We start from the raw sequence: 56,346 nt of genomic DNA on the forward strand, positions 1-56,346 counted from the left end.
CTTCGGCTACGGCGTGCACCAGTGCCTCGGGCAGAACCTGGCCCGGCTGGAACTCGAGATCGTCTTCGAGACGTTGTTCCGGCGGGTGCCTACGCTGGCGTTGGCCGTGCCGGCGGCCGATCTGCCGTACAAGGACGACGCCGGCATCTACGGTATCTACCGGGTTCCGGTGCACTTCTGAGGGAAGAGGCAACACCATGCACATCACCGCGGACAGGGAGCGGTGCGTCGGCGCCGGCCAGTGCGTGCTGGCCGCGCCCGCCGTGTTCGACCAGGACGACGACGGCCTGGTCGCGCCGCTGACGCTGGATCCGGGGTCGGGGGAGCAGGAGGCCGTCCGGCAGGCGGTCAACGTGTGCCCATCTGCGGCCATCTGGATCGACAAGGAGTGACCGCTGCCATCGGCCGGCCGGGCTAAATCACCAGGACGTGTCCTGATTACACCCGGCTGGCCGATGGAGTGCCTGCTCTGCGGGGTCGATCTGTGCCTTCGTGTCCGACGACATCAGAGTCCGGGTGCTCGGCCCCGTCGAGATCGCCGGCCCGCACGGGCCCGTCGCGCTGCGGGGCAGGGGGCACCGAACCCTGCTGGCGCGGCTCGCGCTGCGCCCCGGCCAGCCCGTCGCCTCGTCCGCGCTGATCGACGCCCTGTGGGACCACGCGCCGCCGACCGCGCCCAAGACGCTGCGCAGCCACGTCGCCCACATGCGCCGCGACCTGCGCGCCGCCGACGTGCTGAACATGATCGTGACCCGGGATCCCGGGTATCTGCTGCGCATCCCGCCGTTCTCGGTGGACGTCGTGCGCTTCGAGTCGCTGGCTCGCCGCGGGCGTCAGGCGCTGTCCGGCGGTGATCACCGAGCCGCCGCCGACCAGCTGCAGGCCGCGTTGGCGCTGTGGCGTGGGGACGCGCTGGGGGACTGCCGGCAGGGCCAGTGGGTACGGCAGGAGGCGGCGCGGCTGGGGGATGCCCGGTTGGACGCCCAGGAGGACCTGATCGGGGCCGAGCTGGCGCTGGGCCGGCACGGCGAGGTGCTGGGGGAGCTGTCCGGGCTGGTCGTGACCCATCCGTTCCGGGAACGGTTGTGGGAGCTGCTGATGCTGGCGCTGTACCGGTCCGGGCGGCAGGCGGAGGCGCTGGCGGCCTTCCGCCGGGCGCGGTCGACGCTGGTCGAGCAGTTGGGCGTGGAGCCGGGGACCCGGTTGCGGCAGCTGGAGACCGCCATTCTCGCCGAGGAGCCGGTGCAGGAACCTCCGGTGTCCTTGCAGGCCGTCGTCTCCGGCCTGCCGGCGGAGTTGACGAGCTTTGTCGGCCGTGAGGAGGAACTGGCCAAGCTCGGTGGGATGTTCGCCGGCGGGCGGCTGGTGACCTTGGTCGGGACCGGTGGTGTCGGGAAGAGCCGGCTGGCACTGCGGTGTGCGGGTCAGCTGGGGGCGTCCGTGCACGGCGGGGTGCGGTTGGTGGAGCTGGCCGGGCTGCGCGACCGGGCGCTCGTGCCGCATGCCGTGGCCGAGGCGCTCGGCGTGCGGGATCAGTCCGGCCGGCCCCTCGCGGACGTTCTGGTCGACGTGCTGCGGGACCAGGATGTGTTGGTGGTGCTGGACAACTGCGAGCACCTGCTGGACGCCTGCGCCGACTTCGTCTCGGCGTTGCTGCGGGGTTGCCCGCGCCTGTTGATGCTGGTGACGAGCCGTCAGCCGCTGGGCGTCGAGGGTGAGCAGGTGCTGATCGTGCCGCCGATGCCCGTGGAGCACGCGGCGATGCGGCTGTTCGCGGAGCGGGCCCGTGCCGTGGTCGCCGACTTTGCCGTGACGGCCGACAATGTGCGGGTCGTGGAGAGCCTGTGCCGGCTGCTGGACGGCATTCCGCTGGCCATCGAGCTGGCGACCCTGGTGTTGCGGACCCTGTCGCCGGAGCAGATTCTGTCCCGTTTGGACGATCGCTTCGCGCTGCTGAGCGGGGCCCGGCGGGGCGTGATGGCCCGGCACCAGACGATGCGGGCCGCCGTGGAGTGGAGCTTCGAGCTGTGCACGCCGGCGGAACGCCAGTTGTGGAGCCAGTTGTCCGTGTTCGCCGGCAGCTTCGACCTGGAGGCCGTCGAGCAGGTGTGCGACGGTGATTTCGCCCAGGTGGCCCGGCTGGTCGACAAGTCCGTGCTGTCGTCGCGGACCGTCCGAGGTGTCGTGCGATACCGGCTGCTGGAGACGCTGCGGCAGTTCGGCGCGGAGCGACTGCTGGCCGATGGCTGCACGGAGTCGTTGCGGCGTAAGCATCTCGTCTGGTGCCAGCGGCTGGCGTCGTGGGGCGAGCGGGAGTGGTTCGGCCCCAACCAGGCGCTGGTGTTCTCCCGCATCCATGCCGACCGCGCCAATTTCCGTGCCGCGCTGGAGTTCTGCCTCGAATCCGATCCGGCCGCCGGCCTCCGGCTGGCCGGCACCCTGTGGTTCTACTGGATCGGCTGCGGGGTGTTCGCCGAGGGCCGTCGCTGGCTCGACGCCCTGCTGCGGCTTCCCTTTCGTGGCGTCGAGCGGCACAAGGCGTTATGGGTCAACGGATACGTTGCCACCTTGCAGGGCGACACCGAAGCCGCCGTTGGTCTGCTCGACGAGTGTCGGGCCCAGTCCGACGACTTCGTGGCGCTGGCCTACGCCACCTATGTCCGTGGCGCCGCTGCCGTCTTCGACGACGACCTGACCACCGGCTCCGACCTGCTCGCCGAGGCCAACCACGCCCTGACCCGCCTCGGCGAGCTCGACAGCAACGTCGTCATGACCAAGGTCGCCCTGGCGATCACCGCCGCCTTCGCCGGCGATCTTCCCTCCGCCGTCGCGCTGGCCCAGGAGGCCCACGCCGTCGCCGAGCACCACGGCGAGCAGTGGGCCCTCGCCTACGCCCACTACGTGCTCGCCTTCGCCGCCTGCCTCCAGGGAGCGTTGGCTCAGGCCATCGCCCACGCCAAGAAGTGTCTCGCCGTCAAGCAGACCTTCAACGACCTGCTCGGCATCGCCGTCTCCGTTGAGCTTCTGGCTCTGCTCGCCACCATGTCCGGCGACCCCGACCGCGCCGCCACCCTGTTGGGCGCCGCCGCCAACATCTGGCCGCGTGTCGGCGTGCCGTTGTTCGGCTCCCGCAACTTCGCCGCTCCCCACGAGCAGTGCGAACAGCTTGCCCGCCAAGCCCTCGGCGACCGCCGGTTCGAGCTGGCCTTCGTTGCCGGCACCCGCCTGTCCATCGACCAGGCCGTGGCCACGGCCCTGAACTCCGGCGAGTCACGCTCTGGAGCACACCGAATGTAGGTTTCGGGCATATGCCTCAGACTTACATTCGGTCTGCCTGAGAGCGTGACTCGCGAGGGTTGGAGCGGGCCAGTAGGGCGGCGTCGACGACCCGGTCGGCGAAGGAGTGGTCGATGGGGGCGTGCCCGGTGAGCAGCCGGTAGTGCAGCGGCGCGAACACGAGGTCCAGCACCAGATCCGCATCGCCGTCCGTGATCAGCGCCCGCAGCGGCTCGCGCCGGGGCTCGAACCAGTGCTCGCGCAGTGCCGCACCCAGCTCCGGATCCTGCTGCGCGGCCCCGATGAGCTCACGCAGCAACGTGCCGAGCCGCGTGCCGACGTAGAGGTCGACGAAGTGCCGGGCGTGGGCGCGCAACGCCTCCGCCAGGCCGACCGGGTTGCCGAGCGGCGGAGTGCTGCGCGCACGGGCCAGGAAGGCCTCCAGCGCAACGGCATTCTTGTTCGGCCACCAGCGGTAGATGGTGCGCTTGCCGACGCCCGCCTGCGCGGCGATGGCGTCGACGCTGACGGCCGGCCAGCCCCCGTCGACGAGAAGTTGCCACGTGGCGTCCAGAATCGCCTGGTGCACCTGGGGATTGCGGCGCGACTGGTCAGGCACGGCCGTTCACCTCCGCGATCCGCTCCACCAGCTCGGCGTACGGCTCGTCCCACGGATCCTTCAAACCGAAGCCCCGCTGCGGATTCTCCACGTAGCTGCACCAGTGCCAGCCGAGGATCCAGTCCTCGGCGGCGAACGTCGTCGCCAGCAGTTCGTAGCCGTCGGCCCGCGCCGCCTGGTCCGGCTCGCTGCCGGTCCGATGTGGACTCATCGTCGTCGGGCACCAGTTCCCCGTGTCCGCGATCAGCACCGGCAGCCCGGTTCGTTCGTGCCACCGGCCGATCGTCTCCATCGCCGGCTCCACCTTGCGGCCCGGGAACGTCTGCACCGACAACACATCCACATGTTCCGCCGCCGCGTCCAGCACCGCCTCCGGCGCACCGGCCTTGGTGCCGTACCGGTCCCCGAGGATCAGGTGGTTCGGGTCGTGCCGCCGTATCGCCTCCGTCGCCACCCGGTAGTACGCCTGCGCCACCTCTCTCAGCGGCCCTGCCCACCCTCTCCCGCTGTGATGCCCCTCCCACGCCGGCCCGTCCACCAGGAAGTACCCGAGCAGCAACGGATCGTCCGGGCGGCAGATCGTGCGGGCCAGGTGGTCGCAGTACTCGGCGAAGTCCCGCGACCGCGGGTCCCGGTACGCCGGATGTCCGTTCCAGCTCTCGATTTCCGCCACCCGCAACGCCAGCGTGTACGGCATTCCGGCGCCGGCGAGGTCGTCGCCGGGGATGCCGGCGGAGTGTGGCAGGTCCACCGGCGTGCCCGAGGTGCCCAGGCCGGTGCCGCTGACGTACTCCGGCGTCCAGCCGATCGTGGTGAAGCCCCACGAGCGCAGGTCCGGCACGAGCCCCTCGCGCAGCCAGCGCCGCCGCGAACCGCCGTACCGCGAGCGCCAGACCTCCAGATTGTGCGGGTAGCGCAGGTTGGTGTCGTCGGCGTGCGAGATCCCGATGGACCGGAACGGGCGGCCGTCCGGCGAGGTCAGCCGGCCGTCGACGAGTCTGAACATGGCACTGAGGATACGAACCGGTTCGTCTCCCCGCAAATCCTCTGGCGCAGATTTCTACCAACTGGTAGAGATTTGGGGTGACGGCGGTCACCGACACCGAGGAGTTGGGATGAGCGAGCTTTCCGTGCAGCTGTACACGGTCCGCGACAAGTTCGCGGAGGATCCGGCCGCCGTGCTGGCGCGGCTGGCCGAGATCGGGTTCGAGCACGTGGAGCCGTACGGCGTGCTCGAGAACGTCGAGACGCTGCGCAAGGGCCTGCCGGCCAACGGGCTGACCGCGCCGACCGCGCACGCCCGGCTGATCGGCGCGGACCAGCAGGCGGTGTTCGCCGCGGCGGCCGAGCTGGGCATCGACGTGGTGATCGACCCCTTCGTCGGCGCCGAGCACTGGCAGAACGCCGACGACATCGGCGCCACCGCCGACGCGCTGAACGCCGCCGCGAAGCTCGCCGCCGAGCACGGCGTGCGCGTCGGCTACCACAACCACTGGTGGGAGCTGCAGTCCCGGCTCGACGGCCGCAGCGCCTTCGAGGTGTTCGCCGACCAGCTCGACCCCGCGCTCGTGCTCGAGGTCGACACGTACTGGGCGACCGCAGGCGGCGAGAACGCGCCGGAGCTGCTGCGCCGGCTCGGTGACCGGGTGCGGGCCATCCACGTCAAGGACGGCGGCCTGAACACCGACGCCACCGGCCAGGTTCCCGCCGGCCAGGGCCAGGTACCGGTGGCCGAGGTGCTCGCCGCGGCGCCGCAGGCGCTGCGCGTCGTCGAGTTCGACGCGTACGACGGCGACATCTACGAGGGCATCACCGCCAGCCGCGCCTTCGTGCTCGGGCTCGAGCCGTGACCGGGCCCATGGGCGTCGGCGTGATCGGCGCCGGCGTCATCAGCGACACGTACCTGACCAACCTCACCAGCTTCCCCGACGTGCGGGTCCTCGCCGTCGCCGACCTCGACACCACCCGCGCCGCCGCCCAGGCGGCCAAGTTCGGCGTGCCGCGCTCCGGCACGGTCGTGGAGCTGCTCGCCGACCCCGCCATCGAGCTGGTCGTCAACCTGACCGTGCCCAGTGCCCACGTCGACGTCGGGCTGGCGGCGCTGGAGTCCGGCAAGCACGTGTGGGCCGAGAAGCCGCTCGCCCTGGACCGCCAGACGGGGCGGAAGCTGTTGGACCGGGCCCGGGAACGCGGCCTTCGCGTCGCCAGCGCGCCCGACACCGTCCTCGGCGCCGGGCTGCAGACCGCCCGCCGGGCCATCGACGCCGGCGCCATCGGCACCCCGCTGTCCGCGCTCGCCCTGTTCCAGGTGCCGGGTCCGGAGCTCTGGCACCCCTCGCCGGAGTTCCTCTACCAGCCCGGCGCCGGTCCGCTGCTCGACATGGGGCCGTACTACCTGACCACGCTCATCCAGCTGTTCGGTCCCATCCGGCGCGTCACCGGGGCCGGCGCCCGGGCCCGGGAGCGCCGGGTGATCGCCACCGGTCCCAAGGCCGGCACCGAATTCCCGGTGGACGTCCTCACCAACGTCACCGCGCTGATCGAGTTCGAACGCGGCGGCTCCGCCCAGGTCGTGTTCAGCTTCGACTCCGACCTGGTCCGCCGTGGGCTGCTGGAGGTCACCGGCAGTGCCGGCAGCGCCGTGCTGCCCGACCCCAACAGGTTCACCGGCAGCACCGTCCTGCATCTCGGCGCCGACCCCGAAGAGCTAGCCCCGCAAGGACATTCGGCGGAGCGTGGCACCGGCGCCCTGGAGTTGGCCCGCGCGATCCGTGCTGGCGTCCCGGAACGGGCCTCCGGCGAGCTCGCCTACCACGTCCTCGACGCCATGCTGGCCGTCGAGGAGTCGATCACGTTGCAGCATTCGGTGGAGGTGACCAGCACGGTGGAGGTGCCGCCCGCGCTGCCGGCGGAGTGGGATCCGCACGCCGCCACCCTGTGAGTCGCGTATCACGGTGGCCGTAGGCCCCGTTCGTGCGTGACCGTATGGCCGGCGACCCATCGCCATCCACGCGCGAGGCGGGGGTGAAGTGGCCGGGGCAGCCGTTCGGCCAGCCCCGGCCCGTCGGGCCAGCCGCCGCAGTGCGGCGAGACGCCGCTGGCGTGTGCGACACACTCGTACCCGTGGTGGACATGTAGTGGGCATGCGCAACCCTTCCCGTGGCCCGTGCCGCGAGGCCCGCTTCACGTCGCTGTACGAGGCGGCATACGCCGATCTGCTCCGCTTCGCGCAGCGCCGAGTGCATGCCACTCACGCCGAGGACGTGGTCGCGGAGTCCTTTCTCGTGGCCTGGAGGCGCCTGGACGACCTCCCGTCGCGGCGGGACGACGCACGGGCCTGGCTCTTCGGCATCGCCCGCGGAGTCATCCTCAACACCCACCGCGGAGCGGAACGGCAGCGCGCACTCGCGGTGAAACTGGCGGACGTCCCGACCGGTTCCGCGGCCGACGCCGACGCGGACCTCGTCGCCCGTCAGATAGACATCTCCCGCGCGTGGCAACGGCTGTCCGACGTGCACCAGGAAGCGCTGGCTTTGGCCGTACTCGATGGACTCAACGCGCCACAGGCGGCCGCGGTCCTGGGCGTCTCACCCCTCGCGTTCCGGCTGCGGCTGAGCCGGGCCCGCCACGCGCTGCGGCTCAGCCTCGACCATCCGGCCGGCTCCCCGGCCACGCCTGTCCGCACCTACGGAAGGACGCCATCGTCATGACTCGAACCACCGACATGTTCGTCACGCTGCGGACCCTCGACCCCGCCGACGCCGATGTCGACCCGCACAACCCACGCGCCCGCGCCGAACTCGAGCGCATTCTGGCCGTCGATCCCACGCTGCCCCTGGATCACACCCGGGCGAAGGCTCGGCGCCGCCGTGGCGTTCGCCTGGTGGCCGCCACCGCAACGGTCGTCACCGCCGCGGCGGCCCTGGTCATCCTTCCGTCGCTGACGAACGGCGACCGCGCGTTCGCGTCGTGGACCAGCCGGCCGACCGGTCTGTCGGCACAGGCCGCCGCGGACGCGGGGACCGAATGCCGGGATGCCCAGCTGGATGGTCCCGGGGCCGGTCACCACGACGACCTCCAGCACACCGACACAGCCATCGCCGAACGGCGGGGCGAGTGGACCCTGGTGATCCTCGCCGGCGCCAACGGCTTCTCGGCCCTGTGCATCACCGATGAGTCGACCGTCCTGTTCCGGAGCTGGTTCGGTTCCCTCGGCACTCCGGTTGACCACGCCGCATCCGGTCCGCGTGACGTGGTGGCCACCGATCTGGGCACCGGCGCCATAGATGCCGGTGAGCTCTCGGTCGCCGCGGGGTACGCCGGCTCGGACGTGACCGGCGTGACGTACCACAGTGCCGGCCGCGGCCAAGTCGCGGCGACGGTCGCCAAGGGACGTTTCGCCCTTTGGCTGCCCGGCGACGAACTGAAGGACGCCAGCCGCGTGGGCGTCCAGGTCCAGGTGACCTACCGCGACGGCAGCACCGCTACGCGTCGACTCGACCTTCGATGATCGGCCGATGATCGCACCGCAACCCCGACCGACCGGCGCCGAACCGGGTACTGCTTCGTGGCGAACCTCGCCGAGGGGTCAGGCGGACAGGCGGCGGGCGATGGCCGGGATCACGATCGTGGCGGCGACCACGTGAGTCAGCATCAGCAGGGCCTTGGTGGAGGTGGACGCGTCCGCGAGCACATCCGGCACCAGGGACAACGCGGTGAGCGCAATCGTGGCGCGGACGAACACCGGGCGCGGGCGGCGAGCCGTGCGGGCCAGCACGAGGGCGAGCACCAGGCCCACCACCGAGCAGATGGCGGTCAGCACGGCGAACCCCGGCACCGGGATCGGCTCACCGCCGACGGCGAGGCTGATCCCGGCGGCCTCGCCCGCCGCGGCGACGGCCGCGGTCGCCACGGCGGCGACGGCGGTGGCGGTCAGGCCGCCGATGACCAGCGGCTTTGCGGGAGCGGTGGTGATGACGGACATCGCGGGCCTCCGGTGAGTGGCGACCGGCCCGTTGCCGGCCTCTCACCTTGGCGACGAACGAGCCCGACGCCGATCGACACATCCGCGGAAAAATCTTGAAGACGTGGTCGGACCCTCGGAGCCGTCGACGAACGGACGGGTGGGCACGCCGCCGAAGCCGAAGCCCTCAGTCCAGCGGGACCGTCAGCAGCGACTGGAGGTAGAACCGCAGCGAGGCGACGAGGTCCACGGCGTCGGGGGTGGTGAGCCACTGCACCTGAAGGCCGTCCATCAGCGCTATGAAGGTGACGGTGGCCTGGTCGGGGTCGATGCCGGGACGGAGTTCGCCGCTCTCGGCGAGCACGCGGAACGAGTCCCGGACACCGGAGCGGGCCTCGTCGTAGTGGCGCTTGAAGTACTCGTGGGCGGGGTGGTCGGGGGCGACGGCCTCGGCGGCGAGGCGGGTGTAGAGATCGACGATGCCGGGGTGGCGGACGTTGTGGGAGGCCAGCGCCAGGTAGTGGCGGAGAACCTCCAGCCCGGGCGGGGAGGCGAGCTGTTCGCGTTCGGCGTCCTCGGCGTCGCGACGCTCCAGGACGGCGGCGAGCAGGGCCTCCTTGGTGGGGAAGTAGTACAGCAAACCGGCATGGGACATGCCCACCCGCTTGGCGATCTCCCGCAGCGACGCCCCGTGGTAGCCGACCTCGCCGTACACGCCGGCCGCCGCGGAGATGATGTCCTCCCGGCGGATCCGACCCTTCAGGTAGCCCCCGGTGTCGACGGCGCGCATGAAACCATCATGCCGCAGCGGCAAAAGCACAGACGGCGTGACAGATCGAACAACGAACTTGTGCGAATGACCGAGAGGTGGAAACATCCCAGGAGTGAGAGGGGTGGAACGGCAGCGGGTGATCGTCGAGCGGCTCAAGGGCGCGGCGCAGGTGACGGTCGCGGAGCTGGCGATGGTGACGGGCGCGTCCGAAATGACGGTGCGGCGCGACCTGGACGTGCTGGCGGCCCACGGCGTGCTGCGAAGGGTGCACGGCGGCGCGGTGTCGGCGACGCCGTCCGGGGTGGAACCGCCGTTCGCGGCGCGCGCGGTGTCGGCGACGGCGGCGAAACAAGCCATTGCCCAAGCCGCGGTCGAGCTGATCCGGGACGGCGAGACGATCGTGCTCGACAGCGGCACGACGGCGCTGGAGGTGGCCCGCCGGCTGCGCGACCGGGCGGTGACAGTGCTGCCGCTCTCGTTGCACGCGGTGACGGAACTCCTTGACGCGCCAAGGGTTCGGCTGCTGATCCCGGGCGGCGAGCCGAGGCCGGGGGAACTGGCCATGGTGGGCCCGCTGACGTTGAACTCCCTGAAAGCCCTGAGATTCGACGTCGCCGTGCTGAGCCCGTGCGCGTTCAGCCTCGACGCCGGACTCACCGCGTTCGATCTGGACGACGCGGAGGTCAAGCAGCAGGCCCTGGCGGTGTCGGCGCGGACCCTGGCGCTGGTCGACGGCGCGAAGTGGAATCGCGCCGCGCTCGCCCACGTCTGCGCGGCCGACCGGCCCGACGTCGTCGTCACGGACCCGACCGCACCCGAGGACCAGCGCCAGGCGCTGGCCGAACGCGGCGTGCTGGTGCACGTCGCCGAGGAGCATTGATGCCAGACCGAATGACCCTGCCCCCGCGTGCCGCCCGGTTCGCGACCTTCCTCATCTTCGGCCTCAACGGGTTCGGCCTCGGCATGTGGCTGGTGCACCTGCCGAACGTCGAGCACGACATCGGCGTCCCGCACAGCGTGCTGGGCCTGCTGCTGCTCGTGCTCGGCGGCTCGGCGCTGGTCGGCATGCAGGTCGTCGGGCCGCTGGTGGACCGGATCGGCCCACGCCGGCTCACCCCGGCCGCGGCGGCGACGTTCGCGCTGTCGCTGACGGTGCCGGGTTGGCTGACGTCGTGGTGGTCGCTGGGCCTGATCCTGATCGTGATGGGCTTCGCCAACGGCGCGCTGGACGTGTCGATGAACGCGCACGCCGTGGTGGTGGAGCGCGGCTACGACCGGCCGATCATGGCGGCGTTCCACGCGATGTGGTCGGTCGGCGGCGCGCTCGCCGCGGTCGTCGGCGCGGCGGCGCTGAACGCGAACGTGCCGACCGGCGTCACGCTCGGCGTCACCGGCCTGTTCTGCGCGGCGCTGTCACTGTTCGCGGCCCGCTTCACGATCGACGCCGACCACCACCGCCGGACCGAGGAAACCGTTGCCACCGAGGCGAAGCCGGCCCCGAAGGGCCTGGTCTGGATCCTCGGCTTCCTCGCCCTGGCGCTGATGCTGTCCGAGGGTGTCGCCAACGACTGGGCGGCGTTGGAGCTCAAGGGCGTCCTCAACGCCTCGGCCAGTGAGGCCGCGCTCGGCTACGGCGCGTTCGCGGTGGCGATGACCGTCGGCCGCTTCGCCACGGACCGGGTCGCGGCGAAGATCGGCGCGACCCGGATCGTCCGCTACGGGGCGGCGATCGCGGCGATCGGACTGACCATCGCGTCCATTGCCCCGTGGATTCCGTTGGCCCTGGTGGGATACGCGCTGTTCGGCATCGGGCTGTCCGGCGGCGTGCCGCAGTTGTTCACCGCCGCCGGCAACCTCGACCACCGCTCGGCCGGCGCCCTGATGGCCCGGGTCGTCGGCCTCGGCTACGTCGGCCTGCTCGCCGGGCCGGCCGTCATCGGCGGCCTGACCCGGCTGATGCCGCTGAACGCGGCCTTCGCGGTGCCGATCGTCCTGTGCGTGCTGACGGTCGTGTTCGCGTCCGCGCTCGATCCCCGTGAGGACAACGAACTCGTCGATCAGCGGCCGATGCGGAACGTGTAGTCCAGCCGGCGCCAGCCGCCCGTCACCTCGCGCCCGGCGGGCGGCTCGCCCTCGGCCTTCGGGAAGTCCACGATCAGGCCCTGCTTGACGCCGAACACCGTGTCGGAGTCCAGGTACTGGCCGCCCTTGACGAACAGCTGGGTGACCAGCTTGTGGTAGCCAGGGGCGTTGATCATGAAGTGCACGTGCGGCGCGCGGTACGGGTGCCGGTTGGTTCCGCCCAGCATCTGCCCGACCGGCCCGTCCTCGGGCACCGGGTACTCGCGGGGCAGAATCGTCCAGAACTCCAGCCTGCCCTGGTCGTCCGCGACGAACCGGGCGCGCAGCACGGGGCCGTCCAGGTCGGGCAGCTGCACGTCGTAGAAGCCGTCCTTGTCGGACTGCCACACGTCCACGATCGCGCCCGGCACCGGCTTGCCGTCCGTGTCGGTGATCTCGGTCGTGACCCACAGCGGCTCGCCGTCGAGGCCACCGGAGATGTCCGCACCCTGCTCCATCGCGGGCGGACCCTCCACGTAGAACGGTCCGAGCACCGCCGACGGTGTGGTGAGCGGGCTGCGCGAGTTGGTCAGCGCGTCGACGATGCTGGACACGCCGAGCGTGTCGGACAGCAGCACGAACTCCTTGCGCTTGTCGTCGCTGATCTGCCCGGTGCGAGTGAGGAAGTCGATGGCGAACAGCCACTCGTCCTCGGTCAGGTCGTTGTGCACGGCGAAGTGGTGCAGGTGCCGCACCAGGTCGGTGACCAGCTGCTTGAGCCGCTCGTCCGGGGTCTCGTCGAAGCTGCCGATGACCTGCGCGGTCAGCGCGCTCAGGTCGGGAGCGCCCTCCGGCCGCGTGCCGGCCCACGCCGCGCGCAGCACCGACGCCGGTTCGATGCCGTCCAAAGAGGACTCAGGAAGGCCCAGTTCTCGCAACGAGGTGGGGCCGCCGAGCGAGTGCACGAGGTCGTACACGGCGGACGCGGCATCCGGCACGTCGAGCGCCTCGGCCACGCGGGCCAGCGCCTCCGGCGCCTCCTTCTCCTTGTACGCCATGACCTGCGGCAGCATCACCGTGTGCGTCTCGGCGTGCGGCAGATCGAACTGGCCGCCGAGCTGGTGGCAGAGCTTGTGGTGCAGGCCCATGCTGACCGAGGTCATGCAGGTCCCGGCCAGCCAGGCCGATTCGAGCAGCTCGGACCGGGCGTCCACATCGGACGGATTCGCCGCGACCAGTGGCAGCGAGCGCGCGATGCCGCGGATCGCCTGCACCGCAACGGCGTCGACCACCGGGTTGGCCTCCGGCGCGTACAGCGCCTCGACGGCGTGCGCCAGGGCGTTGACCGCGCTGGTCACGGTGGTCGGGACCGGCAGGTCCAGCGTCAGGTCGACGTCGTAGATCACGGTCTCCGGCAGGATGTCCGGCGACCGGCGGGTGGTCTTCCGGCCGTTCTCGGTCTCGCCGAGCACCGGGGTCACCTCGGAGCCGGCGTAGGTCGTGGGCAGGATCACCTGCGGCACGCCGGTGCGCACCGCGAGGGCCTTGGCCAGCCCGGTGGTGGAGCCGCCGCCGACTGCGACGACGCAGTCCGCGGCGGCCGACTTCAACACGTCGAGCGCCTGCGCGGTGACCTCGACGGGGGTGTGCATGCGTGCCCCGTCGAACTGTGCGACGACCAGCTCACCGAGCGCCGCGGCGACCCGCTCGGCGTGCCGCGGCCGGGCCAGCAGCAGGACGCGGGAACCGCCCAGCCGCCGCACCTCCTCGGCGACCGAGGCGACCGTGCCGGCGCCGAATACGACCCTGGTGGGACTGGGGGAGTGCACGAAACCGCGCGTCATGGCTCAGCCTCGGATCTGGTCGTGCAGCGCGGTCAGCAGGTCGCGCAGCAGGTTGATGGTGGTCTCGTCGGTGATGTTGCCGGCGTCGTCGAACCGCTGCGCCGCGCCGAACAGCATCAGCTCGGGCTTGATGACCACGTGCGAGTGCGTCCACAGGAAGACCTGCCGCAGCGCCAACTGCGCCCGCACGGTGCCGAACTGGCTGGGCGAGGCGCCCATGATGGCGATGTGCTTGTGCCGCAGCACCGAGCTGGCGGCCGGGCGGGAGGCCCAGTCCAGCAGGTTCTTCAGGCCGCCCGGGATGGAGTAGTTGTACTCCGGGGTGGCGATCAGCAGCCCGTCGGCGTCGGCGATGGCCAGCCGCAGCCGGGCCACCGCCTCGGGCAGCTGCTCGTCGTTGTCCAGGTCCTGATTGTAGTGCGGCAGCTCGCCGAGGCCCTCGTACACCGTCACGTTCATGCCGGCCGGCGCGTGCTTCTGCGCGTTGCGCAGCAGCGCCGTGTTGAACGAGCCGGCGCGCAGGCTGCCGGAGATGCCGAGGATGTTCAGGTCGGTCACAGGGGCTCCTCACGATTCGACAAGGTCCACCTAAACGCTATCGGGAACCCGGTGCCAGCCCCCATCGCGAGGTGGACCCATTCGGAAAGTTTCGGTGTCCCAGATCACTCCTTGACCGCGCGGACCACCCAGCACGGCAGTGCCGGCCGCTCCCGCGGCGGCCGCCCCACCGCGTCGAAGTAGGCCACCATGGTCAGGCCGTTCGCGATGAGCGTGGCCTCGCCGAAGTCGGTGATGGTCCATCCGTTGTCGGACAATGGCTTTCGAACGTCCTGTTCGGACTGGGGGAACGGCGACGGCAGGCCGTCCACCACCTGGTCGGAGAACGTCAGCAGGTGCAGGACGGCGCCGGGTCGGGTGGCGCGGCGCAGCGCGTGCAGGTGACGGATCCGGTCGGTGTCGTCCAGGCAGTGAAAGAGAGCACAGCTCAACACGGTGTCGAAAGAGGCAGCGTAGCCGGCCAGGTCGGTCGCGTCGGCCACGGCGAATCGGACTCCGCTGTCCGGAAAGCGCTGGCGGGCCTCGGCGATGGCGGTCGGGCTGCTGTCGACCGCCGTCACCCGGAGGCCCTGGCCCGCGACGAACGCCGCGTTGTCACCGAGTCCGCAACCGACGTCGAGCACGTCGCCGCGGAAGTCGAGGCCGGCGATCGCCGGCTGCGGCTGCGCGATGTCCCACGGGATGCCGTTGTGCCGCAGGCCCGGCGCGAGGGGTTCGCCCTGGTAGAAGGCTTCGAAGTCGTGGCTCATGGGCACCAGTCTGCGCCGTGCCCCGCGTATCGGCCTATGGAGATGGCATATTCCGGCGCTACCCTTCCTGCCGTGGCGGAATCTGTCGTTCTGGACGGCGTCGATCGCGGACTCCTGCACGCGCTGCAACTCGACGGTCGGGTGCCGTTCGCCCGCGTGGCCGATGTCCTGGGCGTCGCGGAGACGACCGTCGCGCGCCGGTACAAGCGGCTGCGGTCGGTCGCGGGGCTGCGGGTGGTCGGCGCGGTCAACGGCGTGCTGTTCGGCCGAACCGCGTGGACGCTGCGCCTGCGCTGCACGCCGGACGTCGCGTTGCCACTGGCCCGGGCGTTGGCGAAGCGCCCGGACGTGTCGTGGGTGCACGTGATGTCCGGCGGCGCGGAGATCTCCTGCCACGCCCAGCTGCCGCCCGGCGAGGAGACGATGCTGCTGGAGAAACTGCCGCGGGCCGGGCGGGTGCTCGACGTCCGGGCGCATTCGGTGCTGCACGGCTTCTCCTTGCCGTCGGACTGGTCGGGGCTGCGCTGGCTGGACGACGAGCAGGTCGAGCGGCTGCGGCCGGCGGAACCGCGGATTGCTCAAGTCGAGGTCGACGGCGCCGACCAGGCGTTGTTGGAGTTGCTCGCCGTCGACGGGCGAACCCCGTACGCGGAGCTGGCGGCTCGGACCCGGCTGTCGGAGTCGACCGTGCGGCGGCGGCTGGATCTGCTGCGGCACAACGGGGTTGTGTCGTACCAGGTCGACATCCCGGCGGCGGCTCTCGGGTTCGGCGCGCAGGCGCGGCTGTGGATGACGGTTCCGCCGCACGCGCTGACCAAGGTCGGCGGCAGGCTCGCCGAGCACGAGGAGACGTCGTTCGTGGCGGCCACGACCGGGCCGACGAACCTGGTCGCCGTGGTGGCGTGCCGGGACAGCGGCGGGCTCTACCGGTACCTGACCGAGCGGGTGGGGGCGCTGCGCGAGATCACGTCACTGGAGACCGCCGTGCTGATGCGGACGGTCAAGCAGGGTTAGCAGCGCCTCGGCCGCGCGGCGGGCCTGGCGGGCGGGCTCGACGCTGCCGCCGATCGCGGCCATCGTGATCGCCCCCTCGGCCAGCAGCGTGATCTGGTCGCCGAGCTCGTCGTCGCCGACCAGGTCCCGGATCAGCTGCCGGAACGCCTCCTTGTGCCGACGGGCGACGTCGGCGACGGCGGCCGAGGTCCCGCCCAGCTCGCCGAACGAGTTCACGAAGGCGCAGCCGCGGAAGTCCGGTTCGGCGAACCACTCCGCCAGCCAGTCGAAGACGGCCAACACGTTGCCGGCCCTGAGCGCGTGCTCCCGCACCGAGGCCAGCCAGCGCTCGTCGCGGGCGGCCAGATAGTCCAGCACCAGCTGGTCCTTGGAGGGGAACAGCTGGTAGAGCCGCTTGAGCGAGACGCCGGCCGCGGCGCGCACCTGGTCCATGCCGACCTGCTGCACGCCCCGCTCGTAGAACAGCGTTTCCGCCGCCGCGAGCACGTCCGCCTGCTCGACCATCCCCGCCATCTCGACCTTCCCTGCCGCCTCGTCCGTCCCCACCCGCTGCTCGCCGGTCCGCGGCGCCCTCTTCCCGCACCGCCCCGTCAGGTCCCGCCCTTGCGCGGAGAACCGACGTTCTCCTAGGGTAACCCGGAGAACGCACGTTCTCTAGTGACAGGAGTCGATCATGGCCGACCAGCGCCCGCCGCTGCCGCCGTTCACCGAGGAGACCGCCCGCGCCAAGGTGCAGGCGGCCGAGGACGCGTGGAACAGCCGCGACCCCGAGCGGGTGGCGCTCGCGTACACCGAGGACTCGGAGTGGCGCAATCGGGACACCTTCCTCAAGGGCCGGGACGAGATCCGCGAATTCCTCCGGCAGAAATGGGCGCGGGAGCTCGACTACAAGCTGCGCAAGGAACTCTGGGCGTTCACCGGCAACCGCATCGCCGTGCGCTTCGAGTACGAATCCCGTGACGCCGACGGCCAGTGGTGGCGCAGTTACGGCAACGAGATGTGGGAGTTCGACGAGAACGGCCTGATGGCACGGCGTTATGCCAGCATTAACGACCTCAAGATCACCGCGGATGAGCGTCGGCTCGCTCTGTAGTGTTTCCAGGCATGACCTCGGCGCGCGACCACGTGATGACGGGCCTGGACGACCTCCGGCCCGGCCTCGAAGACCTCTACCGGGACCTGCACGCGCACCCGGAGCTGGCCTTCGAGGAGCATCGCACCGCCGCCGAGGTCGCGAAGCGGGCGGAAGCGGCCGGCTACGAGGTCACCACGGGCGTCGGCCGCACCGGCGTGGTCGCCGTGCTGCGCAACGGACCCGGCCCGACCGTGCTGCTGCGGGCCGACATGGACGCGCTGCCGGTGGAGGAGCAGACCGACCTGCCGTACTCCTCGACGGTGGACGGCGTGATGCACGCCTGTGGGCACGACATGCACACCGTGTGCCTGCTCGGGGCGCTGGACCTGTTGGCCCGCGGCCGCGACCGGTGGTCGGGGACGATCCTCGGTGTGTTCCAGCCGGCGGAGGAGCTGGCCACCGGCGCCGAGGCCATGGTCGACGACGGCCTCTACGACCGGTTCGGCCGGCCGGACATCACGCTCGGCCAGCACCTCGCGCCGATCCCGGCCGGCTGGCTCGGCTGCCACGCCGGGCCGGCCTTCGCCGCCACCGACACCCTGGACGTCCGGCTGCACGGCAAGGGCGGTCACGGCTCCCGGCCGGAGACCACCGTCGACCCGGTGGTGCTGGCGGCGTCCACCGTGCTGCGCCTGCAGACCATCGTCTCCCGCGAGGTCGCGGCCAAGGACTCCGCGGTCGTCACCGTCGGCACCATTCACGGCGGCACCAAGGACAACATCATCCCCGACCACGTCGACCTGGGTGTGAACGTCCGCACCTTCGACGACCAGGTGCGGACGAAGGTCCTGGCGGCGATCGAGCGGATCGTGCACGCCGAGGCCGTCGCCGCCGGAGCGCCCCAGGAGCCGGAGATCACCCGGGTGAACGCCTTCCCGGTGCTGGTCAACGACGAGGAGGCGATGGCCCGGACGAAGGCGGCCTTCGACGAGGCGTTCCCGATGGTCATCGACCCCGGCCCGGTCACCGGCAGCGAGGACTTCGGCCACTTCGGCGCCGCCGCCGGCGTGCCCACGTGCTACTGGCTGTTCGGCGGCGAGGACCAGGAGCGCTTCGTCACCGCCTACACCGGCGGCACCTTCGAGCGGGACATCCCGTCCAACCACTCGCCCAAGTTCGCGCCGCTGCTGCAGCCCACCCTGGACGGCGGCGTCACCGCGCTGGTGACCGCAGCCCTGGCGTGGCTGGGTTCCGCTCAGGGTGGCCCGTCACTGCATTCGTGACGGGTGCGCCGGCGTGGCTGGGTTCCGCCCGGGACGGCCCGTCACTGCATCCGTCACCGATGCGCTGCGTGGCTGGATTCCGCTCAGGGCGGCCCGTCACTGCATTCGTGACCGGTGCGCCGGCGTGGACGGCTCCGGCGTCGGCTCCTTCTTGCGAGGTTCCCCCAGCGCGACCTTGATCCGGCCGTCGGGCAGCATCACCCAGTGCAGGCCGCTGGCCGCGGCCAGCTGGTCGAAGATCGGAGTGCCTGGCGACATCAGCGTGACTCCCTCCCCGTGCTGATGCCTGCCTACCAAACTCCGGGGACGGCCGAGGCGGAAACTACCCCCACGGGGGTAACCCGATCAGGCTCTTTCCACGCGCCAGTACTGCCGGGTGGCCGGCGTGGTCAGCGGCGCGGACTCGACGAACTCCTTGAAGCGCAGCAGAATGCCGGCCGGCGTGGTGTCGGGGTCCGCTCGCAGCACCAGTCTCGTGGTGTGCGTGTCGAGGTAGTGGAACGTGACGCGGCCCCCCGGCCAGGCGATCAGCTCGTCCTGGCGCTGGGCGGTGACCGGCCGCGGTGAGGAGCTGTAACCGGCCCATTGCTCGTAGGCGGTGCGCAGGGGCACCGCGAGCTCGACCGTCTCCTCGAAGGTGTTCATGTGGGGTGCTTCCTTTTCGTTCTAGCCGGCCGAGGATTCGACCAGCCAGTCCGGCGCCCGCGCGCCGCCCTCCCGACAGGCCGCGAGCAGGTCGGTGGTCCACAGCAGCAGGTGCATCAGGGCGACGGTGTCCTCCTCCGGATCGTGCCGGTCGAACACCAGGCCCAGCTGCATGTCCGCGGACTGCTCGTCGGAGTTCACCAGGGCCATCACCGCGCGGAAGCTCGCCCGCAGCGGCGGGTCGATGTCGTCGATCGGGATCTCGTTGCCCTCGGTGTCGCCGAGCTGCATCTTGATCGGTGCACCATCCCCGACCTGCAAGCACAGGGACTTCAGCATGTCGGCCGAGGCGTCGGCGAGCACGTCGGCCGCCTCACGGGGACTGTGGTCGGCGCCCCGGTACAGCGCCGTCAACGCGTCCAGGGCGCCGTCGGGATCCGATTCCTGCATGCGGTTCACCGCGGTGCGCACCAGCAGGCGCACCATGCCGTCCTTGCGCTCGTCCATCCGTCCTCCCCTCATCAGGCTCCGGGATTACCCGTTCCGGTTGATCTCAATCCTCCGTCCGGCAGAACTAGGGATTTGTGGTGTTCAGCCGGTGGTGGACGGCCCGCAGCGCTTGGTGCGTTTCCACATACACTTCGTAAAGTTCGTTACTGGTCACCGGTTCGAAAGTGCGCTTGACCTCGACTGTTGCCTCCGCGGCCGTCTCGGCGTCGGGGTAGATGCCGGCGCCGACCGCGCCCAGCAGGGCGGCCCCGAGCGCGGCGCTGTCGTGCACGCGGAGCTGGTGGACCGGACGTTGCAGGACATCGGCATGGATCTGCGCCCACAGGTCGCTGCGGGCGCCGCCGCCGCAGAAGGCAAGCGCTTTCAACGGGGTGTCGCAGGCCTTTTCGACGGCTTCCAGCACGTGCCGGCCCGACATCGCCACGCCCTCGAGCACGGCTCGGGACAGGTCGGCCCGGGTCGTCGCCGAGCTCACGTTGAGGAAGCTGGCCCGCAGGGTCGAGTCCCAGAGCGGGGCTCGCTCGCCGGCGAGGTAGGGCGTGAAAATCACGTGTGACCTGCCGTCGGCGGCGTCGGCGAAGACCTCGGGGATGCTGAGGCCGGTCGTCCGGCTCCACCAGCGGACCGCGTCACCGGCGGCCTGGGTGGGGCCGGCATGCACGTACAGGCCGGTGCGCGGTGGGAAGGTGACGATTCCGGCCGTGGGGACGTTCTCGGTGGACGCGCCCGCGACGACCAGGGAGGTCCCGCAGGAGATCATGCCGCGGCCGGGCCTGGTGGTGGCCGCGCCGAAGACCGCCCCGAAGGCGTCCATCGTGCCCACGACCAGCTCGGCGTCGAGACCCGTGACCGGGCCGAGGACGGCTTCCGGCGGCAGGATCTCGGGGAGCCGCTCCCACAGGCCGTCGGTCACGGCGGCGGCTTCCGGGATGTAACCGCCCTCGTTGGCGATGCGGACGCCGGAGAGCAGGTCGGTGGCGATACGGCCGGTCAGCTTGGCGCCGATGAAGTCCTTCGGACTCATGATCCAGCGGGCCCGGCCCCAGGCGTCGGGGACGTTGCGGGCGAACCACTCCGCCCGTGCGCCGACGAACGAGGCGTCCAGGACGATCGGCCCGCCCCAGACGCGGGTCTTGTCCGCCGCGGTGAACCGGGCGTCGATCTCGTGCGCGATGGCCGCGCAGCGCTGGTCCTGCCAGATGATCGCCGGGGTCAGCGGGTTCAGCTCCTCGTCCACGAGGACGTGCGTGTTGACCTGGCTGACGATGCCGGCGGCCCGGACCGTGCCGGGACCGACGGCTTTCAGGCCCTCCTGGACACCGCGCCACCAGTCGTTGGCGTCCTGCTCGGCCCAGCCGGGGCGGGGCCGGTGGATCGGGTAGCCGACGGTGTGGGCGGCGAGTGGTTCGCCGCCGAGGCCGAAGGCGGCGACCTTGACCGCGGTGGTGCCGACGTCGATTCCGAGCATGACTTCCCGCACGCCCGCGACCCTATCGGCGAGTCACGCTCTCAGGCACACCGAATGTAAGCCTGAGGCATGTGCCGGAAACCTACATTCGGTGTGTCCCAGAGCGTGACTCGCCGGGGGTTCGGGCGACGGCCTTTGTTCGCATGAGGAAGTCCGACAGGTAGCTGTCGTGGGGGAGTTGTGGGTGGAAGTAGTGGGTGGGGCGGTTGCCCACGTAGAGGTTGGCGATGGTGGGCTCGTCGAGCAGGTCGGCGATCAGTTCTTCGTCACGGGTGATGGCCGTGAGCACGAGGGTGTTGCGGAGCGGGGCGATGTCCGCCCGATTCCAGGGGGCTACCCAGGCGCACGGGAAGGGGAGTTCGGCGCCTAGTTGTGGAGCGTCGGCCGACGGGAGCAGGTGCAGGGCGGGGCGGATGACCGCGGAGCCGTCTCCGAGATCGGTGACGAGTTGGTCGGCGCCGAGCAGCGGCTGAGTACCGGTCGCGCGCTTGGCCAGGTGGTCACGCAGCGCCAGGGCCCCGGCGAGGGGATAACGCGGCAGCACCGAGTCGGGGAGGGCGCTCAGACGTGCGGCCAAGGCGGTTGCCAGGGGAGCGGGGTCGCCTTCGATCAAAACCCCGGTGGCGTTGATGCAGCCGACGCCGCCGTGATGGGCAATGGACGACACGATGACGTCCAGCGCGGGCTCCCAGTCGTCGGTGACGAGCACCTTGGACCGGCCCGGCCCCTGCGGCAGCACCCGGGGATTCGACCCGTACTTGGCGATCACCTCGTCGCCGCCGTACACCATGCCGAGGTCGGCGCTGCGAAGGATCTCGTCGGCGACGTCGTGCTCACACGGCAGCAGGACCACCTGGTCGTCGCCGAAACCGGCGGTCCGCAGCGCGGAGATCAACCGGTACGGGGTGAACGGCTCCCGCCGGGACGGCCGGACGGCAACCCGGTAGCCGAGGGCAAGTGCCTGCAGCCACAGGGAGTGCACGGCGGGATGGTTGCCGGCGGCGTGCACGGCGAACACGCTGCCCCGCCTGGTCCACACACCGCCTTCGTCCACAACAGACTCACATGCCCCGACGGGACGGCCTTGGCAAGCGGCCTCGTAGGCGGAACCGCACGCCTGGGCTACCGTCTCCGCGGCGAACTGGATGTCCGCGCGAGGCAGCCCGGACACCCGCGTCACCAGCTCCACGTAGTCGGCGGAATCCTCGGCGAACAACGATCCCGCGATGGTCAGGGCCCGGCGACGGTCGGCCAGTGGCATCGCCGATGCCTTGTGCAGCGCGGACATCGTGCGCGTGACGAACAGCCGCGGCACGAGGCTCACCGACGCCACCTCGCCCCCGGTGACATCGGTGATCACCAGCTGCTTCCGGGCCCGATACGGACCGGACGGCCCCAGCGCGTCCACGGTGAACATCGTCAATACACGCCCTCGATCACGGCCTCGTCGCCGAACACCTGCACCGGGGCCAGATCGGCCAGCGAGTCGCCGGGCTGCCCGGACGGGGCCGCCACACGGATCGCGGTGTCGCGCTCGAGGTTGTTGGGCAGCAGCATGGACTTGCTGACGTGGTTGGTCACGACCTGACCACGTGTCCCGTACGGCACCGGCTCCATCGTCGCCGGATCCACCACCCGGAACGTGATGTGCGGGCCGAAGCCGTCGAAGACGGGGAACTCGGTGTCGCCGAGCCGCTGGTTGGCGCCGCCCATGATCATGGTGCTGCCGTACACGCCGTGCAGCGGGATGCCCGGGAACACCTCGTTGCGGAACAGGTCGTGGGTGTCGGCGTCCATGTGCGCGCCGCCCCACATGATCAGCCGCACGCTCCGGGTGATCGCCGCCAGCAGGTCCTCCCGCCGGGCCAGCCGCTCCAGCATCGGCGGCGTGGTCATCAGCACCCCGACCTCCTGGCTGAGCAACACATGTGAGGACTGCTCGACCAGGTGTTCCACGTACGCGTCGGCCTGCGCCTGCTGCCCGGAGGCGATGAGCTTGCGGACCCAGCGCGGATCCATGTCCACTGTGTACATCAGGCCCCGTCGCGCCCGCGCCACCAGGCCGATGAAGTGCCCGACGGCATGGGGGCCGGTCGGCAGGATGCCCAGCCAGTTCAGGCCGAGCGGAATGCCCAGCCGGTCCAGCGGCTCCAGCATGTGCGTGATCATCCGCTGCAGCCAGTCGTTCAGGAACACCACGCGCTTGGGCGCGCCGGTGGTGCCGCCGCTGTCGTACACGCCGACGATCTCGGCGGAATCCCCGTAGCCGCGCGGGATCAGCTGCTCGACGCGGATGTCGCGGAGCTGGTCGACGACGTTCGGGAACATCCGGAGGTCGTCGACCGAGCGGACGTCCGCGCGCGGGTCGAAGCCGAGCGAGGCCGCCTGGGCGAGCCAGAACGGCGATCCCGTCTCGGGGTCGAAGTGCCACCGCATGGCCTCGCGGATGTACGCGTCGGCATCGTTGCTGTCCAACACGTCTCTGAACATAACCCGGCGCATACCCGCGCGGAGTACATCTTCCGGGTATACCCCGGGCCCCGGCCCGGGGTAGCCGACGAACGGCAGCATGACCCGGTCGGGGACCAGGTCATGCTGCCGTTCGGTCCAAGGGGCGTGGCCGTCTCCGCCCGCCGGGAGATGTCGACGCGGTAACGCTTCGGCCACGATCAACGACAGTCCACGACGGACAGTGGGCCCCGTTGCTACGAAGCGGTGAGGAACACGTCGGTCCGGTTGTCGGGCTGCCCGCTGTTGGTCTTCGCGAACACCGAGACGAAGCACGTGCCGGCGGCGGCCATGCCGTGGTAGTCGCCGACGTAGTACCGGCCGTCGCTGACGACCGGGGCGGTGGTGATGTCGAACGGCCCGGCCAACTTCGTTGCGTGCCAGGTGATTCCGTCGCCGGAGGTGGTCTGCCAGTAGCTCGTGCCGGTGCTGTCGAGCTGGTAGTAGGTGACGCCGACGACGCCGTCGGAGTTGACCGCCACCGCCGGCATGAACTGCTGCGCCGGCGAGGAGCCGACCGGAACCGGCGCGGACCAGGTGGCGCCGCCGTCGGTGGAGGTGGCCAGCACGGAGCCGTCGTGATCGCCGGCGAACTGCGAACCCTGCCACACGGCACGGAGTTCGCCGTGCGGGCCGGCCGCGAGCTGCCCGACGATGTCGCGACCGTCGCGCACGCCCTTGCCGCCCGGCAGCGTGGTGCCGACCGACTTGATCGGCGCGACGACGGTCGGCGCGGACCACGTCTCGCCGCGGTCGGCCGAACGGATCGCCTGCCAGGACTGGTCGTAGGTGCCGTCCGGCTTCAGCTGGTAGTACGAGAAGAACGCGACCAGGTTGCCCTGGGCGGTGGCCAGTCGGATGCTGGAGGCGCCGTTGCCGTTGCCGTCGCCGAAGCCCACGACCTTGCGCGGGGCGCCCCAGGTCGTGCCGCCGTCGCCGCTGTGCGCCAGGTAGATCGGCGCCGTGCCGTCGGTGAGGTTGATCCGGTCCCACGCCACGTAGACGTCCTTGCCCGTGGCGTAGACGGTCGGCAGGTCGTTCCAGATGTTCGAGGTGTCGCCGGTGCCCTCGCGGGTGATCGTCGTCGGCGCGCCCCAGGTGCGGCCACCGTCGCCGGACTTGACCACCAGCAGCGCGTGATCACCCTGCGGCGTGGTGGTGTTCATGCTCAGCGAGATCAGGTAGACCATGCCGTTCGGGGCGATGCTCACCTGCGTGTCGGTGGCGCGGGCGAAACCGCCGCCGGAGCAGGTGGACACCGCCGGCGTGGCCTGCGTCCAGGTGCGGCCGCCGTCGAAGGTGGCCTTGGTGACCAGACCTTGGCCGCCGACGCCCGACCAGCGGTCCGTCTGCCAGGTGCCGACCATGTGCGCCGGGTTGCGCGGGTCGACCGCGATGTCCGGCTGCACCTCCGCGTTCGGGTAGTTGGTGCCGACCGGGTCCTTGTGGTCGCAGCCCGCCGGGAAGGGGCTGGGCCCCGAGATCAACGTGGCGGTGGACGTCGTGTCGGCGTGAGCTGTCGGGGCGAGCGCGAGTACGGCCACGACCGCCGTGACCAGGTACTTTTTCATGTAGTTTTCCCCCCTGCCGGGTCGCAGGTTTCGGACCCTACCCCGGCTGCCGCTCGTCGAGGAAGAACAGCGCCAGTCCGGTCACGATCAGCAAATTCGCACCCCATGCCGCCATGTTCCCGACCAGTTCGGTGACGAGCGCCCCGACGCCCGCGCCGATGAGGAAGGACAGCACCACCAGGCCGAAGGTGCGGGCCTGCTGCGCCGCCCCCTCGTCGCGGCGGAACACCGCGCGGTAGGTCGCGCGGGCCGCCGTCCGCAGGTTGCCGGTGGTCATCGTCGTGTTCACCGACCACTCCCGCACCGTGCCGAAGGTGGCGTTCTGCAGCGCCGCCACGAACGCCACCGCCAGCACCACCGCGCTGCTCGCGAACCACGTCGGGATCGCGCCGACCACCAGCAGCACCGCTATCTCGATGACCAGCACCACCCGCACCGGCCGCCGCACCATCGGCGCCACCCGTGGGTGGGTGAGCGTCTCCGCCGCCGCCACGCCCAGTACGAAGGCGATCAGCGGCGGCACGTGCGCCAGCGCCCCCGCCACATCCCCGTGCGCCGCGTCGACGCCGAGCAGCACCACGTTGCCCGTCTGCGCGTTCGCGAACACACCACCGTGAGCCACGAACGTGAACGCGTCCAGGTACCCGCCGGCGACGCCCAGTAGGACGATCAGCCGGAGCGTCTTGGCAGTGATGACCTCCATGGCGCACCAGTCTGCCGGGCCGCCGGCAAACCGCCTTCACGGCGCGACCTCGCGGGCGCTGCCACCACTCGGAGCCTGGTGCCGAATCAGAGCCGGCGGGCGCTGGCCCGGCCGCAGAAGTGGAGGTACGGGGAGCCGTCGGCCAGGGTGTAGAAGCTCACGGGCAGCCAGTGGTCGCTGCCGGTCAGCGGTACCAAGTAGACATCCGGTTCGAAAGCCACCATGGGCAGCTCCTCGACCGGATCGGACACGTACTCGGCGAGCTTGCCCAGCGTCGTCACCCGCAGCACGGGCTTGCCGTCGTCGATGACGACCTCGGTGCGTTGCCCGGCCCGCTCGTACACGCCGACGTAGTCGGTCGGCAACAGTCCCAGCGGCTCCGCCGGCGGCACGGGCTGGCGGGCCATCTCCACGCCGGCCAGCTCCGCGAAGATCTCACGGAAGAGATCCTCGTACAGGTGAGGCGTGCGCCGGTTGGTCAGCAGCGCCACGGCCAGCCCCTGCGACGGCAGCATGACGAGGTGCGACTGCTGGCCGATGGTGGAACCGTCGTGGCCGATCAGGGTCTGGCCGTCCCACGCCAGCCGCATCCAGCCGAGCCCCCACGTGTCGGCGAGCGAGTACTTGGCGTCGACCCGGACCTGCTCGGCCTGCATCTGCTCCACTGACGACGTTGTCAGGAGCTCCCCGCCGCCGTCCAGATGGAGGCGAGCGAACGTCAACAGGTCCGAGACCGTGGACGCGATGAGGCCGGCGGGGCCGATGGAACGGGGAAGTTGCCACTGCCGCACGGGAATCGTCCGACCATCCTCGACCGTGTGGCCGACGGCGGTCGACCGCAGCAGCGCATCCTCCGGAAGGGTGAGGGTGTCGGCCAACCCCAAGGGGTCGAAGACGAGGTCCTTCATGGCGGCGTCCCACACCTGCCCGGTCACCTGTTCGACGACCCGGCCGGCGAGGCTGAATCCCGAGTTGCAGTATGACCAGGTCGCGCCAAGTGGCGAATTCTGGGCAACGTCGGCGAGCTGGGCGACGTAGCGGGCGATGCAGTCGTCGCCGCGCCCGGTGTCCACGAAGACGTCGCCGTCGATGCCGCTGGTGTGGGTGAGCAGGTGACGAAGGCTCACCCGATCGGTCACTTCCGCGTCGCCGAGCGCGAGTTCCGGCAAGACGGCCGAAACCGGCTTGTCCAGGTCCAGCCGGCCGTCCTGGACCAGCCGCATGATGGCCGTGGTGAGGAAGACCTTGGTGATGGATCCCAGGTGGAACACGGAATCCGGGCGCACGGCCGCCCCGGTTCTCGAGTTGCACACGCCGGTCGCGGCCACCCCGCTCCAGCCGGGGGAGGAGATCCCCAGTACGGCGCCCGGCACGCCGTGCCGCCGGGCCAGTTCGTCGAGCCTGCTCTGCCAGTGCTCCATCCGCTGCACCGGACGGAGCATACGGACGGCGCGGGTCGCCCCGCGCCGTCCTGTCAGGTCACCTCACCCCTTGTACTGTGCGAACGTCCGGGTGAAATCCCAGGCGTTCTGCGACACACCGGAGCACGTGTCGTCGTTCGGGTAGGCGCCCGGGCACGGCCGGTCCCGGTTGGCCGACCAGAACGTGAACCGGCCCAGGTGGTGCTGGTTGGCGTAGCCCACCATGGTCTGGGCGTTGGCCACCGTCACCCGCTCGTTGTTGTCGGTGATGCCGTTCATCGACGACAGGCCGCTGTGCCGGTAGGCCACGTCGTCGCTGTAGTGGTACGCGTCCCGCACCGCCCGCTCCAGGCCGTCGGTGGCCTGCGCGGTGAGCCGGGCCATGTCCTGGCCGGCGCCGCCGAAGTCGAACGGCATGATCGTCCACACGTCCACGGTCAGCCCGGAGTTGGCCGCCCGGGTGATCAGGTCGTTGCCCGGGCCGTTCTGGCCGCTGCCGATCGTGATGTACACGGTGATGCCGGGGTTGTTGGCCTTGATGATCTTCAGCGCGTCGACCAGCCGCTGCTGGATGGTGCCGTTGCCGTAGATGTCGCCCTCGAAGTCGAGGTCGATCGCCTTCAGCCCGTAGGTGTTGATCACCTTCTGGTAGGCCCCGGCCAGGTCGTTGGCGTTGTTGCAGGAGGCCTCCAGCTTGTTGCCGTTGGCCCCGCCGAAGGACGGCACCACGTCACCGCCCGCGGACCGGATGGTGTTGATGGTGTTCTGGTCCACGCCGCCGGTCAGCGGCCGGCCGCCGTCCCACATCGGGGTGCAGTACCCGTTGTTGAGCACGAACGCCATCGTGAACCACTTGACGCCGGTCGCGTTCATGATCGTGCGCGGATCCGGCGGGTTGCCCCAGCCGTTGTAGTAGTACGGCGCGACGGCCATCGCCCCGTTCGGGGGCGGGGGCGGCGGCGGGGGAGTGGTGCCGCCGCCGGGGGCCGCCCAGGTCTGGTTGCCCGAACCGGCGCAGTCCCAGATCTGCAGCGGGGTCCCGTTGGCGGAGCTGTTGTTGGTGGCGTCCAGGCACTTGCCCAGCGCGCGGATCGAGCCGTCGGAACCGATCGTCCACTGCTGCGCGGCGGTGCCGTTGCAGTCCCAGATCTGGACCTTGGTGCCGTTGGCGGGGTTCGCGCCGGCCACGTCCATGCACTTGCCCAGCGCCTGCAGGCTGCCGTCGGAACCGACGGTCCACTGCTGGGCGGCGGTGCCGTTGCAGTCGTAGAGCTGGACGGCGGTGCCGTTGGCGCTGTTGGCCCCGGCGACGTCGACGCACTTGCCGCCGAAACCGGTGATCGCACCGGTCGCCGCGTACGCGGTCGCCGGCAGCACCGCCATCGCCGCCAGGCCGAGGACGCCGGTCAGCGCCGCGACGGACTTCGAGATCATGCGACCGTCCACTTCTGGTTGGCGGAACCGGCGCAGTCCCAGATCTGCAGCCGGGTTCCGTTGGCGGAGCTGTTGTTGGTGGCGTCCAGGCACTTGCCCAGCGCCCGAATCGAACCGTCGCCCGGACGGGACCAGTTCTGCGCCGTGCTGCCGTTGCAGTCCCACAGCTGGACCTTGGTTCCGTTGGCGGGGTTCGCGCCGGCGACGTCGAGACACTTGCCGAGGGCGCGGATGGTGCCGTCCGAGCCGACGGTCCACTGCTGGGCGGCGGTGCCGTTGCAGTCGTAGAGCTGGACGGCGGTGCCGTTGGCGCTGTTGGCCCCGGCCACGTCGACGCACTTGCCGCCGATGCCGGTGATCGTGCCCGCACCCGGGGGCGGCGGGTTGCCACCGCCGCCACCGACGAACTGGGTGGCGAGCTGCTGGCCCAGGGAGACCGCGCTGCTGTGGCTCTCGATCGGGTTCACCCGAGAGTGCGGGAACACGATGTAGGTGACGCCGCTGTCGGTGCCGCCGTTGCGCGGGTCGGGGTTGATGCCCAGCGACTGCGCCGTGGCGTAGGAGGATTCACCGATGATGCCGGTCGGACCGGTGTCGCCGACGACCGCATAGGTCACCTGGTTGTTGTAGATCACGGCGACGACCGCGCCGCCGTCGATGCCGGCCGTCCGGTAGTCCCAGGTGCCCGACGGGCTGGGCAGCACGATGTACGGCAGCTTCGCGGCGTCCAGCGGCTGGTCGGTGGACGTGTGGAAGGCAGTGTCCGGGTAGAAGCAGCAGTCGGTCTGCTCGTTGCACTGGGTGGTCCGGACGCCGTCGCAGTCGACGTCCATGTCCGCCTTGAAGAACACGGCGCCATCGGCCTGGCAGACCGGGATCGTCGCGGCCTGGCCCTCGTCCGTGGCGTAGCGGCCGTTGGAGATCTGCTGGCAGTTGGTCACCTTGGCCAGCAGTTGGCTCGCCGAGGGGCCGCCGGGGTCCGACGCCATCGCCGGCGTCGCGCCGAACATCGGCAGCGCCAACAGGAAACCGGCGAGAACGACCAGGATTCGTCTTCTCATCAGCTGTTCACCGTCCACTTCTGGTTGGCCGAACCGGCGCAGTCCCAGATCTGGAGCTGGTTGCCGTTGGCGGAGCTGTTGTTCGTCGCGTCGAGACACTTGCCCAGCGCCCGGATGGTTCCGTCGCCCGGACGGGACCACTGCTGTGCGCCGGTGCCGTTGCAGTCGTAGAGCTGGACCTTGGTGCCGTTGGCGGGGTTCGCGCCGGCGATGTCGAGGCACTTGCCCAGCGCCCGGATGGTTCCGTCGCCCGGACGGGACCACTGCTGTGCGCCGGTGCCGTTGCAGTCGTACAGCTGCACCGGGGTTCCGTTGGCGCTGTTGGCGCCGGCCACGTCGACGCACTTGCCGCCGAGGCCGGTGATCGTGCCGCCACCGCCCGGCGGAGGCCCGCTGTCACCCGTGGTCACGTGTACGTAGTCCACGACCAGGCGGCCCGGGAACGGCGTGCTGCCGTCGGGGTTGCCCGGCCAGTAGCCGCCGACCGCGAGGTTCATGATGATGAAGAACGGGTGGTCGAACACCCAACGGTTGCCGTTGATGTCGGCCGGAGTCCTTGTCTCGTAGGCGTTTCCGTCCACGGACCAGGTGATCCGGTTGGGCGACCAGTCGATCGCGAAGGTGTGGAAGCCGTCGGCGAAGGCCTGGCCGCCGGGCAGTGAGTAGCCGGCGCCGACACCCCCGGAGCCCGAGTAGCCGGGGCCGTGGATGGTGCCGTGCACGGTGTTCGGCTCGAAACCGACGTTCTCCATGATGTCGATCTCGCCGCTGGCCGGCCACCCGACGTTCGGGTCGCCGATGTTGTCGCCCAGCATCCAGAACGCCGGCCACATGCCCTGGCCGCGCGGGATCTGCATGCGGGCCTCGAAGTGACCGTAGGCCTGGGTGAACCGCTGCGCGGTGTTCAGCCGCGCGGAGGTGTACTCGCACGGGCCGTACCAGCAGTTGTGGCCGCCCTCGCGCTTGGCCGTGATGACCAGGTGGCCCTGGCCGTCCAGCGCGCCGTTGGCGGCGCCGGAGGTGTACCACTGGAGCTCGTGGTTGTTGACGTTGTCGCCGGTCTCGTACTGCCACTTGCCGCCGTCGGCGGGGCTGCCGGCGGGGCCGTCGAAGTCGTCGCTGAAGGTGGTGGTGGCCGTCGGCGCGGCGGGGGCGGCCGACGCCGACAGTCCCAAGGGGACGATCGTGGCCGCCGCGAGCACCGCGGCCAACAGCGTGTTGCGTTTTCTGCGCATGTGGGGTCACGCCTCTCGGGGAACGGCAGTTCGCACCGCAGGAGGCACCGGCCGAGGGCGGATCCCGGCTGGGTGCGGCGGTTTTCCTTGCAGGGTCGCGGAATCGGTCTATGGCAGGGGTCGAAATCCAGCGGGCACAGGGGTTTACCCGCCGGCGCGTCGAGTATCGGAGGTATAGACCAGATTTGGCAATGGGTTGACGGGAGTTTGGCCAAGACTAGGAACAAGTCCCGCCACGTCAAGATCGACTAGGGCGCGCGCCGGCCCGCCCGGCGCGGAAACGCCGGGCGGGAACGGAAAACGCCTATCCGTCAGCCAGTGGTGACATGCACGTAGTCGACGACCAGCTTGGCCGGGAACGGCGTGCTGCCGTTCGGGTCGCCCGGCCAGTAGCCGCCGACCGCCAGGTTGAGAATGATGTAGAAGGGGTGGTTGAACGCCCACGCGTTGCCGTGCACGTCCGCGGGCGTGCGCGTCTCGTAGACATGCCCGTCCACCGACCACTTGATGGAGTTCGGCGCCCAGTCGACGGCGTAGGTGTGGAAACCGTCCGCGAAGACCGGGCCGCTGTAGGCGGCGCCGATGCCACCGGAGCCGGAGTAGCCGGGGCCGTGGATGGTGCCGTGCACGGTGTTCGGCTCGAAACCGACGTTCTCCATGATGTCGATCTCGCCGCACTTGGGCCAGCCGACGTTCGGATCGCCGATGTTCGTGCCGAGCATCCAGAACGCCGGCCACATGCCCTGGCCGCGCGGGATCTGCATGCGCGCCTCGACGTGACCGTACTGAGCGCTGAACTTGTTGGCCGTCGTCAGGCGGGCCGACGTGTACTGGCACGGGCCGTACCAGCAGTTGTGGCCGCCCTCCTTCTTGGCCGTGATCACGAGGTGGCCGTTGCCGTCCAGGGCGCCGTTGGCGGCGCCGGACGTGTACCACTGGCGCTCGTGGTTGTTGACGTTGTCGCCGGTCTCGTAGTTCCACCGGCTGCCGTTGGCCGCGCTGCCGGCCGAGCCGTTGAAGTCCTCGGTGAAGGTGGCGGTCAGCTGCGGCTGGGCGGTGGCCGTCGCCGAGGTCACGCAGGACAGCACCGCCGCGGCGGCGGCCGCCACGGCGACCGCAACCCGGCGGGATCGGGCAAGTGACGTCATTGTCGCCTCCAGGTCGAACCAACGACCCGTCGTAGGAGGCGGCGGCGGCTCACGGTGCGCGAGCTGCCCACGACGTGTCGTGCAGGGGAGTCCACCGTAGCAACGGACATACTTCACGGCTAGATGCAAGGTGTGATGAAAACCCCACGAGTCACGCTCACAGACACACCGAATGTCGGAACGGAGCAGAACTGAGCCCCGAGGCTCACTTCTGCCCGAAACCGGCATTCGGTGTGCCGCAGAGCGTGACTCGCCGGGGTCAGGCGACGCTGCGGGGGGTTTCGCGGGGGTCGCCGCCGGCGTCCAGGAGCGCCGCCACCGGCAGGGTGGCCGCGCCGACGGCGACGGCGTCCGGGCCCAGCCGGCACAGCTCTATCGAGGTTTGCTCATACGGGTGCCGCAGCGCGTGCTCGGCGGTGGACTTCTTCACCACCTCCAGCCACTGCTCGCCCATCGCCAGCCCGGCCCAGCCGCCGATCACGATGCGCTCCGGGTTGAACAGGTTGACCAGATTGGCGATGCCGGCGCCGACGTAGCCCGCGGTGTCGTCGAGCACCTTGGCGGCGGTCTTGGAGCTGTCGGCGGCGGCGACGAGCGCGGCCAGCGCCGCCTGCTCGTCGGTGTCGACCGTGCCCCGGCCCCCGCGCGCCTTGCGGTAGCGGTCGAGGATGCCCTCCGCGCCGACGTACGCCTCCAGGCAACCCCGCGCGCCGCAGCGGCACTGCCGGCCGCCGTAGACGATGGTGGTGTGCCCCCACTCGCCGGCGCTGCTGCTGTAGCCGGCGTAGGTCTGGCCGTCGGTGATCACGGCCGCGCCGACGCCGGAGCCGACGAGCACGATCACCGCGTGCCGCGCGCCCCGGCCGGCGCCGAACCACATCTCGGCCTGGCCCTGCGTCTTGGCCCCGTTGTCGAGGAACAGCGGCAGCCGGATGCCCTGGTCGCGCAGCATCGACGGCAGCGGCACCGCGTCCCAGCCGATGGTCTGGGCGTGCACCAGCGTGCGGGTGCCCTTCTCCACGGTGCCCGGCACGCCGATGCCGACGCCCAGCACGCCGCTCTCGGTCACGCCGGCGGCCTCGATCACCTCGCGCAGCCCGTCGGCGGTCCGCTGCACCACCTCGGCCGGATCCGGTTCCACGGAACGCAGCTGCAGGTCGGCCGCGGCCAGCCGGGTCATCGCCAGGTCGAACAGCTCCACCTTGACGCCGGTCTCGCCGACGTCGATGCCGACCACGTGCGCGTACTTCGGGTCGACCCGCAGCAGCACCCGCGGCCGCCCGCCGTCGGACTCCACCAGGCCCGCCTCCACGATCAGCCGATCCTCGACCAGCTCGGCGGTCACGTTGCTGACGGTCGCCGCGGACAGGCCGGTGAGCTGGCTCAGCTCGTGCCGGCTCAGCGGCCCGTCGAAGAACAGCTTCGACAGCAGCGTGGACCTGTTGTGGCGGCGAAGGTCGCGAACCGTGGTGCGCTTTGGTTCCATGGGGTGCCCATCGACGGTGGGGACGTCTGCGTGACAGGATGCCGGACGGACTAAGTTAGCGCCATAATTTAACACCGCAAGAAACCCTGTCGGGCCAACGCGCCGACGCGGATCACCCTGACGTGTCCGGCAACCCGAGGCTAACCCACGGTTCACAACCGTGGATGTTCGAGCCCGGCCGATCCGGCCGGCTTACCCCGTTCGTCAGCGTGCGCTGACCCGTTCACGTGGCCGAACGGACCGCGAAGTCGGCACTCTGGGTACTGACCCGATCGCGCTGGGTGCGGCTAGGCTGCCGGATGTCCCGGTGGTGGCACGGCCGGGCGACCGCCCCGGCCAGGGTTTTTGTTCAAGGCTTAAATTTAGGGTTAATTTTGTGACCGCTCCGTTATTGACGTGAGCTGTGACACGCAGGTTGACTCTGCCGCAACACGCGCCGCGCGGGCGGCGTACACGGTCCACCCTCCTCGCAGACGACAAGGAGGACCCATGCGCGTCAGTCGCAGAGTGGTCTTCGCCGTAGCCGGCAGCATCATGGCGGCCACCGCCCTCACCGCGTGCGGTGGCGGCGGTTCGACCGCGAAGAGCAACGCGAACGGCGTGCTCAACATCGGCATGCCGAACGGGCCCCAGACGGACAACAACAACCCGTACCTGTCCAGTTCGGCGGCCAACTCGCTCGGCTACAAGAACGTAATCTTCGAGCCGCTGGCGATGATCAACCGGGTCAAGCCGACCGACCCGGCCCAGCCCTGGCTGGCCACCAAGTTCGACTGGTCGAACAACTACCAGACGCTGACGCTGTCGGTCCGCGACAACGTCAAGTGGTCCGACGGCCAGGCGTTCACCGCCGACGACGTCAAGTACACGTTCGACCTGCTCAAGGCCACCCCCGGCCTGAACCACAACGCGATCCCGTTCGGTGACACCACGGTGTCGGGCAACCAGGTGACCGCCACGTTCACCAGCCCGCAGTTCGTGAACGAGTACAAGATCCTCACCGACACGCCGATCGTGCCCAAGCACCAGTGGTCGACGTTCAAGGACCCGGCCACCGACGCGGTCAAGGACCCGGTGGGCACCGGCCCGTTCAAGCTGAAGACCTTCACGCCGCAGACCGTCACCCTCGACGTGCGCGACGACTACTGGCAGGACAAGGGCCAGGTGAAGGAGCTGCGCTACACCTCCTACACCGACAACAACGCGCAGGCCACCGCGCTGTCCACCGGCGCGTGCGAGTGGGCCTTCGCCTACATCCCGAACGCCAAGCAGGTCTTCGTGGCCAAGGACCCGGCCCACTACCAGCTGTTCTTCCCGGCCGACATGGCGTTGCACGGCCTGTGGTTCAACACCCAGAAGGCGCCGTTCAACGACCCGGCGCTGCGCCAGGCGATCAACATGGTGGTCAACCGCCAGGACATCTTCAACCAGGGTGAGTCCGGCTACTTCTACCCGGCGGTCACCAACATCACCGGCATCCCGACCCCGGCCGGCGACTCGTTCATCGCGCCGGAGTACAAGGGCAAGGACGTCAAGGTCGACGTGGACGGGGCCAAGGCCAAGCTGACCCAGGCCGGCTACACCTTCGACGGCAACACGCTCAAGGACAAGACCGGCCAGCCGGTCAAGCTGACCCTGAGCGACCCGGCCGGCTGGTCCGACTACCAGACCGACCTGGAGATCATCAAGGACAACGTGGCCAAGATCGGCATCACCGCGACGGTCGACAAGGCCAACCAGGACACCTGGACCAAGGACGTCGACACGGGCAACTTCGACGCCGTGATGCACTGGACCGACGGTGGCGCCACCCCGTACCAGCTGTACAAGTCCATTATGGACGGTGACCTGTACAAGCCGGTCGGCACCCCGGGCGTGAACGGCAACTACGGCCGCTTCCAGAGCCCCGAGGCCACCGCCGCGCTCAAGGCCTACGCGGCCGCCGCCGACGACGCGGGCCGCACCGCGGCGCTGAACACGATCCAGAAGATCTTCGTCGACAACATGCCGATCATCGCGACGTCCGCGGCCAACCTCGGTGGCGAGTTCAGCACCAAGAACTGGACGGGCTGGCCGACCACGGACAACGCGTACGCCGCGGGACAGCCGACCCAGCCCACCGCGCTCTCCGTGATCCTGAAGTTGAGGCCGGCTGCCTGAGATGACTGACAAGACCGGCGAGGTCGTCCTGGAAGTAGACGGTCTCAGCAAGCACTTCCCGGTGCGCAGGAAAGGCCGGGAGCTACTGACCCGCAAGGCACGCAGTGTGCACGCGGTCGACGACGTCAGCTTCACGCTGCGCCGCGGCCACGTGACGGCGATGGTGGGCGAGTCCGGTTCGGGCAAGTCCACCGTGGCCAGACTGCTGGCCCAGCTGCACCACCCCACCTCGGGCGAGATCCGCTTGCACGGCAAGCCGGTCAACGTCAAGGCGGGGCGCCGGTTCCGGGAGTACGTCCGGCAGGTGCAGATGATCTTCCAGGACCCCTTCGGCTCCTTGAACCCCGTGCACACGGTGCGCTACCACCTGACCAGGTCGCTGCGCATCCACGGCAATGCCAACGGGAATCTCGAGGAGGCGCTGCGTGAGCTGCTGACCCGGGTGCAGCTCACGCCACCGGAGCGCTACATCGACAAGTTCCCGCACGAGCTGTCCGGCGGGCAGCGCCAGCGCGTGGCCATCGCCCGCGCGCTGGGCGCCAACCCGGAGGCGCTGCTGGCCGACGAGCCGGTGTCCATGTTGGACGTCTCCATCCGGCTCGGCGTGCTGAACTTGTTGCGGGACCTCAAGGAACGCCTCGATCTGGCGATCCTGTACATCACGCACGACATCGCGTCGGCCCGCTACTTCGCCGACGAGACGGTGGTCATGTACGCGGGCCGGATGGTGGAGGGCGGCGACAGCGAGACCGTCACCCAGAAGCCGGCCCACCCGTACACCCAGCTGCTGATCGACTCGGCCCCCGACCCCGACCGGCCCGCCCGGGCCGACGAGGTCGGGGGCGAGCCGCCCAGCCTGATCCGCCCGCCGGCCGGCTGCCGGTTCAACCCGCGCTGCCCGCACGTGATGGAGCGGTGCAAGACGGAACTGCCGCCACGGCTGGAGATCGGGGACGAGCCCGGCCACTGGGCCGCGTGCTGGCTCTACGCCGACAAGTCCGCGGCGGTGGCGAGCGGGGAGGCGGCCGGATGAGCTATCTCCTGCGGCGGATCGCGTTCTACGTCTTCACGGCGTGGGCCGCGATCACCATCAACTTCTTCGTGCCGCGGCTGATGCCCGGCGACCCGGTGCAGGCGCTGATCGCCAAGGAGCAGGGCCAGCTGTCCACCGACGCCGTGCACTCGCTGTACGTCCTGTTCGGACTGGACAAGCAGCAGCCGCTGTGGCAGCAGTACCTCGACTACTGGGGCCAGCTGCTGCACGGCGACCTCGGCCTGTCGTTCACCTTCTTCCCGACGCCGGTGACGGACGTGATCAGCTCCAGCGTGCCGTGGACGCTGGCTCTGGTCGGCGTCACCACCGTGGTCAGCTTCATGCTCGGCACCGGCCTGGGGGTGGTGGCCGGCTGGCGCCGGGGCAGCTGGGTCGACCTGGTGCTGCCGGTGACGACCTTCCTGTCCTCGGTGCCGTACTTCTGGTTCGGCCTGATCATGATCGAGCTGTTGGCCGGCCCGAACAGCATCTTCCCGTCCTCCGGCGGCTACGACCCCGGTGTCGTGCCCGGCTGGGACATCGACTTCATCGGCAGCGCGGTGCAGCACAGCCTGCTGCCGGCGCTGACCATCCTCATCTCCTCGATGAGCGGCTGGATCCTGTCCATGCGCAACATGATGGTGACGGTGTCGTCGGAGGACTACATCACCGTCGCGCACGCCAAGGGCCTGTCCGACCGCCGGGTGATGCTCAGCTACGCCGCCCGCAACGCGTTGCTGCCCAACGTCTCCGGCTTCGCCTTGTCGCTCGGCCTCATCGTCGGCGGCACGCTGCTGGTGGAGATCGTGTTCTCCTACCCGGGCGTGGGCTTCCAGCTGTTCCAGGCGGTCGGAGCCAAGGACTACCCGCTGATGCAGGGCATCTTCCTGATCATCACGCTGTCCGTGCTCGCCGCCAACTTCCTCGCCGACCTGGCCTACCTGGTGCTCGACCCGCGCACCCGCAAGGAGGGCTGAGCCGTGGCCATCTCCACCGTCGACCTGCAGGCCGCCGCCGGCGAGGCCGCGCCGAGCCCGCGTCCGGCCAAACGGCAGAAGTTCCGCTTCATCGCCAACAAGAAGACGCTGGTCGGCCTGATCATCCTCGGCTTCTACGTGCTGCTGGCCATCTTCGGGCCGATGCTGGCGCCGTACGACCCGGACGCCCGCAGCGCCGACCTGCTGTCCGAGCCGACCAGCGCGCACTGGTTCGGCACCACCCACCTCGGCCAGGACATCTTCAGCCAGGTGCTGTCCGGCGCCCGCGGCGTCGTCTACGTCGGCCTGCTGGCCGGCCTGGTGGCCACCGCGCTGGCCGTGATCATCGGCGTCAGCTCGGGCTACCTGACCAACACCGGCGGCGAGGCGCTGTCCGCGCTGTCCAACGTGTTCCTGGTGATCCCGGCGCTGCCGCTGATCATCATCGTGGCGTCGATCCTGCCGTCGGTCAGCAACACCACGATCGGCCTGGTGATCGGCCTGACCTCGTGGGCCTGGGGCGCCCGGGTGCTGCGCGCGCAGACCTTGTCCCTGCGCGGCCGCGATTACGTCGACGCGGCCAAGGCCACCGGCGAGTCCACGTGGCGGATCATCTTCTTCGAGCTGCTGCCCAACCTGACCGCCGTCATCGCGTCCGGCTTCGTCGGCACGGTGATCTTCGCGGTGCTCTCGGAGATCACGCTGGCGTTCATCGGCGTCTCCGACCCGACCGACTGGAACTGGGGCACCATCCTGTTCTGGGCGCAGAGCCAGCAGGCCCTGGCCCAGGGCGCGTGGTGGTGGTTCGTGCCGGCGGGCCTGGCGATCGCGGTCCTCGGCACGGCGCTGTCCCTGATCAACTTCGGCATCGACGAGATCGTCAACCCCCGGCTGCGCAACGCGGGCCGGATCAAGGGCAAGTCGGTGCGCATGCGGATCGGCTTCACGCCGGTTCTGGGCAAGGCAGTGTTGAATGAGAGGGCCGACTGATGACCGAACCCCTCATCGAGATCAAGAACCTCGACGTCGACTACGGTCTCGGCGACGAGGCCGTGCACGCGGTCAGCGACGTCACCCTGACGCTGCACCGCGGCGAGGTGCTGGGCCTGGCCGGCGAGAGCGGCAGCGGCAAGTCCACGCTGGCGTACGGCATGACCCGGCTGCTGCCGCCGCCCGGCGTGGTCGCCGGCGGCGAGGTGATCTACCACGACCCGGAGCGCGGCCCGTACGACGTGCTGTCGCTGACCAACCACGAGCTGCGCGAGTTCCGCTGGGCCGAGACGTCCATCGTGTTCCAGGGCGCGATGAACTCGCTCAACCCGGTGCACCGGATCGGCACCCAGCTCACCGACGTGATCAAGGCGCACGACCCCCGCGGCAGCGCGCAGGCGCGCAACGCCCGGGCCCGTGAGCTGCTCACCCTGGTCGGGATCCCGGCCGACCGGATGGACAGCTACCCGCACCAGCTCTCCGGCGGCATGCGGCAGCGCGTGATGATCGGCATGGCGCTCGCGCTGGAGCCGAAGGTCGTCATCATGGACGAGCCGACCACCGCGCTGGACGTGGTGATGCAGCGGCAGATCCTGGGCCAGCTGGTGGAGCTGCGCGAGCGGCTGGGCTTCTCGGTGCTGTTCATCACCCACGACCTGTCGCTGCTGGTGGAGTTCTCCGACCGGATCGCCATCATGTACGGCGGCCGGATCGTGGAACAGGCGCCGGCCAAGGAGATCTACACCAACTCGTTCCACCCCTACAGTGCCGGGCTGCTCGGCTCCTTCCCCGCGCTGCGCGGGCCGAAGCGGGAGCTGACGGGCATCCCGGGGTCGCCGCCGGACCTGCGGGCGATGCCGACCGGGTGCGCGTTCCACCCGCGGTGCCCGAAATCCTTCGAGCCGTGCGCCCGGGACCTCCCGGTGCTCGGCGTGCCCGACGTCCCCGGCGGTTCGGACAGAGAGGTGGCCTGCTGGCTGCACCCCGTCCGCTGACCCGCGTACCGACACTGGAGGAGAATCGATGGAAACCACTGCCACGGCGGTCGAGGCAGATCTCATCGCCAGCCTGCCGGCGAACTTCCGTTGGGGCGTGGCCACTTCCGCGTACCAGATCGAGGGCGCCGTCGACGAGGACGGTCGCACACCGTCCATCTGGGACACCTACTGCAGGGTGCCCGGCATGGTGCACAACGGCGAGAACGGCGACGTCGCCTGCGACCACTACCACCGGATGCCCGAGGATGTCGCGCTGATCAAGGAACTCGGCGTCGACACCTACCGGTTCTCCGTGGCATGGCCACGGGTCCAGCCGCGCGGCAGCGGCCCCGTCAACGAGAAGGGCCTCGCGTTCTACGACCGGCTCGTGGACGAGCTTCTGGGCAAGGGAATCGACCCGTGGGTGACGCTGTACCACTGGGACCTGCCGCAGGAGCTCGAGGACGCCGGCGGCTGGCCGGTGCGCGACACCGCCTACCGGTTCGCCGACTACGCGATGATGGTGTTCGACAAGCTCCAGGACCGGGTGCGGATCTGGACCACGTTGAACGAGCCGTGGTGCACCGCCATGCTCGGCTACTACGAGGGCCGGCAGGCGCCGGGCCGGCAGGAGTTCCCGGCCGCCATCGCCTCCGTGCACCACCTGCTGCTCGGGCACGGCCTTGCCACGCAACGGATGCGTGAGGCCGCTTCGTCGCCCATCGAGATCGGCATCACCCTCAACATGGGGTCGTCCTACCCGGCGACCGACAGCGCCGCCGACCGCGAGGCCGCCCGGCGGGCCGACGGTCTCGGCGCCCGGATCTACCTCGACCCGCTGCGCTACGGCCGCTACCCCAAGGACGTCGTCGCGGACCTGGTGCAGCGTGGCGTCGAGATCCCCGTGCGGGACGGCGATCTGGAGATCATCTCCGCGCCGATCGACGTGCTCGGCGTGAACTACTACTCCAGCCACCGGTATTCCGGTGTCGGCGAGGACGGCGCCAGCCGGGACGCCGACGGCCTGCCCGTCACCCGCGCGGTGATGGCCGGTCTTCCCGTGACCGACATGGGCTGGGAGATCGTCCCCTCCGGCTTCACCGACCTGCTCGTGCGCCTCGGCCGCGACTACCCCGGGCTGCCCATGGTCATCACCGAGAACGGCTCGGCCTTCCCCGACGAGGCCGACGCCGACGGTTTCGTGCAGGACGACGACCGCACCGCCTACTTCCAGTCCCACATCGGCGCCGTCGCCGCCGCCCGCCAGGCCGGGGCCGACGTCCGCGGCTACTTCGCCTGGTCGCTCATGGACAACTTCGAATGGTCGTACGGCTACGCCAAGCGGTTCGGCATCGTGCGGGTCGACTACGAGACCCAGCGACGCACCCTCAAGGCCAGCGCCTTGTGGTACCGCGACACCATTCGCCGGGTACGCGGCGGCGCGTAACCCGGAGGGCCGGGTGCGGTGGTGGCGGCCGCCGCACCCGGGCAAACCCCCGCGTCTCGACTTCACGTGAGTGGCTCACGTGGCTCTGCTGGCCAAGTGAGCCACTCACGTGCGGCGAAGCCCGACAATCCGTTACCTCGATCGGGTGAGAGGTGGGGGTCGGGCGGCCCACTGGCCTGGTTCACTTCCTCCATGACCTGGGGAACCCTTGCCGCCGCGGCGGCGCTCACCGCCAGCCTGGCGGCGCCGGCGAACGCCCTGCCGGCGCCGGTCTGGATGTGCCACGACTCGTGCGGGCCGACGACGGCTACGTACCCGGCGAGCCACGACCAAGTACCCCTCGACACCACGGACGTCACCGGCGGCCCGGCGGGCACGGCGGCTCCGCAGGTGGACTGCTTCTACGTCTACCCGACCGTCGACAACCTGCCGAACCTGGTGCCGGTGCCGACCGACGAGGAGTTCGCGCAGTCGATCGCGCAGGTGGGGATGCTGGCGCCGAGGTGCCGGATCTTCGCCCCGACGTACCGGCAGCGGACGTTGCCGGAGCTGGCGTTGTCGCTGATCACGAAGATCCCGCCGGACTACTCGACGGGCATCGGCGATGTGGAGCAGGCGTTCCAGTACTACTGGGACCACGACAACACGGACCCGACCACGGGCAGGCGGCGCGGAGTGGTGCTGCTGGGGCATTCCCAGGGGGCGGCGGTGCTGGCGGCGCTGATCCGGCACAACTTCGACAACAACGCGGACATGAGGAAGTACCTCGTCTCGGCGATCCTGCTCGGCGGTCACATCGTGGTCCCGACGGGCCGGCCGGACGGCGGCGGCAGCGACCCGGCGGCGACGTTCCAGCACGTCCCGGCCTGCCGGCACGCCACGGACACGGGCTGCGTGGTCGCCTACTCCAGCTACAAACCGGGCGGGCAGGTGCCGAGCAGCGACGCCGACCTGGTCCGCGTCGTCGACGACCCGCGGCACCAGGTGCTCTGCGTGAACCCGGCGGCCCTGCTCGAAGGAACCGACGAGGCCCCGCTGGACACGATCCTGTACACGCGCAAGCTGGTCGGCGGCAACGACTTCAACCCGTACGGCCGGATCAGCTCCCTGGGCCAGTCACTGACGGTGCCGAACTACCCGACCGGCTTCGCCCGCTACCACGGCACGCTGACCGGCCGGTGCAAGCAGACCCTGGACGGCCGGAGCACGGTCTCCTGGCTGGACGTCACGGGCGGTGACAACCTGGTCGGCCTGCCGCAGCCGAACTTCTACGGCCTGCACGCGGTGGACTTCAACCTCACCGCGGGCGACCTGAAGGAGCTCATCGGCCGGCAGGCGGCGGCCTGGTCGGCGGGTACGTAACTTCGCCGGCGCACGCCGATTACGTACCGGATCGCGTTGTCCGGTTCCCGCGGCCGCCGCCAGCATGGATCGCATGGACGTGATTGCACGGGCGGAGAGCTGCTGGGGCATTCCGCATGGCGAGTGCCACGAGGACCCCGTCACGATCACCGAGCAGGCGGTGGCGGCGCTGAAGGAACTGGCCGCCCGGGAACCGGACAACACCGACCACTCGCAGAAGCTGTCCTGGGCGTTGATCAACCTGGCCCAGCTGCTCTCGGCCCGCCGCGAGCACGCACGGGCGGACGAGGCGGCGCTGGAGAGCGTCGCGATCATGCGCCGGGCGCTGGCCCGATGACGGCGGCGCTGCTGGGCCTGCACCGCGCGGCCGCCACGCTGTCGGCGTATTCGGCGGCGGTGCAGCTGGGTCTGATCGACCAGATCGACCGCACGCCGGCGACGGTCGAGGACCTCGCGATGACCTGTGGCGCAAGCGTTCGCGGCGTCCGAGTGGTCCTCGCGACGCTGGCGGACAGCGGCCTGGTGCAGCTGCGCGCCGACGGCCGCTACGAGCCGGCGACGACCGGTCTGGCCGGCGTGCACTCGCTGCTGCCGTGGCGCGACCAGGTCACCGACTCGGTCCGTACCGGTCTGCCGGCCCGCGAGGCGGAGCGGGACGTGATCACGACCCTGCTGCACGGGATGCGAGCGGACGTCGTCACCGAACTGCCGGCCGCCAAGCGCGTCCTGGACGCCAGCGTGGACGGGGCGCCGTGCGGGGCGGCGCTGGCCGCCCGCGACCCGCAGTGCCGCGTGAGTGTGTTGGACGTGCCGGCGAACCGCCGCGCCAACCGGTGCCGGCAGTTCGACTTCCTGACCGGCGGCCTGTTCGACGCCCAGCCGACCGCCGGCACGTACGACCTGGTCATGCTGCCCGGCGTCTGCCACCTGCTGGACGCCGACTGCGCCGCCGAGCTGATCCGCCGCTACGTGCCGGCGCTGCGCCCGGGCGGCACGCTGGCCGTGATCGACACGCTCGCGGGCTCGCAGGGTGCGGCCACGCACGAGCTGTCCCTGCTGCTCCGCACTCGTAGCGGCACCATCCACGATCCGGCGGACTACCGCCGCTGGCTGGCCGAAGCCGGACTGAGTGCATTGAGGAGGGTCGACGTGGGCCGGCAGCCCACACTGACGGTGCTGACCGGGCTCAAACCCTGAGCAGCCGCCCGAAGGATCACACGAAGTGCGCTCGCCGCCGGTGCCGATGCCGTGTTCCGCAACAGAATTGAGCCATGGCAAAGCAGGGCGTGCTGGTCACGGGCGGCTCAACCGGCATCGGCCGGGCGCTGGTCCGCCGGTTCGCGCGCGGCGGGCACCGGGTGTGGTTCACCTATCACTCCAACCGCCGGCCCGCCGAGACGCTGGCGGCCGAGCTGGCCGGCGAGGGAGCCGAGGTCGAGGCGTTCGAGTTCGACCAGGGCGATTGGGACAGCCACGTGGAGCTGCACGACCGGCTGCCCGGCCCGGTCGACATCCTGGTCAACAACGCCGCGGTCGGCTCGCAGACCGTGCGACGTTATGTCGACGGCACCCCCGAACAGTGCGACGCCGCGTTCCTCCAGGTGAACAGCGTCGGTCCATTGTGGCTGGTCCGCTCGGTGCTGCCGGGCATGCTCGACCGCGGCCACGGCAAGATCGTCAACGTGGCCAGCGTCGGCGGCGGGGTCGCCACCTTCCCCGACTTCCACATCGCCGACGGCATGAGCAAGGCGGCGCTGGTCTACCTCACCAAGCACCTGGCCGCCGAGTTGGCGCACCGACCGGTGGACGTGTTCGCGGTCTGCCCCGGCGCGGTGCGGACCCCGATGTTGCAGGCCAGCCTGCTGGACGGCCTGGCCGGCGCCGAACTGGACGACCTGATCCGCCGGCTGCCGGGCGAAAGGCTGATCCAACCCGAGGAGATCGCCGACCTGGTCTGGTGGCTGTGCCGCGACGAGGCCTCGGTGCTGCGCGGCGCGGTTCTCGATGCCTCTCTCGGGCTTGGTGTGCATCCAGGTTTGCTCACCGGACCCGGTGCCGCCATGGGGCATGCCAGCAGCACCGCCGCGAGGAGCGTTGCGTGATGGTGTCCCGCCGAGCCGCGGCGCTGACCGCGCATGCCCCGGCCATCGCCGCCGCGCACCTGCGCGTCGAGCGTGATCCCTATGACCCGCAACGCAATCCCGGCGGTTACCTGAACCTGGGCACCGCGGAGAACCGGCTGGTATGGGACCTGCTCGCCGACAAGGTGACCGCGGCGCGGAACATCGAGCCTCGGGACGTGCGGTACGGCCCGTTGCACGGCTCACCGCAGCTTCGGGCCGCGACTTCGCGCCTGCTGTCGAAGACCTGGCACGCGAAGGTGGATCCCGACCATCTGGTCGTGGTGAGCGGCGCAAGCGCCGCGTTGGACATCGTGGCCAGCGTGCTGTGCGACCCGGGCGAGGCGATCGTGGTGGCCGCGCCGTACTACAGCGCGCTGGACGTGCTGCTGACCGGCCGGTCCGGGGCGCGGCTGATCCCGGCGCCGCTGTCCGGCGCGACGGGCTTCAGCCTCGACGCCAGAGCGGTCGAGCGGGCGATCGACCAGGCCCGCAAGGACGGCGTCACGGTGCGCGCGGTCGCGATCACCTCACCCTGCAACCCGACCGGGAACGTGCATTCCTTGGCGGCACTGAGGGACGTGCTCGCGGTTGCCGAGCGGCACGACCTCGACGTGATCGCCGACGAGATCTACGCCAACTCGGTGTTCGGTGACGAGCCGTTCGTCAGCGTGCTCGATCCCCGGCTGCGCGGCGGCAATCGGGTGCACGTGATCTGGGGATTCGCCAAGGACTTCGGCCTGTCCGGGCTGAAGGTCGGCGTGTTGCACACCGAGCACCCCGAGGTGCTCGAGGCGGCGACGGCGCTCGCCTACTTCGCCCCGGTCTCCACCGACACCCAGGCGCTGCTGACGAACCTGCTCGCCGATCACGAGTGGGTGGACGGGTTCCTCAAGGAGAACCGGGCACGGCTGGCCGACTCGTACCGCAACGCCGCCGCCTGCCTGGCCGAGCAGGGGATTCCGCATGTGCGGCCGGGCGCCGGTTTCACGGTCTGGACCGACCTGAGCCGGTGGCTGGGAGAGGGAACGGAAAACCAGCTCTGGCACCGCGTTCTGGACGAGGCCAGGGTGAACCTCATCCCCGGCACGGCGTTCGGGAGTCCCGCGCCCGGCTGGTTCCGGCTCTGCCACACCACGGATCCCGGCCACGTCCACGAGGCGCTGCGTCGCGTCGGCGGGCTGTCATGACCATGGACCGCTGGTACGAGCAGGCCGGGATACGCAACGGCGTCCGGCGGATCTTCCACGAGGAGTCCGAGGCGGGCAAGGTGTTCTTCCCGCACCGGCTGGTGCCGTACCTGTCCCACGAGGCCGTCCGCGACCTGCCCGCCGAGCGGCACCGGGAGCTGGCGGTGCGCCACCTCTACCAGTTCCTGCTGTCCACCGCGCACCTGGAGACCAGGGTGGTCAACCGGGGCGCGGAGCTCATCGCCAACGGCCGCAGCGGGATCGAACTGCCGATGTCCAGCCGGCTGGACGCGTTCAAGGTGTACTGCGACGAGGGCTACCACTCGCTGTACAGCCTCGACCTCGCCGACCAGATCGGCGCGGTGACGGGTGTCCCGGTGCCCCGCTGGAACTACGGCGGGTTCGTCGACCAACTCGCCGACGCGGTCGACCGAACCCTGCCCGACCATCCCGAACTGGCCGTCCTGCTGCAGGTGGTCGTGTTCGAGACGCTGATCACCGCCGTGCTGAACGAGATCCCCCACGACGACACGGTGGTCACCACGGTGAGGGAAACGGTGCGCGACCACGCGAAGGACGAGGGCCGGCACCACCACTACTTCACCGGGTTCTTCCACGAACTGTGGCACCAGCTGGACGCCCCGACCCGGGTCGACGTCGCGTTCGCGATGCCCGCCCTGATCCGCAGCTGCCTGCTGTGGGACGTGGAACCGGTCCGCTCCTCCCTGGTGCTGGCCGGACTCGACGACACCACGGCGACCGCCGTGGTCCGGGACTGCTACGGCGGCGATCCCGGGAACGAGCGGATCAGGGCGATCTGCCGGGCCAGCCTGCGGATGTGTGAGTCGGCGGGCGTGCTCGCGGTGCCCGGTGCGGCGGAGCAGTTCGCCGCGCACGGTTTGATCGACGGGAGTGGTCGATAATGCCGGCTTACGGAGCCTACCTGCAACTCCCCGCGCTGTTGGACCGCCAGCGCCCGCACGCCGACGCGCACGACGAGCTGCTGTTCATCACGGTGCACCAGGTCTTCGAGCTGTGGTTCAAGCAACTGCTGTTCGAGCTGGGCGACGCGCGTGACCGGATGCTCGCGGGCGAGAGCTACCTGCCCCGCAAGCGGTTGGAGCGGGCGGTGGTGATCCAGCGCGCGCTGCTGGGCCAGTTCGACGTGCTCGACACCATGGAGCCGCAGGACTTCAACGAGTTCCGCACCGCGCTGGGCACCGGCAACGGCGGCCAGTCCGCCCAGTTCTGGGAGATCGCACTGCTGTCCGGCTCGCGGGACGCCAGTTATCTCGACCGGCCCTGGTACACCAAGCAGGAACGCGCGCGGTTGCGTCGGCGGTACGAGGAACCCTCGCTCTGGGAGGGATTCCTGGCCCTGCTGGCCGACGCCGGCTTCGACGTCGCCACCAGGTCCTGCCGCGCCGACGCCTGCCGGCAGCTCGCCGCGCGCACCGACCGGTACCGGCAGCTGTGGGACCTCGCGGAGGCCCTGATCGCGCACGACCAGGCGTGGGCGTCGTGGCAGAGCCGGCACCTGCTGACCGTGCAGCGGCAGATCGGTCGCAAGCGCGGCACCGGCGGCAGCGCCGGTGCGGCGCATCTGAAGTCCCACCTGGACAATCGGTTCTACCCGGAGCTGTGGGAACTGCGCGCCACGCTGTAGGCCCGTCGCCTGGTGCAGCTGGTGGCGCTGCTCGGGCCGCCCGCTGGGCGGGACCGGCGGCTCGCAGCGGCCTGACGGCGCTGGTTTAGTCCGATTGGTGCATACTCGGACGAGTGGAGTCGAGGCTGGTTGGCCGTGATCGCGAACTGGGGGTCATCGACCGGGCGATCGGGGCGGTCCGTGGCGGCGAGCGCCGCATCCTGCTGGTGTCCGGTCAGGCCGGCATCGGCAAGTCGCGGCTGGCGGTCAGCTCGCTGCGCAGGGCCAAGGAGCACGACTTCGCGGTGCTGATGGGCTCGTCGAGCCCGCTGCAGGCCGGCCTGGCCTACGCGCCGGTGGTGGAGGCGCTGCGCCGCTACCTCGGCACGCTGCCCGAGCCGGAGTCGGCCGAACTGCTGGACGGCCTGCACGACATCGCCGGCCTGATCGCGGATCCGCGCCTGTCGCCGGCCCCGCCGACCGGCGATCCCGAGCTCGAACGCACCAGGATGTTCGAGGCCGTGCTGCGCCTGGTCGAGCGGATCACGGCGCGACGACCGGCCTTGTTCGTCGTGGACGACCTGCACTGGGCCGACCGCGGCACGATCGAGCTGCTGCACCACCTCGGCCGGGGGAGCAGGCGACGGCGGCTGCTGCTGTGGTGCGGCTATCGCAGCGCTGAGCCGGGCGGGCCACTGACGGCGTTGGCGATGACCGTGCGACGCGACGAGTCCGGCGTCGAGCTGGCGCTGGAACCGTTGTCGGACAACGCAGTGGGCGAACTCGTCGGCGATCTGCTCGGTGCACCGCCGCGCGCCGAGCTGCTCAGCAAGGTCACCGCACGTGCCCAGGGCGTCCCGCTGTTCGTCACGGCCCTGGTCGGCGGCGGCGAGATCCCCGACGGCCTGCCGGTGATCGTCCGCGATGTCGTGCTGGATCGCCTGCAGCGCTTGGACGATCGAGCGCGGCGGCTGCTGGAGCTGATCGCCGTCGCCGGCGCCGGCGGCTCGCCGCGGTTGCTGCGCACGGTGTGGGCCGAGGACGGGTTCGACGTGGTGCTGCGGCAACTGTTCCAGCAGGGCTTGGTCGAGGAGTTGGTGGACGGCCCGGCGCTGACGTATCGCGTGTCGCATCCGTTGTACGCGGAGGTCGCGTACGCGGAACTCACGGTGGGGCAACGGCGTTCGCTGCATGCGGCGATCGCCGCCGCGCTGGACCGCACCGACGTGCTCGAGGCCGCCCCGCACTACCGGGACGCCGGTGATCTTGTCGACCCGGCGCGGGCGTGTGAAGTCCTTGGCGCGGCGGGACAACGTGCGCTGGACGTCCACGACGCGCAGGAGGCGGTCAACTACCTCAGCGTGGCCCTGCACCACGCCCAGTCGATCGAACACGCCGACGTGATCCCGGAACTGATGGACGGCCTGGCCCGCGCGCTGCAGGCCAACGGCCGGCTCGACGACGCCGCGTCGCTCTGGAACCACGCGGATGCCTTGGCGCGGAGCCGGGGTGATTCGCCGCGGCAGCGCATTCTCGGCTACTACCGGTCGATTCTGGAGGCCGAGCGCGGCAACGTGAGCACGCCGATGCTGCCGGTGCCGTTCGAGTCCGAGGACCCGCCGATCGGGCTGGTGGTGCACTGGCTCATCGCCGTTCGGGCCAACGACCTGACCCGGCTGTGGCTGGTGCTGGACGCGATGATCGGCCTGACCGAGCACCAGGACACGGCCGAGGCACGGACCGTCGCGCACTTCGGCGCGAGTGTCGCGGCGCGGATCGGCGGTGACTACGCGGGCGCGTACACGCAGAACCAGATCGCCATCGAGGCCAGCCGAGCGATCGGCGCCGAGTCGCGTGAACACTATGCCTACGCGGTGAAACTGCAGCATCCGGGACTGTCGATCCTGCGTGGCGACGTCGCCGCCGCCCTGCGGGCCACCGGCAACCCCGGCGCGTCGCAGGTGCAGTTCCACCTGCCCGGGGCCGTGCACTACGTCGAGTACGTGAAGGTGTGGGCCACCTACATCTCCGGCGACCTGGCCGCCGCGCTCGCCGTCGCCGACGACAGCCTCGCCCTCGCCGAACAGGTCGGCCAGGACCGCCTGACCGGCCGCGCCCTCGCCGCCCGAGCCTTCCTGTTGCTGGAGAACGGAAACATCGCCCGCGCCGAGGCGGACCTGAAGGCAGCGCGGGAATGCTACGACGCCACTCACGACGACCTCGTCATGGTCACCGATCTCGCCGAGACCGCCTACGCGCTGCGGACCGGTGCCGCCGTCGACGCCACCGCTTACCGGCCGCCGCGCCCGCTCGGGGACCTGCTCGTCGACTGGCTGCGGGTGGCGTACTCCGGCTACCTGGCCGTCGCTCGCAAGGATCAGCCTGCGGCCCAACAGGTTCTGCAGCACCTCCGGGTCGCCGGCAAGACCTCGCCGTTCCTCGACGCGCTCGCCCTCCGCCAGGAGGGACTGATGCTCGACGACCCCGAGCTGCTCCAGCAGGCCGCGGCGAGGCTCGACGCGATGGGCGCCCGTCTCTCCGTACCCAAGGCGCTCACCGGCGCGCAGCCGTTGAGCAAGCGGGAACGGGAGGTCGTGCAGCTGGTCGGCAAGGGGCTGACCAACGCCCAGATCGCCGAGCGGCTCTTCCTCAGCGAGCGGACCATCGAGACGCACCTGCACAACAGCTACAAGAAGCTGCGGCTGACCACCCGCCCGGCGCTCACCCGGTGGGCGCTTGAGCACGCCGACGACTGACTCGCAGCCGCCGGTAGTCCGTCGACCGGTCCAGTCCCGGCACGAACACGTTGACCACGGCGAGGTTCCGGGTCGAGTACTGCTCCCGCGCGTACGGCGTGAACCCCTTGCTGTGCAACAGGTCGACCAGGTGGTCGAGGTGTTGGCGCGGGGTGGCCGGCGCGCAGGTGGCCACGAAGCCGACCTCGGCCGCGTCCGGCAGCCGGCCGGAGAAGTCCGGCAGCTGCCGGCCGGTCGCCGTGCTCTGGAACTGGATCAGCTCGGTCAGCGCCCGGCTGGCCGCGACCCGGCTGGACAGCGCCGCCGCGCTGCCGGCCGCCACCGGCCGGCAGCCCGGCTCGGGCGCCTGGAACGCGTAGAACGCGGGCACGTCGAGGTCGGAGGTCATATCGATCAGGTGCACCGAGCGCCCGGACCGGTCCGCCGCCGTGATCAGCAGGTCGGCCAGGTCGTCCGGCAGCGACGCCGGATCGACCACCCGCAGCGCCCGCGCGTGGTCGCTGATCAGCTGCTCGGCGACCAACTGCGCCAGGGCGTCCCGCTCGACCGTCTCGTTGACGGCATGCACCAGGGCCTCCGCCGCATAGGAGCCAGCCGCCCAACCAGATGCCTCGACGCGGGCGCCGGTCGTCGAATAGTCGTAGAAGTCCTCGATGGTGAGCCGCGCCGGCTCACCCTGCGCGCCGCCGTACTCGGGGATCGTCAGGAACACCGGCACGTCCACGTCGTCGCTGCCGTCAAGCGCCTGGTAGCGCATGCAGCCGAGCTCGCGGGCCGGGCCTTCGGCCAGCCGCGCGACCAGCGGGTCCGCAGCCAGCGGGCCGGTCGCCACCTCGTGCGCCTCGCGCAGCCGGACCTGCCGGTTGCGCAGGCCGTCCAGGCCGCTCAGGTAGTTCTCCAACGCCTCGAACAGCGCCCCGACCCGGGCGGTCTCACGGTCGCCGCGGCCCAGGCCATCGGCTGCCGGCATCTGGACACCGGTGCAGTGCAGCGAGCACTGCCAGCTGCCCGGATCCGCGTCCAGCAGCGGCGTGAAGTGCGCGCTGAGCCCGAGTTCTCCGGCCGCCGCGAGGCCGCGCGCGAGCGCGTTGTCGAGGGGCAGGCCCCGTTCGGCCGGTACCGGCATCACGTGCAAGGTCAACTCCGTCCTGCTGGACGCGCCCACGGTCTTGGACTGCAGGAGTGATCCGCGGGTGCTCCAGATACGACAACGCTGACATCGGTGCCGTCTTTTACCAAGTGGTGTAGTAAGCCCTGCTCAGCTTTTGGTCCGAACGGGCAGCGGTTGGCGGCCCGAGCGGACACACCTCGGATGTTGACCAACTGGTTGGTCAGACAATGAGATCGTGTCGCACTTCGCCAGGTCGCGGGCACAACCAGTGGTTGATACACCGGATATCACCGCACGTCCCGGATGCGTACGCCACACGCTAAAGCTCGCACTGCCGAACTGTTGCTCCCTGCAAGTCCGATTCGCCACTGAGTGCCAACCTGGATGCCGCATGCGCTTCCCGTTTACGCCCTGATGCCACATGGGAAGCGCATGCGGCAGAAAAGTCAGGGGCGGGCGCGGAGGCGGCGCAGCATCCGGGCGTCCTCGAAGCCGACGGCGTGGGCGGCGCTCTCGACGGTCGCGCCCTGCCCGATCAGGTGCTCGGCCCGTTCGAGCCGCAGCAGCTGCTGGTAGCGCAGCGGCGTGAGGCCCGTGGCCCGGGTGAACAGGCGGGTGACGGTCCGCTCGCTGCACCCGACGGCGCGGGCGAGCTCGGCGAGGGGGAGTCGGGCCGTGTAGTGGCCGTCGATGTGGTCCTGCAGGCGGTGCACGGTGTCGTTGATGTGCGAGCGGTGTCGCAGCATGGCGCTGGCCTGTCGGTCGTCGCCGTTGCGCCGGGCGTAGATGACCATCTCGCGGGCGATCCGGGCGGCGATGGCCGGCCCGTGCGCGGTGGCGACGAGATGCAGCGCGAGGTCGATGCCGGAGGCGATGCCGGCGGAGGTGACGATCCGGCCGTCGATCACGTAGAGCACGTCGTGCACGACGGTGGCGGCCGGATACCGCCGGGCGAGCTCGTCCTGGAGCTCGTGGTGGGTGGTGCAGCGCCGCCCGTCGAGCAGGCCGGCGCGGCCGAGGTGCTCGGCGCCGGAGCAGACGCTGGCGACGGTGCCGGGGAACTCCCGCAGCAACGTCATCAGCGCCGGCCCGAGCCGCGGGGTGCGGGTCAGCCGGTCGCCGGCGCACCCCGGCACCACGATCATGTCGCCGGCGTCGAGCGCCGGGATCTCCGTCGTCGCCTGCACGGTCAGCCCCTGCGCGGTCGGCACCGTGTCGGTGTCGGCGAGGTAGCACAGCCGGTAGTCGAGGCCCTGCTTGGCGGCCGCGGAGAACACCTGCGCCGGCCCGGCGAGGTCGAGCAGGTGCAGGTTCGGGGTCAGCAGGAAGGCGACGGTCGGCACGATCTGGTCAGCCTACGGCCAGCTCCGCGATGGTGCTGATGGTGGCGAACCGGCCGGCCAGCGCGTATTCCGTGCGCTCGATGATCTCCTCGACGCCGAGCTCGCCGACGCCGCTGCGGTGCGGGATCGGGAAGGTGGCCGTCGCCTCGGTCACGTATGTGACGTCGAAGCCGAGATCAGCCCCCACCCGGGCGGTGGTCTCGCAGCACTGCTCGGTCTGGATGCCGCAGATCACCAGCTCCCGAATGCCCCGCTCGGTGAGGACCTGCTGCAGGTTGGTGGTGGTGAAGGCGTTGCGGGAGGTCTTGGTCAGCACCGGCTCGCCCGGCTCCGGCTCCAGGCCGTCCATCAGCCGCACGTGGCCGCTGGCCGGGTCGAACGTGGTGTCGCTGCCGGGCTCGGTGTGCAGCACCCACACCACCAGGTCCCCGGCTCCGCGGGCGATGCCGACCAGCTCCTCGGTCTTGGCGACGATGTCCGGAGCGGACACACGCTGCCAGTTTTCCCGCTGGCGGAACGATTCCTGTACGTCGATCACGAGCAATGCCTTGGTCACGACCTCGATCGTGCCCGGCGGCGCGGAGCGTCGACAGGCACGGTCTCGTCGTCATGCGGAACGATCTGGTCAGGACACCTGCCACATGCCGACGGCGGTCGTCTCGTCGATGTCGGAGGTGCGCACGGTCACCGCGACCTGCCACGCGCCCGCGAGCGGGATCTGGGCCTCGGCGGCGCGGTAGCGGCCGGTGCCGACGTGCTGCACGTCGATCTTCAGCGGGCCGACGTCGCGGTCCTTCTGGGTGAGGGCGACGGTGAGCTCGGGGACGTCCTCGGCCCGGCCGGACAGGTCCTCGACGGTGACGTCCAGCAGGTTGGGACCGGTGTGCGCGGGCGTGATGTAGATCTTCAGGTTGCCCTTGCCACCCGGTCCGCCGGTGTCGAACGGCAGGGTCTGGCCGTCCGGCGTGGCCTGCACGACGGGCGTGGTGGCGGCTTCGGCGGTGCGGGCCGGTTCGGCGTTGACCAGGGCGGCGGTGAGCCCGAGAACGATGACAGCGCCGGCGGTTTCGACCAGGACGGGCCGGCGCAGCTTGCCGACGTGAGAGCGGACCCACCGGCGGGAGAAGTAGGCGGCGCCGAGCACCACCAGCACGCCGGCGATCTTGAGCAGCAGCAGGCGGCCGTACTCGGTGTCGAAGAAGCCGGCCCAGCTGCCGAGCTGCCGCCAGCTCTGGTACGTGCCGGTCGCCACCAGCACGCCGACACACGCGAAAGCGACCTGCGAGAACCGCTGCACGGCGGCTTGCGGCGGCTTGGCCCGCCACAACACGACGAGCCCGCCGAGCCAGATGCCCATGGCGTCCAGGTGCAGCACGTCGACCGGCAGCGCGAGATCGGCCTGCAGACCGGCGGCGGCGTGCCCGGACATCGACCACGTCCACGCCAGGCCGTTGAGCAGCACCACGCCGATGCCCCCGAACACCGCCCGGCGATTCGGCGTCCACTCCTCGGTCGCCAGGATTTCGGCGATGTACGGGGCCGCCAACGCGAGCAGCACGATGCGCACGATCACGCCCGTGCCCAATGCAATGTCCAATGTGGACGAGAACAGGTCCCCGTCGAAGAGGCGGTCGAGGCCGGCCCCAGCGCCGTAAGGACCTTGCAGCAACGCGCCCGCGACCGTGGCCAGCAGCAACGTCAGCCACGAACCGCCGATCAACCGCCGCACGCCGCGATTCACCGCGCCTTGCGGCCAGCACCAGAACACGAACGCCACGGCGCCGATGAGCAGCGCGAACGACGCGTATTCGAGGCCACGAGCCGTCCAGTACACAATGGACACCGCCAGGCTGCCGGCGGAAGGCGCGGCAACGGGGGCGGCGGCCGAAGCGTGGCCGACGGAGAAGGTGAAGGCGCCGGAAATCGGGTGCGAGTCGGCGGAAACCACGTGCCAGGACACGGTGTACGTGCCCTGGGCGGTCGAAGTCAGCTGCACGCCAACGGTGTTGCCGCGGCCGTCGATGTGGTCGGCCTTGCCGTTGTCGGCCGACGAGCCGTCCGGGGCGATCACGTGCACACCGTCCGGCTCGACCTGCACGGATTCCCCGAACGTCAACGTGACCCGACTGGGCGCGGACTGCACCAGCGAGCCGTTGGACGGTGCGGAGGATTCCAGCACGGCGTGCGCGGACGCCTGGCCGGCTGTCACGGCCATCGCCGCGAACACGCCGGCCAGCACCAGCAGCAGCGTCCTCATTCGGTGGCCCGCCCGCGTCGCAGCGCCACCATCGCCAGCGCGCCCGCCCCGAGACCGATGACAATGCCCACGATGCCGAAGACCAGCGGCAGCGTACTGTCCGAAGTGGAGCTCGTGGCCGCCGTCGGCACGACCGCGGCCGCGGCCGACTTCGGGGTCAGCTGCACGGTCGGCGCCGGGTGCTCGGCCTCCGGGCCACCGGCCCCCGAGGTGTCGATCCACCGCACCACGTCGCCGTTGTCGTAGGTCTGCACGGCCTTGAACACCAGCTTGTCCGTGTCGGTGGGCAGCGGGCCGAGCGACACCTCGAACTCCTCGAAGGTGTCCGGCCCGATCTTGCCGCCGGTCCAGGTGATCTTGGAGACCGCCTCGGTGATCGGCCCGTCGTCGGACTTCAGCGGCGTCGCCCGCTTCGACTTCTCGACCTGCGCCGTCCAGCCCGGCACCGACTTCGTCTCCACCGACGCGATCGGATGGTCGGCCGGGAACGTGACCTCCAGCTTCACCGTCGAGGCGTTGTCCTCCTCGTTCGGCACCCGGAAGGCGATCTTCGAGTAGCTGCCCTGCGTCGCGGTGCTCGGCTGCGCCGTCACGTGCGCGTAGGCGCTGCCCGTCACCGCGAGCAGGCCGCCCAGCACGATCGAGCCGAGCACGCCGAGCCGCTTCGCTGTCCTCATCGGGAACCTCCATGTCCGTCGGGCCGTCGCTGTACCGGTCGTTCCCGAGTGCGAGTTGGTTCCCAGCAGTGCCACCAGAATCAGGCCGGCCGCCAGCGGGATGTGCGTCACCAGCCGGCTCCAGCCGACCGCGTGCGCACCGAGGTCGAAGGTCGACACCAGCACCAGCACCCCCACCACGCTGCCCAGCAACGGCAGCTGCGCCCGTGCCCGGCGTGGATCGACGGCGACGATGGCCAGCACCACCCCGAGCGCGAAGTTGAAGGCCGACGTCTCGTGCTCCATGTGCCCGGCCATCATCATCGGATCGTCCTGGCCCAGCAGTTCGACGACGGCGACGGCGGCCTGCGCCAAGGCGGCGAACAGCAGCCCGACCCGCACCACTGCCGAGGGAACGGAAATCCGGCGCGGCGAGGGAGAAGCAGGCCCGCGCCCGCCACCGGCAAGCTCCTGGCCGCCGGCGAGTTCCGGCCCGCCGGCGGGGGACAGCGCCGCCGCCCGCCCCAGCACCTCGTCCACCAGGTCCCGCTCTTCACTCGCGGGCGACAACACGGTCAGCCGGTTGATCCGGGCCGCCCGGTCCTGCCAGCTCGCGCAGGCGCCACAGCCCTGCACGTGCCGGTCCACGTCCGTCATGGCCACGCCGGGAACAGCCTCCCCGTCCATGGCCGCCGAGAGCGCTTCGCGCGCGATGCCGCAGTCCACGTGGAGCCAGGTCGTCGGCGACAGCCGGAAAGTTCCCGTGAACCCGTCAGGCGCGGCTGGCGTATCTGCCGGGCGTGGACGCCGAGATCACCCAGTTCGCCCTGGCCGCGCAGCGCGGCGACCGGGCGGCTGCCGCCGAGTTCGTCCGTTCGACGCAACGACAGCTGCGCCGACTGATGGCCTACCTCGGCG

54 protein-coding genes (2 of these 54 only partly in view) are annotated in these 56,346 nt (G+C 70.5%); 27 read left to right on the top strand and 27 right to left on the bottom strand.

All coding sequences use genetic code 11. The features are described from left to right. The 3 genes from BJ998_RS33430 to BJ998_RS33440 all read left to right on the top strand — a co-directional run. On the top strand, nt 1-181 hold the final stretch of the coding sequence (locus tag BJ998_RS33430) for a cytochrome P450 (RefSeq protein WP_184867305.1). It extends 1,052 nt beyond the left edge of the window; 181 of the gene's 1,233 nt are visible here — the last part of the coding sequence; its start codon lies off the left edge, out of view; it ends in the stop codon at nt 179-181. A 16-nt stretch (nt 182-197) separates the two neighbouring features. Beyond that, nucleotides 198-392 carry a ferredoxin gene (locus BJ998_RS33435; protein WP_184867306.1) on the top strand — a complete coding sequence of 65 codons (195 nt, stop codon included), beginning with the start codon at nt 198-200 and terminating at the stop codon, nt 390-392. Between the two features lie 100 nt (nt 393-492). After that, a complete protein-coding gene (locus BJ998_RS33440; RefSeq protein WP_184867307.1) occupies nt 493-3,297 on the top strand; it encodes an AfsR/SARP family transcriptional regulator in 2,805 nt (934 codons plus the stop codon). A gap of 22 nt (nt 3,298-3,319) precedes the next feature. Here the strand turns inward: BJ998_RS33440 and BJ998_RS33445 are convergent, their stop codons facing one another. Further along, nucleotides 3,320-3,895: a TetR/AcrR family transcriptional regulator gene (locus BJ998_RS33445; RefSeq protein WP_184867308.1), complete on the bottom strand. Its 576-nt coding sequence runs from the start codon at nt 3,893-3,895 to the stop codon at nt 3,320-3,322. Beyond that, nucleotides 3,888-4,901, bottom strand: coding sequence for an agarase (locus BJ998_RS33450; RefSeq protein ID WP_184867309.1), 1,014 nt, complete (start codon nt 4,899-4,901; stop codon nt 3,888-3,890). The genes BJ998_RS33445 and BJ998_RS33450 overlap by 8 nt, the downstream gene beginning before the upstream one ends. Nucleotides 4,902-5,010: 109 nt before the next feature. On the opposite strand from BJ998_RS33450, the gene BJ998_RS33455 reads away from it, so the two are divergent. The 4 genes from BJ998_RS33455 (at nt 5,011) to BJ998_RS33470 (ending at nt 8,405) form a co-directional block, all read left to right on the top strand. Continuing rightward, the gene (locus BJ998_RS33455) at nt 5,011-5,745 is read left to right on the top strand and encodes a sugar phosphate isomerase/epimerase family protein (protein ID WP_184867310.1); all 735 of its coding nucleotides are present in this window, start codon (nt 5,011-5,013) and stop codon (nt 5,743-5,745) included. Further along, nucleotides 5,742-6,836 (top strand): Gfo/Idh/MocA family protein, encoded by a 1,095-nt coding sequence (locus tag BJ998_RS33460; RefSeq protein ID WP_312890444.1) that lies wholly within the window; start codon nt 5,742-5,744, stop codon nt 6,834-6,836. Before BJ998_RS33455 ends, BJ998_RS33460 begins: the two co-directional genes overlap by 4 nt. A gap of 202 nt (nt 6,837-7,038) precedes the next feature. Next, complete coding sequence (locus tag BJ998_RS33465; RefSeq protein ID WP_184867311.1) at nt 7,039-7,605, top strand: RNA polymerase sigma factor; 567 nt, start codon at nt 7,039-7,041, stop codon at nt 7,603-7,605. Beyond that, complete coding sequence (locus BJ998_RS33470) at nt 7,602-8,405, top strand: hypothetical protein (RefSeq protein ID WP_184867312.1); 804 nt, start codon at nt 7,602-7,604, stop codon at nt 8,403-8,405. Before BJ998_RS33465 ends, BJ998_RS33470 begins: the two co-directional genes overlap by 4 nt. A 78-nt stretch (nt 8,406-8,483) precedes the next feature. On the opposite strand, the gene BJ998_RS33475 is transcribed toward BJ998_RS33470, so the two are convergent. Together BJ998_RS33475 and BJ998_RS33480 are read right to left on the bottom strand one after the other, a co-directional pair. Continuing rightward, nucleotides 8,484-8,879 carry a DUF6069 family protein gene (locus BJ998_RS33475; protein WP_184867313.1) on the bottom strand — a complete coding sequence of 132 codons (396 nt, stop codon included), beginning with the start codon at nt 8,877-8,879 and terminating at the stop codon, nt 8,484-8,486. Nucleotides 8,880-9,045: 166 nt separating this feature from the next. Continuing rightward, nucleotides 9,046-9,648, bottom strand: a complete 603-nt coding sequence (locus BJ998_RS33480; RefSeq protein WP_184867314.1) for a TetR/AcrR family transcriptional regulator — start codon at nt 9,646-9,648, stop codon at nt 9,046-9,048. Between the two features lie 94 nt (nt 9,649-9,742). Here BJ998_RS33480 and BJ998_RS33485 point away from each other — a divergent pair, with 94 nt between their 5' ends. Continuing rightward, the gene (locus tag BJ998_RS33485) at nt 9,743-10,510 is read left to right on the top strand and encodes a DeoR/GlpR family DNA-binding transcription regulator (RefSeq protein WP_184867315.1); all 768 of its coding nucleotides are present in this window, start codon (nt 9,743-9,745) and stop codon (nt 10,508-10,510) included. Next, a complete protein-coding gene (locus BJ998_RS33490; protein WP_246488707.1) occupies nt 10,510-11,712 on the top strand; it encodes an MFS transporter in 1,203 nt (400 codons plus the stop codon). Before BJ998_RS33485 ends, BJ998_RS33490 begins: the two co-directional genes overlap by 1 nt. Here the strand turns inward: BJ998_RS33490 and BJ998_RS33495 are convergent. The 3 genes from BJ998_RS33495 to BJ998_RS33505 form a co-directional block, all read right to left on the bottom strand. Next, on the bottom strand, nt 11,688-13,535 hold the full coding sequence (locus BJ998_RS33495) for a maleylacetate reductase and hydroxyquinol 1,2-dioxygenase domain-containing protein (RefSeq protein WP_184867316.1): 1,848 nt from the start codon (nt 13,533-13,535) through the stop codon (nt 11,688-11,690). The two genes, BJ998_RS33490 and BJ998_RS33495, sit on opposite strands and share 25 nt — an antisense overlap. A gap of 3 nt (nt 13,536-13,538) precedes the next feature. Then, complete coding sequence (locus BJ998_RS33500; RefSeq protein ID WP_184867317.1) at nt 13,539-14,093, bottom strand: NADPH-dependent FMN reductase; 555 nt, start codon at nt 14,091-14,093, stop codon at nt 13,539-13,541. 104 nt (nt 14,094-14,197) lie between these two features. After that, a complete protein-coding gene (locus BJ998_RS33505; protein ID WP_184867318.1) occupies nt 14,198-14,842 on the bottom strand; it encodes a class I SAM-dependent methyltransferase in 645 nt (214 codons plus the stop codon). 72 nt (nt 14,843-14,914) lie between these two features. Here BJ998_RS33505 and BJ998_RS33510 point away from each other — a divergent pair, with 72 nt between their 5' ends. After that, nucleotides 14,915-15,856: an Lrp/AsnC family transcriptional regulator gene (locus BJ998_RS33510; protein ID WP_312890445.1), complete on the top strand. Its 942-nt coding sequence runs from the start codon at nt 14,915-14,917 to the stop codon at nt 15,854-15,856. Here BJ998_RS33510 and BJ998_RS33515 read toward each other — a convergent pair. Further along, the gene (locus BJ998_RS33515) at nt 15,812-16,369 is read right to left on the bottom strand and encodes a TetR/AcrR family transcriptional regulator (RefSeq protein ID WP_221338208.1); all 558 of its coding nucleotides are present in this window, start codon (nt 16,367-16,369) and stop codon (nt 15,812-15,814) included. The two genes, BJ998_RS33510 and BJ998_RS33515, sit on opposite strands and share 45 nt — an antisense overlap. 160 nt (nt 16,370-16,529) lie before the next feature. Here BJ998_RS33515 and BJ998_RS33520 point away from each other — a divergent pair, with 160 nt between their 5' ends. Beyond that, nucleotides 16,530-16,949 carry a nuclear transport factor 2 family protein gene (locus BJ998_RS33520; protein WP_184867320.1) on the top strand — a complete coding sequence of 140 codons (420 nt, stop codon included), beginning with the start codon at nt 16,530-16,532 and terminating at the stop codon, nt 16,947-16,949. 11 nt (nt 16,950-16,960) lie between these two features. Further along, nucleotides 16,961-18,214: an amidohydrolase gene (locus BJ998_RS33525; RefSeq protein ID WP_184867321.1), complete on the top strand. Its 1,254-nt coding sequence runs from the start codon at nt 16,961-16,963 to the stop codon at nt 18,212-18,214. Nucleotides 18,215-18,310: 96 nt separating this feature from the next. On the opposite strand, the gene BJ998_RS33530 is transcribed toward BJ998_RS33525, so the two are convergent. The 14 genes from BJ998_RS33530 to BJ998_RS33595 form a co-directional block, all read right to left on the bottom strand. Beyond that, on the bottom strand, nt 18,311-18,472 hold the full coding sequence (locus BJ998_RS33530) for a hypothetical protein (RefSeq protein WP_184867322.1): 162 nt from the start codon (nt 18,470-18,472) through the stop codon (nt 18,311-18,313). 87 nt (nt 18,473-18,559) lie between these two features. After that, the gene (locus BJ998_RS33535; protein WP_184867323.1) at nt 18,560-18,859 is read right to left on the bottom strand and encodes an SRPBCC family protein; all 300 of its coding nucleotides are present in this window, start codon (nt 18,857-18,859) and stop codon (nt 18,560-18,562) included. Between the two features lie 21 nt (nt 18,860-18,880). Continuing rightward, the gene (locus BJ998_RS33540) at nt 18,881-19,366 is read right to left on the bottom strand and encodes a hypothetical protein (RefSeq protein WP_184867324.1); all 486 of its coding nucleotides are present in this window, start codon (nt 19,364-19,366) and stop codon (nt 18,881-18,883) included. A gap of 67 nt (nt 19,367-19,433) precedes the next feature. Continuing rightward, nucleotides 19,434-20,849, bottom strand: coding sequence for a xylulokinase (locus BJ998_RS33545; RefSeq protein ID WP_312890446.1), 1,416 nt, complete (start codon nt 20,847-20,849; stop codon nt 19,434-19,436). A gap of 70 nt (nt 20,850-20,919) precedes the next feature. Then, on the bottom strand, nt 20,920-22,254 hold the full coding sequence (locus tag BJ998_RS33550) for an aldehyde dehydrogenase family protein (RefSeq protein WP_184867325.1): 1,335 nt from the start codon (nt 22,252-22,254) through the stop codon (nt 20,920-20,922). A gap of 2 nt (nt 22,255-22,256) precedes the next feature. After that, nucleotides 22,257-23,315, bottom strand: a complete 1,059-nt coding sequence (locus tag BJ998_RS33555; RefSeq protein ID WP_312890447.1) for an AMP-binding protein — start codon at nt 23,313-23,315, stop codon at nt 22,257-22,259. Between the two features lie 227 nt (nt 23,316-23,542). Continuing rightward, a complete protein-coding gene (locus tag BJ998_RS33560; RefSeq protein ID WP_184867327.1) occupies nt 23,543-24,916 on the bottom strand; it encodes a sialidase/neuraminidase family protein in 1,374 nt (457 codons plus the stop codon). A 37-nt stretch (nt 24,917-24,953) separates the two neighbouring features. After that, the gene (locus tag BJ998_RS33565; RefSeq protein WP_184867328.1) at nt 24,954-25,619 is read right to left on the bottom strand and encodes a YoaK family protein; all 666 of its coding nucleotides are present in this window, start codon (nt 25,617-25,619) and stop codon (nt 24,954-24,956) included. An 86-nt stretch (nt 25,620-25,705) separates the two neighbouring features. Beyond that, a complete protein-coding gene (locus BJ998_RS33570; protein WP_221339417.1) occupies nt 25,706-27,040 on the bottom strand; it encodes a serine hydrolase domain-containing protein in 1,335 nt (444 codons plus the stop codon). A gap of 63 nt (nt 27,041-27,103) precedes the next feature. Next, nucleotides 27,104-28,474 carry a chitinase gene (locus tag BJ998_RS33575; RefSeq protein WP_184867330.1) on the bottom strand — a complete coding sequence of 457 codons (1,371 nt, stop codon included), beginning with the start codon at nt 28,472-28,474 and terminating at the stop codon, nt 27,104-27,106. Then, nucleotides 28,471-29,535: a glycoside hydrolase family 75 protein gene (locus tag BJ998_RS33580; protein WP_184867331.1), complete on the bottom strand. Its 1,065-nt coding sequence runs from the start codon at nt 29,533-29,535 to the stop codon at nt 28,471-28,473. Before BJ998_RS33580 ends, BJ998_RS33575 begins: the two co-directional genes overlap by 4 nt. After that, nucleotides 29,535-30,770 (bottom strand): glycoside hydrolase family 16 protein, encoded by a 1,236-nt coding sequence (locus tag BJ998_RS33585; RefSeq protein WP_184867332.1) that lies wholly within the window; start codon nt 30,768-30,770, stop codon nt 29,535-29,537. Before BJ998_RS33585 ends, BJ998_RS33580 begins: the two co-directional genes overlap by 1 nt. A gap of 311 nt (nt 30,771-31,081) precedes the next feature. Further along, on the bottom strand, nt 31,082-31,918 hold the full coding sequence (locus BJ998_RS33590; RefSeq protein WP_184867333.1) for a glycoside hydrolase family 16 protein: 837 nt from the start codon (nt 31,916-31,918) through the stop codon (nt 31,082-31,084). Nucleotides 31,919-32,177: 259 nt separating this feature from the next. Continuing rightward, complete coding sequence (locus BJ998_RS33595; protein ID WP_184867334.1) at nt 32,178-33,404, bottom strand: ROK family protein; 1,227 nt, start codon at nt 33,402-33,404, stop codon at nt 32,178-32,180. A 489-nt stretch (nt 33,405-33,893) separates the two neighbouring features. Here BJ998_RS33595 and BJ998_RS33600 point away from each other — a divergent pair, with 489 nt between their 5' ends. The 14 genes from BJ998_RS33600 (at nt 33,894) to BJ998_RS33665 (ending at nt 50,061) form a co-directional block, all read left to right on the top strand. Continuing rightward, a complete protein-coding gene (locus BJ998_RS33600) occupies nt 33,894-35,564 on the top strand; it encodes an ABC transporter substrate-binding protein (protein ID WP_184867335.1) in 1,671 nt (556 codons plus the stop codon). A gap of 1 nt (nt 35,565) precedes the next feature. After that, a complete protein-coding gene (locus BJ998_RS33605) occupies nt 35,566-36,597 on the top strand; it encodes an ABC transporter ATP-binding protein (protein ID WP_184867336.1) in 1,032 nt (343 codons plus the stop codon). Beyond that, a complete protein-coding gene (locus BJ998_RS33610) occupies nt 36,594-37,574 on the top strand; it encodes an ABC transporter permease (protein WP_184867337.1) in 981 nt (326 codons plus the stop codon). Before BJ998_RS33605 ends, BJ998_RS33610 begins: the two co-directional genes overlap by 4 nt. Before the next feature lie 3 nt (nt 37,575-37,577). Next, nucleotides 37,578-38,564 (top strand): ABC transporter permease, encoded by a 987-nt coding sequence (locus BJ998_RS33615; protein WP_184867338.1) that lies wholly within the window; start codon nt 37,578-37,580, stop codon nt 38,562-38,564. Next, complete coding sequence (locus BJ998_RS33620) at nt 38,564-39,559, top strand: ABC transporter ATP-binding protein (protein ID WP_184867339.1); 996 nt, start codon at nt 38,564-38,566, stop codon at nt 39,557-39,559. Before BJ998_RS33615 ends, BJ998_RS33620 begins: the two co-directional genes overlap by 1 nt. Nucleotides 39,560-39,587: 28 nt before the next feature. After that, nucleotides 39,588-40,988, top strand: a complete 1,401-nt coding sequence (locus tag BJ998_RS33625; protein WP_184867340.1) for a GH1 family beta-glucosidase — start codon at nt 39,588-39,590, stop codon at nt 40,986-40,988. Between the two features lie 192 nt (nt 40,989-41,180). Continuing rightward, on the top strand, nt 41,181-42,350 hold the full coding sequence (locus BJ998_RS33630) for a DUF3089 domain-containing protein (RefSeq protein ID WP_184867341.1): 1,170 nt from the start codon (nt 41,181-41,183) through the stop codon (nt 42,348-42,350). 73 nt (nt 42,351-42,423) lie between these two features. Continuing rightward, a complete protein-coding gene (locus BJ998_RS33635) occupies nt 42,424-42,687 on the top strand; it encodes a hypothetical protein (RefSeq protein WP_184867342.1) in 264 nt (87 codons plus the stop codon). Next, nucleotides 42,684-43,547 carry a methyltransferase gene (locus BJ998_RS33640; protein ID WP_184867343.1) on the top strand — a complete coding sequence of 288 codons (864 nt, stop codon included), beginning with the start codon at nt 42,684-42,686 and terminating at the stop codon, nt 43,545-43,547. Before BJ998_RS33635 ends, BJ998_RS33640 begins: the two co-directional genes overlap by 4 nt. A gap of 74 nt (nt 43,548-43,621) precedes the next feature. After that, the gene (locus BJ998_RS33645) at nt 43,622-44,452 is read left to right on the top strand and encodes an SDR family NAD(P)-dependent oxidoreductase (RefSeq protein ID WP_184867344.1); all 831 of its coding nucleotides are present in this window, start codon (nt 43,622-43,624) and stop codon (nt 44,450-44,452) included. Beyond that, nucleotides 44,452-45,660 (top strand): aminotransferase class I/II-fold pyridoxal phosphate-dependent enzyme, encoded by a 1,209-nt coding sequence (locus tag BJ998_RS33650; RefSeq protein ID WP_184869106.1) that lies wholly within the window; start codon nt 44,452-44,454, stop codon nt 45,658-45,660. Before BJ998_RS33645 ends, BJ998_RS33650 begins: the two co-directional genes overlap by 1 nt. Next, nucleotides 45,657-46,583 carry a diiron oxygenase gene (locus BJ998_RS33655; protein ID WP_184867345.1) on the top strand — a complete coding sequence of 309 codons (927 nt, stop codon included), beginning with the start codon at nt 45,657-45,659 and terminating at the stop codon, nt 46,581-46,583. The genes BJ998_RS33650 and BJ998_RS33655 overlap by 4 nt, the downstream gene beginning before the upstream one ends. Next, on the top strand, nt 46,583-47,326 hold the full coding sequence (locus tag BJ998_RS33660; RefSeq protein WP_184867346.1) for a tryptophan 2,3-dioxygenase family protein: 744 nt from the start codon (nt 46,583-46,585) through the stop codon (nt 47,324-47,326). Before BJ998_RS33655 ends, BJ998_RS33660 begins: the two co-directional genes overlap by 1 nt. Nucleotides 47,327-47,439: 113 nt before the next feature. Further along, nucleotides 47,440-50,061: an ATP-binding protein gene (locus BJ998_RS33665; protein WP_184867347.1), complete on the top strand. Its 2,622-nt coding sequence runs from the start codon at nt 47,440-47,442 to the stop codon at nt 50,059-50,061. On the opposite strand, the gene BJ998_RS33670 is transcribed toward BJ998_RS33665, so the two are convergent. From BJ998_RS33670 to BJ998_RS47845, 5 genes are all read right to left on the bottom strand, one after another. Then, nucleotides 50,027-51,187: a YcaO-like family protein gene (locus tag BJ998_RS33670; protein WP_184867348.1), complete on the bottom strand. Its 1,161-nt coding sequence runs from the start codon at nt 51,185-51,187 to the stop codon at nt 50,027-50,029. The genes BJ998_RS33665 and BJ998_RS33670 overlap by 35 nt on opposite strands. Nucleotides 51,188-51,618: 431 nt before the next feature. Then, nucleotides 51,619-52,515 (bottom strand): GlxA family transcriptional regulator, encoded by an 897-nt coding sequence (locus BJ998_RS33675; RefSeq protein ID WP_184867349.1) that lies wholly within the window; start codon nt 52,513-52,515, stop codon nt 51,619-51,621. 7 nt (nt 52,516-52,522) lie between these two features. Beyond that, nucleotides 52,523-53,071: a cysteine hydrolase family protein gene (locus tag BJ998_RS33680; RefSeq protein ID WP_184867350.1), complete on the bottom strand. Its 549-nt coding sequence runs from the start codon at nt 53,069-53,071 to the stop codon at nt 52,523-52,525. A gap of 69 nt (nt 53,072-53,140) precedes the next feature. Continuing rightward, nucleotides 53,141-54,772 carry a copper resistance CopC/CopD family protein gene (locus BJ998_RS33685; RefSeq protein WP_184867351.1) on the bottom strand — a complete coding sequence of 544 codons (1,632 nt, stop codon included), beginning with the start codon at nt 54,770-54,772 and terminating at the stop codon, nt 53,141-53,143. After that, nucleotides 54,769-56,085: a DUF1775 domain-containing protein gene (locus tag BJ998_RS47845; protein ID WP_246489774.1), complete on the bottom strand. Its 1,317-nt coding sequence runs from the start codon at nt 56,083-56,085 to the stop codon at nt 54,769-54,771. The genes BJ998_RS33685 and BJ998_RS47845 overlap by 4 nt, the downstream gene beginning before the upstream one ends. A gap of 143 nt (nt 56,086-56,228) precedes the next feature. On the opposite strand from BJ998_RS47845, the gene BJ998_RS33695 reads away from it, so the two are divergent. After that, on the top strand, nt 56,229-56,346 hold the 5' end (the start) of the coding sequence (locus BJ998_RS33695) for a sigma-70 family RNA polymerase sigma factor (RefSeq protein ID WP_312890448.1). Its footprint extends 410 nt past the window's final position; 118 of the gene's 528 nt are visible here — the first part of the coding sequence; its start codon is at nt 56,229-56,231; the stop codon falls past the right edge of the window.

The sequence above is a fragment of the Kutzneria kofuensis genome, assembly GCF_014203355.1.
Classification (GTDB): Bacteria; Actinomycetota; Actinomycetes; order Mycobacteriales; family Pseudonocardiaceae; genus Kutzneria; species Kutzneria kofuensis.

Excerpts from the sequence above, each read along its gene's own strand:
- BJ998_RS33685 (WP_184867351.1), bottom strand. The coding sequence starts at position 54,772 with ATGAGGACGCTGCTGCTGGTGCTGGCCGGCGTGTTCGCGGCGATGGCC.
- BJ998_RS33595 (WP_184867334.1), bottom strand. The coding sequence starts at position 33,404 with ATGGAACCAAAGCGCACCACGGTTCGCGACCTTCGCCGCCACAACAGG.
- BJ998_RS33495 (WP_184867316.1), bottom strand. The coding sequence starts at position 13,535 with ATGACGCGCGGTTTCGTGCACTCCCCCAGTCCCACCAGGGTCGTATTC.
- BJ998_RS33635 (WP_184867342.1), top strand. The coding sequence starts at position 42,424 with ATGGACGTGATTGCACGGGCGGAGAGCTGCTGGGGCATTCCGCATGGC.
- BJ998_RS33515 (WP_221338208.1), bottom strand. The coding sequence starts at position 16,369 with ATGGCGGGGATGGTCGAGCAGGCGGACGTGCTCGCGGCGGCGGAAACG.
- BJ998_RS33480 (WP_184867314.1), bottom strand. The coding sequence starts at position 9,648 with ATGCGCGCCGTCGACACCGGGGGCTACCTGAAGGGTCGGATCCGCCGG.
- BJ998_RS33610 (WP_184867337.1), top strand. The coding sequence starts at position 36,594 with ATGAGCTATCTCCTGCGGCGGATCGCGTTCTACGTCTTCACGGCGTGG.
- BJ998_RS33655 (WP_184867345.1), top strand. The coding sequence starts at position 45,657 with ATGACCATGGACCGCTGGTACGAGCAGGCCGGGATACGCAACGGCGTC.
- BJ998_RS33550 (WP_184867325.1), bottom strand. The coding sequence starts at position 22,254 with ATGTTCACCGTGGACGCGCTGGGGCCGTCCGGTCCGTATCGGGCCCGG.
- BJ998_RS33625 (WP_184867340.1), top strand. The coding sequence starts at position 39,588 with ATGGAAACCACTGCCACGGCGGTCGAGGCAGATCTCATCGCCAGCCTG.
- BJ998_RS47845 (WP_246489774.1), bottom strand. The coding sequence starts at position 56,085 with ATGACGGACGTGGACCGGCACGTGCAGGGCTGTGGCGCCTGCGCGAGC.
- BJ998_RS33605 (WP_184867336.1), top strand. The coding sequence starts at position 35,566 with ATGACTGACAAGACCGGCGAGGTCGTCCTGGAAGTAGACGGTCTCAGC.
- BJ998_RS33585 (WP_184867332.1), bottom strand. The coding sequence starts at position 30,770 with ATGCGCAGAAAACGCAACACGCTGTTGGCCGCGGTGCTCGCGGCGGCC.
- BJ998_RS33670 (WP_184867348.1), bottom strand. The coding sequence starts at position 51,187 with ATGCCGGTACCGGCCGAACGGGGCCTGCCCCTCGACAACGCGCTCGCG.
- BJ998_RS33475 (WP_184867313.1), bottom strand. The coding sequence starts at position 8,879 with ATGTCCGTCATCACCACCGCTCCCGCAAAGCCGCTGGTCATCGGCGGC.
- BJ998_RS33565 (WP_184867328.1), bottom strand. The coding sequence starts at position 25,619 with ATGGAGGTCATCACTGCCAAGACGCTCCGGCTGATCGTCCTACTGGGC.
- BJ998_RS33660 (WP_184867346.1), top strand. The coding sequence starts at position 46,583 with ATGCCGGCTTACGGAGCCTACCTGCAACTCCCCGCGCTGTTGGACCGC.
- BJ998_RS33575 (WP_184867330.1), bottom strand. The coding sequence starts at position 28,474 with ATGATCTCGAAGTCCGTCGCGGCGCTGACCGGCGTCCTCGGCCTGGCG.
- BJ998_RS33505 (WP_184867318.1), bottom strand. The coding sequence starts at position 14,842 with ATGAGCCACGACTTCGAAGCCTTCTACCAGGGCGAACCCCTCGCGCCG.
- BJ998_RS33560 (WP_184867327.1), bottom strand. The coding sequence starts at position 24,916 with ATGAAAAAGTACCTGGTCACGGCGGTCGTGGCCGTACTCGCGCTCGCC.
- BJ998_RS33520 (WP_184867320.1), top strand. The coding sequence starts at position 16,530 with ATGGCCGACCAGCGCCCGCCGCTGCCGCCGTTCACCGAGGAGACCGCC.
- BJ998_RS33580 (WP_184867331.1), bottom strand. The coding sequence starts at position 29,535 with ATGAGAAGACGAATCCTGGTCGTTCTCGCCGGTTTCCTGTTGGCGCTG.
- BJ998_RS33470 (WP_184867312.1), top strand. The coding sequence starts at position 7,602 with ATGACTCGAACCACCGACATGTTCGTCACGCTGCGGACCCTCGACCCC.
- BJ998_RS33590 (WP_184867333.1), bottom strand. The coding sequence starts at position 31,918 with ATGACGTCACTTGCCCGATCCCGCCGGGTTGCGGTCGCCGTGGCGGCC.
- BJ998_RS33600 (WP_184867335.1), top strand. The coding sequence starts at position 33,894 with ATGCGCGTCAGTCGCAGAGTGGTCTTCGCCGTAGCCGGCAGCATCATG.
- BJ998_RS33490 (WP_246488707.1), top strand. The coding sequence starts at position 10,510 with ATGCCAGACCGAATGACCCTGCCCCCGCGTGCCGCCCGGTTCGCGACC.
- BJ998_RS33455 (WP_184867310.1), top strand. The coding sequence starts at position 5,011 with ATGAGCGAGCTTTCCGTGCAGCTGTACACGGTCCGCGACAAGTTCGCG.
- BJ998_RS33650 (WP_184869106.1), top strand. The coding sequence starts at position 44,452 with ATGGTGTCCCGCCGAGCCGCGGCGCTGACCGCGCATGCCCCGGCCATC.
- BJ998_RS33450 (WP_184867309.1), bottom strand. The coding sequence starts at position 4,901 with ATGTTCAGACTCGTCGACGGCCGGCTGACCTCGCCGGACGGCCGCCCG.
- BJ998_RS33435 (WP_184867306.1), top strand. The coding sequence starts at position 198 with ATGCACATCACCGCGGACAGGGAGCGGTGCGTCGGCGCCGGCCAGTGC.
- BJ998_RS33535 (WP_184867323.1), bottom strand. The coding sequence starts at position 18,859 with ATGAACACCTTCGAGGAGACGGTCGAGCTCGCGGTGCCCCTGCGCACC.
- BJ998_RS33465 (WP_184867311.1), top strand. The coding sequence starts at position 7,039 with ATGCGCAACCCTTCCCGTGGCCCGTGCCGCGAGGCCCGCTTCACGTCG.
- BJ998_RS33640 (WP_184867343.1), top strand. The coding sequence starts at position 42,684 with ATGACGGCGGCGCTGCTGGGCCTGCACCGCGCGGCCGCCACGCTGTCG.
- BJ998_RS33570 (WP_221339417.1), bottom strand. The coding sequence starts at position 27,040 with ATGGAGCACTGGCAGAGCAGGCTCGACGAACTGGCCCGGCGGCACGGC.
- BJ998_RS33530 (WP_184867322.1), bottom strand. The coding sequence starts at position 18,472 with ATGTCGCCAGGCACTCCGATCTTCGACCAGCTGGCCGCGGCCAGCGGC.
- BJ998_RS33645 (WP_184867344.1), top strand. The coding sequence starts at position 43,622 with ATGGCAAAGCAGGGCGTGCTGGTCACGGGCGGCTCAACCGGCATCGGC.
- BJ998_RS33630 (WP_184867341.1), top strand. The coding sequence starts at position 41,181 with ATGACCTGGGGAACCCTTGCCGCCGCGGCGGCGCTCACCGCCAGCCTG.
- BJ998_RS33525 (WP_184867321.1), top strand. The coding sequence starts at position 16,961 with ATGACCTCGGCGCGCGACCACGTGATGACGGGCCTGGACGACCTCCGG.
- BJ998_RS33620 (WP_184867339.1), top strand. The coding sequence starts at position 38,564 with ATGACCGAACCCCTCATCGAGATCAAGAACCTCGACGTCGACTACGGT.
- BJ998_RS33540 (WP_184867324.1), bottom strand. The coding sequence starts at position 19,366 with ATGGACGAGCGCAAGGACGGCATGGTGCGCCTGCTGGTGCGCACCGCG.